General features: G+C 39.4%; 63 protein-coding genes (1 of these 63 only partly in view). 38 read left to right on the top strand and 25 right to left on the bottom strand.

Annotation, left to right across the window (positions count from 1 at the left end):
* Positions 1-974, top strand: the 3' portion of a protein-coding gene (locus B9A18_RS19405; RefSeq protein ID WP_084291204.1) for a PNGase F N-terminal domain-containing protein. The gene continues 706 nt to the left of window position 1, outside the view; 974 of the gene's 1,680 nt are visible here — the last part of the coding sequence; its start codon lies beyond the left edge, outside the window; its stop codon occupies positions 972-974.
* Between the two features lie 134 nt (positions 975-1,108).
* Here B9A18_RS19405 and B9A18_RS25045 read toward each other — a convergent pair whose 3' ends face one another.
* Positions 1,109-1,261, bottom strand: coding sequence for a lmo0937 family membrane protein (locus tag B9A18_RS25045; protein WP_144009551.1), 153 nt, complete (start codon positions 1,259-1,261; stop codon positions 1,109-1,111).
* A gap of 148 nt (positions 1,262-1,409) precedes the next feature.
* Between B9A18_RS25045 and B9A18_RS19400 the strand changes: the two genes are divergently transcribed.
* Positions 1,410-1,919: a hypothetical protein gene (locus B9A18_RS19400; RefSeq protein WP_144009550.1), complete on the top strand. Its 510-nt coding sequence runs from the start codon at positions 1,410-1,412 to the stop codon at positions 1,917-1,919.
* Between the two features lie 33 nt (positions 1,920-1,952).
* Here the strand turns inward: B9A18_RS19400 and B9A18_RS19395 are convergent, their stop codons facing one another.
* The gene (locus tag B9A18_RS19395; RefSeq protein WP_084291202.1) at positions 1,953-2,849 is read right to left on the bottom strand and encodes a universal stress protein; all 897 of its coding nucleotides are present in this window, start codon (positions 2,847-2,849) and stop codon (positions 1,953-1,955) included.
* 415 nt (positions 2,850-3,264) lie between these two features.
* Here B9A18_RS19395 and B9A18_RS19390 point away from each other — a divergent pair, with 415 nt between their 5' ends.
* Both B9A18_RS19390 and B9A18_RS19385 read left to right on the top strand, forming a co-directional pair.
* Complete coding sequence (locus tag B9A18_RS19390; protein ID WP_084291201.1) at positions 3,265-4,026, top strand: SGNH/GDSL hydrolase family protein; 762 nt, start codon at positions 3,265-3,267, stop codon at positions 4,024-4,026.
* Positions 4,027-4,173: 147 nt separating this feature from the next.
* Positions 4,174-5,256 (top strand): pentapeptide repeat-containing protein, encoded by a 1,083-nt coding sequence (locus B9A18_RS19385; protein WP_084291200.1) that lies wholly within the window; start codon positions 4,174-4,176, stop codon positions 5,254-5,256.
* An 87-nt stretch (positions 5,257-5,343) separates the two neighbouring features.
* Here the strand turns inward: B9A18_RS19385 and B9A18_RS19380 are convergent, their stop codons facing one another.
* Positions 5,344-6,015 (bottom strand): DUF6629 family protein, encoded by a 672-nt coding sequence (locus tag B9A18_RS19380; protein WP_084291199.1) that lies wholly within the window; start codon positions 6,013-6,015, stop codon positions 5,344-5,346.
* A gap of 154 nt (positions 6,016-6,169) precedes the next feature.
* On the opposite strand from B9A18_RS19380, the gene B9A18_RS19375 reads away from it, so the two are divergent.
* Genes B9A18_RS19375 through B9A18_RS19365 form a run of 3 tightly spaced genes read left to right on the top strand, consistent with a single transcriptional unit; the run spans position 6,170 to position 9,599 of the window.
* On the top strand, positions 6,170-8,377 hold the full coding sequence (locus B9A18_RS19375) for a PAS domain-containing sensor histidine kinase (protein ID WP_159452701.1): 2,208 nt from the start codon (positions 6,170-6,172) through the stop codon (positions 8,375-8,377).
* A 15-nt stretch (positions 8,378-8,392) separates the two neighbouring features.
* Positions 8,393-8,776 carry a helix-turn-helix domain-containing protein gene (locus tag B9A18_RS19370; protein ID WP_084291197.1) on the top strand — a complete coding sequence of 128 codons (384 nt, stop codon included), beginning with the start codon at positions 8,393-8,395 and terminating at the stop codon, positions 8,774-8,776.
* A 58-nt stretch (positions 8,777-8,834) separates the two neighbouring features.
* Positions 8,835-9,599: an SDR family NAD(P)-dependent oxidoreductase gene (locus B9A18_RS19365; RefSeq protein WP_084291196.1), complete on the top strand. Its 765-nt coding sequence runs from the start codon at positions 8,835-8,837 to the stop codon at positions 9,597-9,599.
* 28 nt (positions 9,600-9,627) lie between these two features.
* Here B9A18_RS19365 and B9A18_RS19360 read toward each other — a convergent pair whose 3' ends face one another.
* The 5 genes from B9A18_RS19360 to B9A18_RS19340 form a co-directional block, all read right to left on the bottom strand.
* The gene (locus B9A18_RS19360; protein ID WP_084291195.1) at positions 9,628-10,392 is read right to left on the bottom strand and encodes an SDR family NAD(P)-dependent oxidoreductase; all 765 of its coding nucleotides are present in this window, start codon (positions 10,390-10,392) and stop codon (positions 9,628-9,630) included.
* Between the two features lie 11 nt (positions 10,393-10,403).
* Positions 10,404-10,820, bottom strand: a complete 417-nt coding sequence (locus B9A18_RS19355; RefSeq protein ID WP_084291194.1) for an L-rhamnose mutarotase — start codon at positions 10,818-10,820, stop codon at positions 10,404-10,406.
* A 4-nt stretch (positions 10,821-10,824) separates the two neighbouring features.
* On the bottom strand, positions 10,825-12,468 hold the full coding sequence (locus B9A18_RS19350) for a sodium:solute symporter (RefSeq protein ID WP_084291193.1): 1,644 nt from the start codon (positions 12,466-12,468) through the stop codon (positions 10,825-10,827).
* 9 nt (positions 12,469-12,477) lie between these two features.
* Entirely contained in the window at positions 12,478-13,707 is a 1,230-nt protein-coding gene (locus tag B9A18_RS19345; protein WP_084291192.1) for an enolase C-terminal domain-like protein, read from the bottom strand.
* Positions 13,708-13,803: 96 nt separating this feature from the next.
* The gene (locus B9A18_RS19340) at positions 13,804-15,123 is read right to left on the bottom strand and encodes an alpha-L-fucosidase (RefSeq protein ID WP_144009549.1); all 1,320 of its coding nucleotides are present in this window, start codon (positions 15,121-15,123) and stop codon (positions 13,804-13,806) included.
* A gap of 185 nt (positions 15,124-15,308) precedes the next feature.
* Between B9A18_RS19340 and B9A18_RS19335 the strand changes: the two genes are divergently transcribed.
* Positions 15,309-16,211, top strand: a complete 903-nt coding sequence (locus B9A18_RS19335; RefSeq protein ID WP_084291190.1) for an AraC family transcriptional regulator — start codon at positions 15,309-15,311, stop codon at positions 16,209-16,211.
* A 22-nt stretch (positions 16,212-16,233) separates the two neighbouring features.
* Here B9A18_RS19335 and B9A18_RS19330 read toward each other — a convergent pair whose 3' ends face one another.
* Positions 16,234-17,436, bottom strand: a complete 1,203-nt coding sequence (locus tag B9A18_RS19330) for an erythromycin esterase family protein (protein ID WP_084291189.1) — start codon at positions 17,434-17,436, stop codon at positions 16,234-16,236.
* A 121-nt stretch (positions 17,437-17,557) separates the two neighbouring features.
* Positions 17,558-17,743, bottom strand: a complete 186-nt coding sequence (locus tag B9A18_RS19325) for a CsbD family protein (RefSeq protein ID WP_084291295.1) — start codon at positions 17,741-17,743, stop codon at positions 17,558-17,560.
* Positions 17,744-17,871: 128 nt separating this feature from the next.
* On the opposite strand from B9A18_RS19325, the gene B9A18_RS19320 reads away from it, so the two are divergent.
* From B9A18_RS19320 to B9A18_RS19295, 6 genes are all read left to right on the top strand, one after another.
* The gene (locus B9A18_RS19320) at positions 17,872-18,642 is read left to right on the top strand and encodes an SDR family NAD(P)-dependent oxidoreductase (protein WP_084291188.1); all 771 of its coding nucleotides are present in this window, start codon (positions 17,872-17,874) and stop codon (positions 18,640-18,642) included.
* 77 nt (positions 18,643-18,719) lie between these two features.
* Positions 18,720-19,325 (top strand): RNA polymerase sigma-70 factor, encoded by a 606-nt coding sequence (locus B9A18_RS19315; RefSeq protein ID WP_084291187.1) that lies wholly within the window; start codon positions 18,720-18,722, stop codon positions 19,323-19,325.
* Between the two features lie 92 nt (positions 19,326-19,417).
* Positions 19,418-20,605, top strand: coding sequence for a FecR family protein (locus B9A18_RS19310; protein WP_084291186.1), 1,188 nt, complete (start codon positions 19,418-19,420; stop codon positions 20,603-20,605).
* Between the two features lie 288 nt (positions 20,606-20,893).
* Positions 20,894-24,193 (top strand): SusC/RagA family TonB-linked outer membrane protein, encoded by a 3,300-nt coding sequence (locus B9A18_RS19305; RefSeq protein WP_159452700.1) that lies wholly within the window; start codon positions 20,894-20,896, stop codon positions 24,191-24,193.
* 30 nt (positions 24,194-24,223) lie between these two features.
* Positions 24,224-25,672 (top strand): RagB/SusD family nutrient uptake outer membrane protein, encoded by a 1,449-nt coding sequence (locus tag B9A18_RS19300; RefSeq protein ID WP_084291184.1) that lies wholly within the window; start codon positions 24,224-24,226, stop codon positions 25,670-25,672.
* Between the two features lie 2 nt (positions 25,673-25,674).
* Positions 25,675-26,850, top strand: a complete 1,176-nt coding sequence (locus tag B9A18_RS19295; protein ID WP_235005384.1) for a TlpA disulfide reductase family protein — start codon at positions 25,675-25,677, stop codon at positions 26,848-26,850.
* 50 nt (positions 26,851-26,900) lie between these two features.
* Here B9A18_RS19295 and B9A18_RS19290 read toward each other — a convergent pair whose 3' ends face one another.
* Positions 26,901-27,734 (bottom strand): DUF3307 domain-containing protein, encoded by an 834-nt coding sequence (locus B9A18_RS19290; RefSeq protein ID WP_084291183.1) that lies wholly within the window; start codon positions 27,732-27,734, stop codon positions 26,901-26,903.
* Positions 27,735-27,738: 4 nt separating this feature from the next.
* Positions 27,739-28,365, bottom strand: a complete 627-nt coding sequence (locus tag B9A18_RS19285) for a hypothetical protein (protein ID WP_084291182.1) — start codon at positions 28,363-28,365, stop codon at positions 27,739-27,741.
* Positions 28,366-28,582: 217 nt separating this feature from the next.
* Here B9A18_RS19285 and B9A18_RS25200 point away from each other — a divergent pair, with 217 nt between their 5' ends.
* Positions 28,583-28,741, top strand: a complete 159-nt coding sequence (locus B9A18_RS25200) for a hypothetical protein (RefSeq protein ID WP_159452699.1) — start codon at positions 28,583-28,585, stop codon at positions 28,739-28,741.
* Here B9A18_RS25200 and B9A18_RS19280 read toward each other — a convergent pair whose 3' ends face one another.
* Entirely contained in the window at positions 28,742-28,963 is a 222-nt protein-coding gene (locus B9A18_RS19280; protein WP_144009548.1) for a hypothetical protein, read from the bottom strand.
* Positions 28,964-29,161: 198 nt separating this feature from the next.
* On the opposite strand from B9A18_RS19280, the gene B9A18_RS19275 reads away from it, so the two are divergent.
* Both B9A18_RS19275 and B9A18_RS25195 read left to right on the top strand, forming a co-directional pair.
* Positions 29,162-29,491, top strand: a complete 330-nt coding sequence (locus B9A18_RS19275) for a four-helix bundle copper-binding protein (protein ID WP_084291180.1) — start codon at positions 29,162-29,164, stop codon at positions 29,489-29,491.
* Positions 29,492-29,514: 23 nt separating this feature from the next.
* Complete coding sequence (locus B9A18_RS25195; protein WP_159452698.1) at positions 29,515-29,688, top strand: hypothetical protein; 174 nt, start codon at positions 29,515-29,517, stop codon at positions 29,686-29,688.
* A 73-nt stretch (positions 29,689-29,761) separates the two neighbouring features.
* Here B9A18_RS25195 and B9A18_RS19270 read toward each other — a convergent pair whose 3' ends face one another.
* Positions 29,762-30,136: a hypothetical protein gene (locus tag B9A18_RS19270; protein WP_084291179.1), complete on the bottom strand. Its 375-nt coding sequence runs from the start codon at positions 30,134-30,136 to the stop codon at positions 29,762-29,764.
* A gap of 118 nt (positions 30,137-30,254) precedes the next feature.
* On the opposite strand from B9A18_RS19270, the gene B9A18_RS19265 reads away from it, so the two are divergent.
* Positions 30,255-30,662 carry a hypothetical protein gene (locus tag B9A18_RS19265; protein ID WP_084291178.1) on the top strand — a complete coding sequence of 136 codons (408 nt, stop codon included), beginning with the start codon at positions 30,255-30,257 and terminating at the stop codon, positions 30,660-30,662.
* A 41-nt stretch (positions 30,663-30,703) separates the two neighbouring features.
* Positions 30,704-31,441: an MBL fold metallo-hydrolase gene (locus B9A18_RS19260; protein WP_084291177.1), complete on the top strand. Its 738-nt coding sequence runs from the start codon at positions 30,704-30,706 to the stop codon at positions 31,439-31,441.
* On the opposite strand, the gene B9A18_RS19255 is transcribed toward B9A18_RS19260, so the two are convergent.
* On the bottom strand, positions 31,438-31,773 hold the full coding sequence (locus B9A18_RS19255; RefSeq protein ID WP_084291176.1) for a hypothetical protein: 336 nt from the start codon (positions 31,771-31,773) through the stop codon (positions 31,438-31,440). The two genes, B9A18_RS19260 and B9A18_RS19255, sit on opposite strands and share 4 nt — an antisense overlap.
* Positions 31,774-31,905: 132 nt before the next feature.
* Between B9A18_RS19255 and xth the strand changes: the two genes are divergently transcribed.
* The gene (gene xth, locus B9A18_RS19250; protein ID WP_084291175.1) at positions 31,906-32,688 is read left to right on the top strand and encodes an exodeoxyribonuclease III; all 783 of its coding nucleotides are present in this window, start codon (positions 31,906-31,908) and stop codon (positions 32,686-32,688) included.
* 48 nt (positions 32,689-32,736) lie between these two features.
* On the opposite strand, the gene B9A18_RS19245 is transcribed toward xth, so the two are convergent.
* Entirely contained in the window at positions 32,737-32,991 is a 255-nt protein-coding gene (locus tag B9A18_RS19245) for a hypothetical protein (protein WP_084291174.1), read from the bottom strand.
* Between the two features lie 179 nt (positions 32,992-33,170).
* Here B9A18_RS19245 and B9A18_RS25190 point away from each other — a divergent pair, with 179 nt between their 5' ends.
* Entirely contained in the window at positions 33,171-33,344 is a 174-nt protein-coding gene (locus B9A18_RS25190) for a hypothetical protein (RefSeq protein ID WP_159452697.1), read from the top strand.
* Positions 33,345-33,376: 32 nt separating this feature from the next.
* On the opposite strand, the gene B9A18_RS19240 is transcribed toward B9A18_RS25190, so the two are convergent.
* Positions 33,377-34,045, bottom strand: a complete 669-nt coding sequence (locus B9A18_RS19240) for an FAD-binding oxidoreductase (RefSeq protein ID WP_084291293.1) — start codon at positions 34,043-34,045, stop codon at positions 33,377-33,379.
* A 218-nt stretch (positions 34,046-34,263) separates the two neighbouring features.
* On the opposite strand from B9A18_RS19240, the gene B9A18_RS19235 reads away from it, so the two are divergent.
* Together B9A18_RS19235 and B9A18_RS19230 are read left to right on the top strand one after the other, a co-directional pair.
* Positions 34,264-34,458: a hypothetical protein gene (locus tag B9A18_RS19235; protein WP_084291173.1), complete on the top strand. Its 195-nt coding sequence runs from the start codon at positions 34,264-34,266 to the stop codon at positions 34,456-34,458.
* Positions 34,459-34,461: 3 nt separating this feature from the next.
* A complete protein-coding gene (locus B9A18_RS19230) occupies positions 34,462-34,968 on the top strand; it encodes a MepB family protein (RefSeq protein WP_235005383.1) in 507 nt (168 codons plus the stop codon).
* Here the strand turns inward: B9A18_RS19230 and yiaK are convergent.
* Positions 34,961-35,950 (bottom strand): 3-dehydro-L-gulonate 2-dehydrogenase, encoded by a 990-nt coding sequence (gene yiaK, locus B9A18_RS19225; RefSeq protein WP_084291172.1) that lies wholly within the window; start codon positions 35,948-35,950, stop codon positions 34,961-34,963. The genes B9A18_RS19230 and yiaK overlap by 8 nt on opposite strands.
* Positions 35,951-36,005: 55 nt before the next feature.
* Positions 36,006-36,185 (bottom strand): hypothetical protein, encoded by a 180-nt coding sequence (locus tag B9A18_RS19220; protein WP_084291171.1) that lies wholly within the window; start codon positions 36,183-36,185, stop codon positions 36,006-36,008.
* 105 nt (positions 36,186-36,290) lie between these two features.
* Between B9A18_RS19220 and B9A18_RS19215 the strand changes: the two genes are divergently transcribed.
* Complete coding sequence (locus B9A18_RS19215; RefSeq protein ID WP_084291170.1) at positions 36,291-36,980, top strand: Dph6-related ATP pyrophosphatase; 690 nt, start codon at positions 36,291-36,293, stop codon at positions 36,978-36,980.
* A 144-nt stretch (positions 36,981-37,124) separates the two neighbouring features.
* Positions 37,125-38,477 carry an amidohydrolase gene (locus B9A18_RS19210; RefSeq protein ID WP_084291169.1) on the top strand — a complete coding sequence of 451 codons (1,353 nt, stop codon included), beginning with the start codon at positions 37,125-37,127 and terminating at the stop codon, positions 38,475-38,477.
* 84 nt (positions 38,478-38,561) lie between these two features.
* Here the strand turns inward: B9A18_RS19210 and B9A18_RS19205 are convergent, their stop codons facing one another.
* Positions 38,562-40,118 (bottom strand): alpha-L-fucosidase, encoded by a 1,557-nt coding sequence (locus B9A18_RS19205; RefSeq protein ID WP_235005382.1) that lies wholly within the window; start codon positions 40,116-40,118, stop codon positions 38,562-38,564.
* A gap of 165 nt (positions 40,119-40,283) precedes the next feature.
* Complete coding sequence (locus tag B9A18_RS19200) at positions 40,284-41,042, bottom strand: PRC-barrel domain-containing protein (RefSeq protein WP_084291168.1); 759 nt, start codon at positions 41,040-41,042, stop codon at positions 40,284-40,286.
* 107 nt (positions 41,043-41,149) lie between these two features.
* Between B9A18_RS19200 and B9A18_RS19195 the strand changes: the two genes are divergently transcribed.
* The 5 genes from B9A18_RS19195 to B9A18_RS19175 all read left to right on the top strand — a co-directional run bounded on the left by B9A18_RS19195 (position 41,150) and on the right by B9A18_RS19175 (position 43,988).
* Positions 41,150-41,818 (top strand): VOC family protein, encoded by a 669-nt coding sequence (locus B9A18_RS19195; RefSeq protein ID WP_084291167.1) that lies wholly within the window; start codon positions 41,150-41,152, stop codon positions 41,816-41,818.
* Between the two features lie 97 nt (positions 41,819-41,915).
* Positions 41,916-42,548, top strand: a complete 633-nt coding sequence (locus B9A18_RS19190; protein WP_084291166.1) for a sterol desaturase family protein — start codon at positions 41,916-41,918, stop codon at positions 42,546-42,548.
* Positions 42,549-42,563: 15 nt separating this feature from the next.
* Positions 42,564-42,767 carry a peroxiredoxin family protein gene (locus tag B9A18_RS19185; protein WP_084291165.1) on the top strand — a complete coding sequence of 68 codons (204 nt, stop codon included), beginning with the start codon at positions 42,564-42,566 and terminating at the stop codon, positions 42,765-42,767.
* Between the two features lie 62 nt (positions 42,768-42,829).
* The gene (locus B9A18_RS19180; protein ID WP_084291290.1) at positions 42,830-43,627 is read left to right on the top strand and encodes a HipA family kinase; all 798 of its coding nucleotides are present in this window, start codon (positions 42,830-42,832) and stop codon (positions 43,625-43,627) included.
* Positions 43,605-43,988 carry a DUF3037 domain-containing protein gene (locus B9A18_RS19175; RefSeq protein WP_084291164.1) on the top strand — a complete coding sequence of 128 codons (384 nt, stop codon included), beginning with the start codon at positions 43,605-43,607 and terminating at the stop codon, positions 43,986-43,988. Before B9A18_RS19180 ends, B9A18_RS19175 begins: the two co-directional genes overlap by 23 nt.
* A 67-nt stretch (positions 43,989-44,055) precedes the next feature.
* Here the strand turns inward: B9A18_RS19175 and efp are convergent, their stop codons facing one another.
* Positions 44,056-44,616, bottom strand: coding sequence for an elongation factor P (gene efp, locus B9A18_RS19170; RefSeq protein ID WP_084291163.1), 561 nt, complete (start codon positions 44,614-44,616; stop codon positions 44,056-44,058).
* A 167-nt stretch (positions 44,617-44,783) separates the two neighbouring features.
* Here efp and B9A18_RS19165 point away from each other — a divergent pair, with 167 nt between their 5' ends.
* The 3 genes from B9A18_RS19165 to B9A18_RS19155 are packed head-to-tail and all read left to right on the top strand — an operon-like array spanning position 44,784 to position 47,755.
* Positions 44,784-45,446 (top strand): PIG-L deacetylase family protein, encoded by a 663-nt coding sequence (locus B9A18_RS19165; RefSeq protein ID WP_084291162.1) that lies wholly within the window; start codon positions 44,784-44,786, stop codon positions 45,444-45,446.
* Positions 45,424-46,566 (top strand): glycosyltransferase family 4 protein, encoded by a 1,143-nt coding sequence (locus B9A18_RS19160; protein ID WP_084291161.1) that lies wholly within the window; start codon positions 45,424-45,426, stop codon positions 46,564-46,566. Before B9A18_RS19165 ends, B9A18_RS19160 begins: the two co-directional genes overlap by 23 nt.
* A 10-nt stretch (positions 46,567-46,576) precedes the next feature.
* Positions 46,577-47,755, top strand: coding sequence for an amylo-alpha-1,6-glucosidase (locus B9A18_RS19155; protein ID WP_084291160.1), 1,179 nt, complete (start codon positions 46,577-46,579; stop codon positions 47,753-47,755).
* 23 nt (positions 47,756-47,778) lie between these two features.
* On the opposite strand, the gene B9A18_RS19150 is transcribed toward B9A18_RS19155, so the two are convergent.
* Both B9A18_RS19150 and map read right to left on the bottom strand, forming a co-directional pair.
* Complete coding sequence (locus tag B9A18_RS19150; RefSeq protein ID WP_084291159.1) at positions 47,779-48,600, bottom strand: TapB family protein; 822 nt, start codon at positions 48,598-48,600, stop codon at positions 47,779-47,781.
* A gap of 63 nt (positions 48,601-48,663) precedes the next feature.
* On the bottom strand, positions 48,664-49,425 hold the full coding sequence (gene map / locus B9A18_RS19145; RefSeq protein WP_084291158.1) for a type I methionyl aminopeptidase: 762 nt from the start codon (positions 49,423-49,425) through the stop codon (positions 48,664-48,666).
* Between the two features lie 107 nt (positions 49,426-49,532).
* On the opposite strand from map, the gene B9A18_RS19140 reads away from it, so the two are divergent.
* Positions 49,533-50,369: a helix-turn-helix domain-containing protein gene (locus B9A18_RS19140; RefSeq protein WP_084291157.1), complete on the top strand. Its 837-nt coding sequence runs from the start codon at positions 49,533-49,535 to the stop codon at positions 50,367-50,369.
* Positions 50,370-50,499: 130 nt separating this feature from the next.
* Positions 50,500-50,802, top strand: coding sequence for a hypothetical protein (locus B9A18_RS19135; RefSeq protein WP_084291156.1), 303 nt, complete (start codon positions 50,500-50,502; stop codon positions 50,800-50,802).
* 89 nt (positions 50,803-50,891) lie between these two features.
* Here the strand turns inward: B9A18_RS19135 and B9A18_RS19130 are convergent, their stop codons facing one another.
* On the bottom strand, positions 50,892-52,022 hold the full coding sequence (locus B9A18_RS19130) for a DEAD/DEAH box helicase (RefSeq protein ID WP_084291289.1): 1,131 nt from the start codon (positions 52,020-52,022) through the stop codon (positions 50,892-50,894).
* A gap of 135 nt (positions 52,023-52,157) precedes the next feature.
* Between B9A18_RS19130 and B9A18_RS19125 the strand changes: the two genes are divergently transcribed.
* The 3 genes from B9A18_RS19125 to B9A18_RS19115 all read left to right on the top strand — a co-directional run bounded on the left by B9A18_RS19125 (position 52,158) and on the right by B9A18_RS19115 (position 55,556).
* Entirely contained in the window at positions 52,158-54,020 is a 1,863-nt protein-coding gene (locus B9A18_RS19125) for a 7TM diverse intracellular signaling domain-containing protein (protein WP_084291155.1), read from the top strand.
* Positions 54,007-54,621, top strand: coding sequence for a LuxR C-terminal-related transcriptional regulator (locus tag B9A18_RS19120; protein WP_084291154.1), 615 nt, complete (start codon positions 54,007-54,009; stop codon positions 54,619-54,621). The genes B9A18_RS19125 and B9A18_RS19120 overlap by 14 nt, the downstream gene beginning before the upstream one ends.
* 533 nt (positions 54,622-55,154) lie before the next feature.
* The gene (locus B9A18_RS19115; protein WP_084291153.1) at positions 55,155-55,556 is read left to right on the top strand and encodes a hypothetical protein; all 402 of its coding nucleotides are present in this window, start codon (positions 55,155-55,157) and stop codon (positions 55,554-55,556) included.
* Positions 55,557-55,617 lie beyond the last annotated feature (61 nt).

The raw sequence follows: 55,617 nt of genomic DNA, 5'->3' as shown, positions 1-55,617 counted from the left end.
TTTTAAAGAAAGTAAAGTTGCCGGCGACAAAAGCAGGTCAACAGTTATTTGTTGAATTGGCACAACACTCTAATGGGGATGCATATGATCGTACCGGATCTGTATTTATGATTCCTACCGACAAGCCTACTTCTTACCTTAATGCTTTGCAAAATGGCATTCAGACTTTACCAATATATTCAGCCAGAAACGGAAAGAAATATCAGGGCGTTACGGCTACAGATAGCTATTTACCCCCACTGGAATTGATGCGGTTTTTCACCTCTTTTGGTGTGAAACATTTTAATGCTCAGGCAAAAATAAAAGGGTACAATTGGGCAGATTCAGTAGTCTACAAGCAGGATATAACTGGATTGTTGCCACGCTTACAAGGGGAAGTATGGGTTGGTGTTTTTATAGGGAACTATGATAAAGGTGGACACAAAGCGAGTCTTTATTTCAAATATTATCCAGGTTATGAAGGCGAAAGTCAGAAAGAAGAGAAAAAATGGATTATGCCTGCATTTAACACAACCAATCTAATGGAAATGTCGGGGCAGGAGTATGGAACTATGTTCGATCAGGATTCTCTTACCGTAACTGTTGATATACCTCAGGGCGTAAAGAATCTTAAATTGAGATATCTTACAACTGGTCACGGCGGCTGGGGCGGCGGTGATGAATTTGTACCAAAACAAAATGAAGTTTTTGTAGATGGCAAGAGAGTCTATCACTTTATCCCATGGAGAGAAGATTGTGCCACATATCGATTTTTAAATCCTGCTTCCGGAAACTTTGGCAATGGTTTATCATCATCTGATCTTAGCCGTTCTAACTGGTGTCCGGGAACAATTACTTTACCTGTAGAAATCCCCCTCCCGGATCTTAAACCCGGAAAACATACCCTTCAGGTAGCCATACCACTTGGTAAACCGGAAGGTGGAAGTTTTAGTGCCTGGAATGTATCAGGAACATTAATTGGGGATAAAGAGTAATAACGCATTAGTTTCCTATCAGATCTAATCAGGTTAAGGCAAGCGTTCTTGATAGAATTCCTCTATCATCTTATCTTTAACTGTTCCGATAAAACGGCAATGGTTCGATTGCTTAATTGTCCCATAGTATTTTATTAGGCTGCTCTCCGGATCACACCCAGAACGATTGCTATGATAGCGATTACGATCAGGATATGAATGATTCCGCCGGTATAAAAACCGCCGAGGAAACTTATGGCCCAAATAATAACCAAAATGACTGCAATGGTATAAAGTAGATTTCCCATGATATTTTAGATTTTAGTTAAAGTATAAAGTATAACATTGCTACCGGGGATATGTTTTGTGAAATAAATCCCGAATTTCACGTTGATTTCATAATCATACTGCAACTTTGGGGTAATGAAAATGTTCATCTAATAAATGACTATACTTATGAAAAAGATATTTTTAACTCTTCTTGTTGTAATTGGCCTAATTTCATTCCGAGCATCAGCACAAGTGAGTATAAACGTAAACATCGGATCACAACCCTTATGGGGACCTGTTGGTTACGACCATGTGGATTATTATTACCTCCCGGATGTGGAGAGTTATTATTATGTACCTAAAAGACAATTCATTTATCTGAATAATGGTAGATGGATTTTTGCAGCTTCATTACCTTCAAGATATAGGAATTATGATTTTTATAACGGATATAAAGTAGTCATTAATTCAAGGGATGCTTATCGTAATTTTGATCATGATAGGGTTTACTATGCAAAATATAAAAAGAGACACGATCAAAAGCTGATTCGCTATAGTGACGATCCACGTTACTATGTGGTTAAAGGTCATCCTCATGGAATGCCTCCCGGACAAGCAAAAAAAATGTATGGAAAAGATGCAGGAAAAGGTAAATGGAAAGAAAATAAAGGTGGTAAAGGTCACGGAAAATATTAAAAATATGATAAAGGCCCCAGTATGGGGCCTTTATCATATAGGTTTACGTTCCTTAAATAGTAATAACGGTAAATGTATATTATAGGCTAGTTTTCTTGTTAGACTACTGTGAAATATGCGCTCAAAAAAACCATATTCTTTGGTTACTGCAATGACCATTTGCATTTGATGTTCATTTGAAAAGTCCATTACTCCTTTGGCAATATCTTTATTGTTCGTATAATAGTACTCAGGCTGTTCAATGTCCCATAATTGGTGCATATGAGTAATTTCGGCTATGGTATAGGGATGAAAGTGCTCTTCATTATGGTCTACATTTAAGATAGATAATTTTGCGCCAAGTCTGTGTATTATTCGCTTTATGGCAAGGGCAGGGGTAATTTTCGACACCTTTTTCAGGTCACATGCAAATACAACCTTTTCTATTTTTCTGAATGTTGTATGTTCGGGTATAATTAATAACGGAATAGTCGAGGTGCGGGCAACACGAATGGTATTACTGCCAACGAAAGTTTGCTCCAGTCTGCTTTTTCCTGCTATGCCCATTACCATAAGTCCGGCAGACTGATTCCTGTTAAAGTCGTTGGCTATTTCATCTAGTGGCCGCTGGTCGATATAGGTATCAATAACTACTTGCTTACTCACCCGGATTTGAAGCTCTTTTTTTAAAGTTCTCAGTTGAGTTAAATTTCTCTGATGTTCCTGTTCTGCAAGTCTAATATTCTGTAAGTGCATTTCCATAGTGGTTGGAACGTGTTCTGAATAGCATATCAGTAGACGCGAACAATGCAACTGCGCGGTTAAAGCGGCGGCATAATTTGCAGCATTTAGGGAGGCATTGGAAAAATCGGTAAAAATCAGGATTGTTTTTGTATGATCATTTTTCAGTTTTACCGTTTCTTCACTGCTAATTCCTCCTGAACCTTCCATGATACAAATTCCTGTTTTTTTTTTGCCGGAACTGTATGTATTACAAATTATCAAATGAAAGGTTTGATCTTGTGCTAAATAAAATCTGATCCCAATATCATCTAACTCCGTTGTTCTGATTTCGACCTATTTGAGCAATTCTTCTAAAAAAAAACGTCTCTTTTGTAAAACATTTATATCTTCATCAGATAATAACTTTATACCCAACAATCATTCCGGCTAGGAACACACTGGTTTTTATTGTGATGTCCAGTAAAATTTTTTAGATAAGATTGTTGATGGTCTTGATAATCAGGTGGAGAAATATTGATGTTGGAAATAGTAATTTTATGGGACTAGTAATTTTTACTAAAATATAGCCAGTTGCTATTGAACCGAATAAATAACCTTAAAATAACAAATTAATATTTCTCATATGGATATGACAATAAAAAACGAGCGGAGGACTTTTCTTAAAACAGTTTCGGTTGGTGGATTAATATCTTTAGTAAGTCCGGCGTTATTATCAGCGGCCCCGACTGAAAAAAAGGCAAAGATTGCTTTGTCCGAAAATGATATCATTTTATTTCAGGGAGATTCTATTACTGATGCCGGAAGAAGCAGAGATAGTAATGATTTTAATAATGCAGCGGCGTTGGGCAGGGGGTATGCTTTTTTAGCGGCCTGTGAACTGTTGAATAAACATGCGGACAAAAACCTGAAGATCTACAATCGTGGGATCAGTGGGAATAAAGTTTACCAACTCGCTGAACGATGGGATAAGGAATGTTTAGAATTGAAACCAACTGTACTGAGCATTTTAATCGGCGTTAACGATTATTGGCATAAGCATAGCGGAAAATACAGTGGCACCTCGAAAGTTTATCAGGATGCCTTTAGAAAGTTGCTGGATACAACCAGAGAGAAGCTGCCGGATGTGAAACTGATCATTGCCGAGCCTTTTGCCGTAAACAAGGTTAAAGCAGTTGATGATACCTGGTACCCTGAATTTAATGAATATCGGGTTGCAGCACTGGAAATCGCTAAGGAATTTAAAGCTGCCTGGATTCCCCTTCAGAAGGTTTTTGATGACGCCGGGAAAAGAGCCCCGGGTAAGCACTGGACCGGAGATGGCGTACACCCTAGTCCTGCTGGCGCACAGTTAATGGCCAATGCCTGGCTTGAGGTACTTAAATAAAATGACGGAAATTCTATTTATGCTACTCATAGTTGTCAATAACAACCATAAGTAGCGTGAATACAACTATAAGTTTTTGTATCTTTTTGATTCTGGAAGTACATCCAAATACCTTTGTTGTATCGAAAAAATAAATAAAAGATACTTATGTTAAATACTAAAATGATCGGCAGTAAAATTGCCGAAGGACGAAAGAAACTAAATATCTCTCAGGCCCAGCTTGCCGAGCGGCTATTCATTAGCCCTCAGGCAGTCGGAAAGTGGGAACGGGGAGAATCAATGCCAGATATCACTACTTTTAACCGTCTCGCGGAAATTCTGAGTGTTGATCTTAACTACTTTTCAGAAAGCTCCCAAACTGAGGCAACTGAGGTTGCAGCTCTTGAGCCATTGGCTAAACGATCCGCTGAATTGCCCGCCGCAAAGCCGGAGAAAAAGCCTAACTGGGATATGTCAGGCGGAAACTGGGTTGACGCTGACTTTTCCGGGTTGAAAAATCTGCAAGACAAATTCAGTTCATCAAACATAAAGCACTGTCTGTTTATCGGTTCAGATATGTCGGGTCTTCTGCTAAAAAGTAATAATGTTGAAAGCTGTGACTTCTCGAATTCTGACATCAGCAGGAGCCGTATTCAGAGTTCCAACTTAGTAAACAATTTATTTAAGGACTGTTCACTGAAAGAAGCTGAATTTTCAAAGAGCTATCTCAAAGGTTGCGATTTCTCCGGTACCAATTTTAGCGGAGCGAATCTTCTGAAAAGCAATCACGTTGATAGTTGTGACTTTTCAAGTTCTGACTTCAGCAGCTGCCAGATTCAGAGTTCCAGCTTAGCTAATAATTTATTTAAGGACTGTTCACTGGAGGAAGCTGAATTCTTAGAAAGCCATATTAAAGGCTGCGATTTCTCTGGTTCCAATTTTACCGGTGTGCGGTTTAAATCTGGAGCCTTCGTAGATAATACGATCGCAAATGCTGCGTGGAATCGTACTTCTTTTATTGGAATGCAGATTGACGATATAGCTTTTGATGGTACATTGGAGGACTGTTATTTTGAAAATTGCGCCTTTAACAGGGTTACAATTCAGAATGCAATGCTTATTAATACATTCTTTAAGAACAATAGTTTGAAACGAATCCGCTTTGTTGACTGTCAAGCGGATCGGATGACCTATGAATTTCTGAAAAATGGGAAAGCAGATTTAAGTGGTATCAGGTTGTTAGTACCTTAAAGAGGAAATAAATTATATCTATAATCAAATATACAGGTTGCAGACAATTACTGTTTTAAAAGTGCCTGAACAATCCTATTGTTTAGGTCAAGGATATGGGGTGGTCATAGTTTTTAAATTTTCCGAATTCAGCTTTAAGATGATGAAAAGGATCAGCATACTCAAGATCGCCCCGAAGTAGCACCATACAGAAGTAAGATAATCCATATAGATGATTGCCGTGAACACATAGGAGACCACAAGCCCCCAGCCCAAGAGCCTGAGCCATTTGTTACTCGAAACAAATGGTGAAATGGCCGTTGCCAGCATATAGGGGATGCCCCTGAGGAGTTTGCTCTGAAAAGGGAAATCAAGTGAATATCTGATATGGTGTTCCTCTATTCTTGCCGAGGCCTCAAAGTACAATAGTGAATAGCCCAGATACAGCGCCGCCAGTACACCTGCGCCAAAAAAGCAGAACAAAATTTTCTTCCTAAGGGGATCTCTCTCGAACAACAGCATAGACAAGGGTACCAATATGGGCCAGACAATCTGGGCAAAGACCAGAAACAGGTACATTGCCAGGTCACTCCACCGCGCATAGGCAGCCTGGGAAAGTGCCAGCCACAACAGACCCTCAATAACTTGTTGCACCGCAAAAAGGATCGGAATACAAGCCAGTACATATTGTGAAGAAGTTTTTGCCTTAACCAGCGCAACCGTGCCCACCAACAGCAGGCCGACACCTGCCACAAAACTCGCCGGAGCGGAAAAACACATCAGCTACTTCTTTAGCTCTGAGGAAAATTCATCAGGTAGTAAAGAAACGCCCGGGTGTAACAAAAGTTTACTATTGCTGGAAATTCATTGGAAAAAAGGTTTTTGTATATTTGGTTTCCTAATGCAATTTAATGATTGCTTTTCTACCAAAAATATGATGAATCATCTCCCTAATTCTTTAAAAAGTATCATCGCTGTTGCTCCGGTGCCAATGGCTATTACGGATATCCATATGCGTTACCTGGCTGTGTCTGAAAAATGGATTAGCTTTTATAGTCTGGAAAATAAAGAACTGATCGGGAAATCTCACTATGAGATTTTTCCTGAAATTACTGATCGATGGAAAACAATACATAATGCCTGCCTGCAAGGGGTAGATCAACAATGCGATGAAGATAAATTTGAGCGTGCTGACGGAGAAGTGATGTGGCTGAAATGGGAAGTGCGGCACTGGCTGGCAGAGGATGGTGCAATTGGAGGAATGATGATGTACAGTGAGGATGTTACCGGAAAAAGGACTGTGGTCGTTAATGAAAAACGGTTCCAGTTGTTTATGGATGAGTTGCCCGGACTTTGCTGGATTACCGATAGTAATGATATTTTAAAATTTGCCAACAAGTGTTTTTTTGATACGCTTCATCTCACAAAAGATGTTATCGGAAAGAGCAACGAAGAAATATTCGGATTGGATATTGCCAGAGATGGACAGCTTAATAATATGGATGTCCTGGAATTCGGGCACAATAAAGTGTTTCATCAAACTGTCAGAGATGAGCATGGACATCCACAATATTATAAGACTTATAAATTTCCTTTTCCGGATGCGGGAAGCGAAGGGGATATGGTTGGTGCCATCGCGTTTAATATCACAAAACGTAAGCAATTAGAGGAAGAGCTTTATCAAAGTGAAGCGCAATTTAAGCAAGCCTTTGAACACTCTTTAATTGGTATGGCTTTAATCAGCCCTGAAGGGCAATGGAAAAGAGTGAATAAAAGTCTGTGTCAGATTCTTGGCTATTCAGAAGAGGAAATGAAACAGCTGAGTATACAGGACATTACCCACCCTGATGATCTGGCCAATAGCATTGATGTTTTAAATGATTTAGCATTAGCCAGAATTGGAGAGAAGAAACTCGAAAAAAGATATATCCATAAAAACGGTGATCCTATCTGGGTAGTAATTGCCGCCACTATGCTTTATGATAGCTCAGGCCACCCTTTACATTATGTTTCGCAGATAGAGGACATTACTAAAAGAAAGGAGATAGAAAATGATCTGGTATTGAGTGAGAAAAAATACCGTACTATTTTTGAGAATGTTCAGGATGTATTCTACCAGACTGATCAGGAGGGATTGGTTAGGGAGATCAGTCCTTCAATAGAGCAGCATTCGGGTTACCATCGTAAAGAGATTATAGGAAAACCAGTGTCGAACTTTTATTACTATCCTCAGGACCGTGAAAGGATTATAGAGAACCTCAGAATCAATGGTTCTGTGATTGACTTTGAAGTCCGGTTAAAAACCAAGAATGAAGAATTGCGTTATGCATCCGTGAATGCCAGATTGATTGTTGAAAATGGTGCTATTACCGGAACAGAAGGCAGTATGAGGGATGTAACCACAAGAAAGTTTCATGAAAATGCACTTAAAGCTTTAAATACAGAATTAACCGCTTCCAATGAACAGAAAAATAAGCTGCTTTCTATTATCGGGCATGATTTGAGGAATCCAATATCGGGAAGTCTACAGCTTTTGGATCTTACTTTAGCAGATTTCGAATCTAGTTCAGCCGATGATGTACACAGCTATCTTTCGATGATGAAGCGGGAACTTTCTAATGCAAATAATTTGCTTGAAGACTTATTGACCTGGGCAAAATTGCAGTTTAATGCAGTAAGTTTTAACCCGGTGGAGATAAAAGATCTGTCAAATCTGATAGGTAAATGTATCCAAACCATTTCGCCAATGGCGGTCAAGAAAAATATTGAAATTGTACAAAGTGTTAAAGGAGAATTTTTACTTCATGCAGATACGGCCATGCTGGAGACCATTATCCGTAATCTGCTCTCCAATGCAGTTAAATTTACTAATGCTGGAGGGATGGTGACCGTTAAAGCTGTGGGTGATGATAAAGGAGTTAAGTTTTGTATTAAAGATACCGGTCAGGGAATCCCTAAGGATAAGTTAACGGAGCTTTTTTACAAGAACTCTAATTATACTACCTATGGAACTTCAGGAGAAAAAGGAACAGGCTTAGGATTAAGCCTTTGTTATGATTTTGTATTAAAGCATCATGGGCAGCTATGGGTGGAAAGTGATGAAGGTATTGGAACGACCTTTTATTTTACAATACCTGAGTAGAAAAAATATCATTTTATGAAACTTCCGCAGAAGTTCTTTGGCCGCCGACAAGAGATTGCTGCTGATTTTTTGACCGCACTTGATAAACATGCTGATGATATTCGATCTGGAAGGGCTGTAGAAATATTTGAAGTTAGAGATTTTGCGGAACTGGTTCATGTTCACCCAACCCACTTTAGCAACACAATCAAGTCTGCGACAGGACATTCACCGTGCTACTTCATAGAAGAACGGCTTATAGAAATATCAAAATCTATGTTACAAAACCGTGATATGAAAATTTCTGAGGTTGCCAGGACACTAACCTATGATCCGTCTAACTTCACAAAGTTCTTTAAACATTTCTCAGGGCAGACACCAAAACAGTATCGTGAAGATTATTTCAAGTCATTAACTTAAACTGTCACCATTTTTTAGGGTAGATTCCATCTAGCTTTGCCCCATCAATAAATAGAAAATGGAAACACAAAATAAAATTGCCTTAGTAACTGGCGGTAGCCGTGGGTTAGGAAGGAACGCTGCACTAAAAATCGCAGGCAAAGGGATTGATGTCATCGTAACTTATCAATCAAAAAAGGAAGAAGCAGAAGATACTGTTAAGCAAATTGAGAAGCTTGGTGTTAAAGCAGCAGCTTTACAATTGAATGTTGCTGATATGAAAACTTTCCATGAATTTTTTACAGCAGTAGAATCCGTTCTTAAATCAGTTTTCAATGCTGAGAAATTTGATTTCTTAATCAACAATGCAGGTATAGGTATTCATACATCTTTCGCCGAAACCACTGATGAGCAATTTGACAATCTGGTTAACATCCAATTTAAAGGTCCATTCTTTTTGACACAAAAAGCCTTACCATTTCTAAATGATGGCGGTGGAATTATCAACGTTTCTTCAGGCTTGGCTCGTTTCTCTATCCCTGGATATGCTGCTTATGCCGCTATGAAAGGTGCTATGGAAACCTTAACGAGATATCAGGCTAAAGAATTGGGCGCAAGAGGGATTAGGTCGAACATTATTGCTCCTGGGGCTATCGAGACCGATTTTGGTGGCGGTGTAGTGCGTGATAATGAGCAGATGAATGCAGTGTTATCTTCCCAAACTGCTTTAGGCAGAGTTGGTTTGCCTGATGATATCGGCGGTGTAGTAGCCTTTTTGTGTACTGAGGATGCAAGATGGATTAATGCGCAACGCATTGAAGCTTCAGGAGGTATGTTTTTGTAAGTATTTACCCTTGCCATCCTATACAGGATTACCTTCTATACCCAAGTTCAGCACCGCCGGAAACGGATAATGTAGTTCCGGTAATGAACCTGGCCTTATGAGATAGTAAGAAAACACAAGCATCTGCAATGACATCACCCTCCGGGCAATATCCCAGAGGGTGAATCTCATCCAGATAGTTTTCAATAGAAACCGGGCTGGGTTGTTCTTTACTCCATTTGCGCAACATCGGTGTCCATACCCCCGCAGGCATAACTGCATTTACCCGTATTTTATCAGCAGCATAGTCTAGGGCCATTGATTTGGTCAATGCATTCATTCCCCCTTTTGTTGCCGCATATGCCGCATGGTTTTCCTGTCCTATATCGCCCACCAGGCTACTTGTGTTTAAAATAGAACCATTGGTTTTTCTAAGTTCTTCTAATCCATAACGAGCTGTATATAAAACGCTTCTTAAATTTACATTCATCAATTGTTCCCATTCCTCATCACTGGTTTGATCCAATGGTTTTGATGGTGATGCAATGCCGGCATTGTTATGTATAGCATCTATTCTTCCATATTTGGCTATAGTTTTTTGGATAGCTTGTTCCACATCAATGGCTTTTGATACATCGCATGCTACACCAAAATGCTTTGGACCTAAAATATCTATTGCCTCGGCTATCGGACTGCAGGGTAGTGCTGCTACAACAACGATTGCACCTTCTCTAGCATATGCTTTGGCGCATTCAAGGCCAATCCCCATAGATCCTCCCGTGAGGAAGATGATTTTATCTGTTAATAACTGCATAGAATTGAGCGTTAATTGGTATGAAATACTTCTTCCATATTAGTCCAGGTTTCTTTTTTTGCGACTGCTTCAGGCAGGGGTTGCTGACATGGATCTGTTTCTTTCCACCAGCGTTGTGTTTCCGGATCTGCAGCCATCTTTTTCATATCCGCATCAAAATCCTGTCCTTTATACTCGAAATAGCTAAAAAGATAATAAGCGCTATCTATTTTTTGCAGGTAAATGGAGTAGTTTTGGATGTTACACTCCTTGATTTTTTTTAATACAGAGGGCCATGCGTTGGCATGAAGATCTTTATAATAAGCCAATTTTTCAGGCTTCAATCCGGTGATCGAACCAAATCGTTTTACTGGAGTGTGTTTAATTTCCTCTTTGCATCCGGCAAAAAGCGCAGCTATAAGCAATCCTGTGATCATGTATCTTTTCATTATGTTATCTGAATAAGTAGTATAATACGGCCGTTACCGTTAACAACATGGCTGATAAAAATTTGTAATTTCCAATGCCACTCCATGCCTTGCCTTGTAGCGGTTCCCAGGGGGATTTCCAATAAAGTTCTGCACTTTCTGCAGTGTGTTGGACTGGATACACGTAAGAGAAAAATACTTGTATGCTTACACAGGCACAGAATAGATAGAAGGCCATCATCATAAATGGAATATGTCCGATAAATGATTCAGGATATAGTTTATTAATTGCAAATACAATAACGCCCAGTGCAGATCCAATCCATAGGGTTAGCTTTGCTGACGGCGCTGAGGCCCCTTTCCAGAATACGCCTAGTAAAAATACACAGGTAATAGGAGGGGCAATATGGGCAATGATGTCGTTAATCCCACTAAATATACTTTCATATCTGTTCAACAGAGGCAGCAAGCCAAGTGAAAAAATTAGGGCTATACCTGCCGATATTTTTCCCACACGGATCAGTTGTTTGTCTGACGCCGTAGGGCGATATCGTTGATACATGTCATAACTCACCATCGTAGAGATGGAGTTTAAGGCGCCCGAAACCTGACTCATTAAGCCGGACAATAGTGCAGCCACTAGTACGCCGACTAAGCCTGATGGTAATAGCTGCGTGATCATTAGTGTATAAATACCTTTAGAATTTACATGGCCTTTATCATCCAATCCCAAACTACTGATGTCCAGATGCCCTGTTTTTGAAAGGGTGTAGGCAAACAGACCCGGTAAAACAAAGATAAATACCGGTAGTATTTTTATAAATCCGCAAAATAAAGGGCCTACTCTGGCATGGTTTTCATCTTTAGCACCCAGTACGCGCTGCACTATGGTTTGGTCGGCGCACCAATACCATATCCCCAATATAGGATAACCTAATAGTATGCTATACCATGGCATTCCACTACTGTCGCCATGCGGGCGTAGCATGGATAATTTATCCATTTCGCCATTGCTCTTTAATACTGCTGTCATGGAGTCCCAACCGCCCATTTTGTCGAACGCCGCATAACTGATAATAAAGGCCCCTGCCAGCAGTACTACAGTTTGTATGGACTCCGTTACGACTACAGCTTTTAATCCGCCTATGATCGTGTAGATAGCAGTTATGATGCATATTACTATAATGCTTACATACATATTCAATCCAAACAAGGTTTTGAGGACAATACCTCCTGCCAGCATAGAGAAGGCAATGTGTATAATGATGGCCGAAACTACAGAGATTACAGCCAGCCAGTCTCGGCTGGAACGATCATATCGTTTTTCCAGAAAATCAGGTAAAGTGGCTACGCCGGATTTGATGTAAAAAGGAACAAAAAATAGGGCCAGCAGAATAAGTGTAAACGCCGCCATCCATTCAAAGTTTCCATTCAGTAAACCGCTGTCGAAGCCACTTTGTGCCAAACTTACCAAATGCACGGTTGAAATGTTAGTGGCAAAAAGCGCCAGGCCTATGGCTGGCCATTTTAATGTTTTACCGGCCAGGAAGTATTCGCCGGCAGCGTTGGCCTTGCTTTTACGGCGGTGGCTGATACCTGCCCAAAGGCCTATAACCAGAATGCCGAGGATATATAAGATGGTGATGCTTAAGTCGAGGGATTTTAACATTTTTCGTAACTAGTTTAATGATTTTAAGTCACAGCTGCTACCTGGTTCTACTGGTGTTTTATAAACACCGCCTTCTATTTTCACAGGGTGTACAAAATGCTGTTGTAAATGGGGGATGTGTTCTAAAAATAAAGCCTCATGTCCCATAGCAATGTGGTTAAACAAGACCAGGTGTTGGTGCAACTGTCCCATGTCACCCACATGCGGTACTACCGGGATATTGAATTTACGGCATAACAAACTAACGGTAATAAACTCGCTGATACCCCCAACTCTTACTGCATCTACCTGTATAAAACCTGCTGAACCTGTTTGCAGGTAGTTTTTAAAAATAATGCGGTTAGGTACATGCTCCCCCAAGGCAAGTTTTGTTGGGGCAATTGCTTTGGCAAGCGTAGCATGGGCAAGTATATCATCCGGATGGGTAGGCTCTTCTATCCAATAAGGGTTCATACTTTGTAGATCTTTACATATTTTAAGCGCCTGTGGTAAGGTCCATTGCTGATTAGCATCCAGCATTACCTTGATGTCATCACCGGCCTCTTCACGAACAATATGGGCCCTGCGGATGTCTCTTTCGGGATCAGCGCTGCCAACTTTAAGTTTCATGGCGGTAAAGCCTTCGGCTACAGCTTTCCTGCAGTTTTCACGTACCTTTTCATCTGAATAGTTAAACCAGCCGATCGAAGTGTCGTATCCTGGGTAGCCCTTTTCTATAATCTGAAACCTGTCTGACTTGCCAGGCTGATTGTTTTGAAGCAAATGCAGGGCCTGTTCTGTGGTCAATTCATCTTCAAGGTAGGAGAGATCAAGGGTATTGACGATTTCTTGTGGAGTCAGGTCAGTCAATAACTTCCATAGGGGAACGCCTCTCTTTTTAGCCCATAAATCATAACAAGCGTTGGTTACAGAAGCTAAAGCTAAATGAACAACTCCTTTATGCGGGCCTAGCCATCTAAATTGCTGTTCGTTGGCAAACTGATTGAATACAGCGCCGAAATTAGCCATCAGTTCTTCAATATCTCTACCCTTTAGCTGTTTGGCATAAAAGGCTGCAGCTTTACATACCAGATCATTTCCTTCGCCAAGCGTAAAAGCAAATCCGGTTCCGATATGACCGCTGTCATCTATTAGGTTGGTTACTGCATAAGAATATATCGGATCCCGGTGAATAGCATCACTTCCTGCCCCTTTACCTAAGGGGAATCTTGCGTCGTTTATCTGAATCTTTTTAATCATTGGTTCTGCGTTTAAGCTTTCTAATTTCCATCAAATGAATAATGCGGCTGTTTTAATGGATTATTCGACTTTTTTTTATAATATCATTTCTGATTTTCAGGAAATTACCGGGATATTTTCAGCATTGGAATTTAATTCCAGTACAATCACGGTGTCATCAATGTTTGGTAATTGTTCAGGTAATTGTAGCGTAATAACACCGCTGGCATCCTGGCTAAACTTGATTTTACTGCCTTTTAACAAATAAGCAGTGTTAACTTTTACGCCAGCTAGTGACGGAAGTATTAACTCAGCAGTTTTTCTTTCAAAAACGTGGATATATAATTTATTGCCTTTGCGTGTTGCAGCAAAGGTGTTGTTCGGCTTAAAAGGCCCGCCTTTGGTGTTGTAAATACTTTCTCCATAGATTTTTAGCCAATCTCCCATTTCTTTAAGCCTGGTAACTTGGCGTTCTTCTATTCGACCATCCATCATTGGGCCAACATTGAATAGCAGGTTTCCATTGCCTCCGGAAGTTTTTGCTAAAGTCTGGATACATTCTTTTAATGTTTTTAGCTTATCATTTGGCTTCCAGGCCCATTGGTTACAAATGGTCATACAGGTTTCCCACGGGGATTGCATGTTGAGTTCTCCGATCTTTTGTTCGGGGGTAGCAAAATCACCCACAATTTCAGGGGATAATTTAGGATGACTTCCAGAATTACCACCTCCAAGTCTGTTGTTAATGATAATATCCGGATCTATCTTTTTTAAGTAGCTGTAAATCTCTACGCCATACTCATTTTTCCATGGATGCTCCCAATTGCCATCAAACCAAAGCATATAAGGCTTGTATTGGATTATAATTTCCTTAAGCTGGTTCTTCATCGTTGCTACGAATTTACTTATATCTGCTTTTGGATCAGCGTCTTTTGCACCTGCGTTGCGCATAGGATAATTTGGGTCATGCCAATCCAGCACTGTAAAGTAAATGCAGAATTTAATGTCATACTTTTTGCAGGCTTTGGCCAACTCACCAACAATATCCTTTTTATAAGGAGAATTCATAATGTTATATGCTGAAAAAGCAGTCGGCCATAAACAAAAGCCATCATGGTGTTTGGAGGTTATGGTTAGGTATTTCATACCGGCCTCTTTTGCCGTTTTAACCCATTTGTCTGCACTAAATAATGTTGGGTTAAACTCCTTGTATAGATTATCATACTCTTTGGTAGAGACTTCATTTCCTCTGCTCCACCCAATTTCGGTACCACGTAGGGTTACAGGGCCCCAGTGGATAAACAGACCAAAACGCAGGTCCATAAAATTATCCATAGTGGCTTTTGAAGTTCTAATGGCAGGATCTACACCGCTGGTTTGAGCCTTAGTTTGATAGGATAGGGAAAGGAGAATTAATAAATTGAATAAATGTTTCATGTTCAATTGATTTAGGTTTGTGGTTAAATCAAAAATATAATCTTTCGCTTTTCCGTACAATGAATTATGTGGCTGTTTTAATGGATTATTCGATTAAACTGAGAATTTAGAACTTATCAATTGTTCAAATAGTTTTTGTATCATAGCAAAACATTTATTTGCATCAATATTAACCGAAAGGACAAATGTCAGCTAGTATAAAGAAACCAAAGATTAGAGATGGATTTGAAGGTCAGAAACTGATTAGTTTACCGGGGATGGTTTATAGGAATTTGGGATCCACGACTATATTAAACCAAATTTTTATTACTCATATCGGTTATTTCCCTAAGGCTTTGGGGCATTTTAGGGAGCGGAGAAAAGGCTGTGATGACAATATTCTTATCTATTGTCTACACGGAAAGGGTTGGTATGAAATAGATAATAGAAGATATGAGGTTTGCCCCGGGCAATTTTTTCATATTCCTGCCACTACAAAATACCTTAAGTATGGAGCTGATGAGGAGTTGCCATGGACCATATTCTGGGTACATTATTGTGGAGCGGACATGGATGCTTTCAATACCATGTTGAATATTTCTATTACTGATGGCCCCAGGGATATTCCATATAACGAGAAAGGACTTCAAATATGGAGCGAAATGTACAAATCTTTGGAAATGGGTTACAGCCGGGATAATCTGAATAATGCGAATATGTGTCTATATCATTTTTTATCCACCTTTCTCTATCCCGAACGACATTTTTTAGATACTGATGATAAAGATATGATTAGAGAAACGATTGTCTTTATGCGTGATAGTCTGGAAGAACGATTTATTGTGGAAGATTTTGCTGTCCGTTATCAATTGTCTGCTTCTCATTTTTCCAATTTATTCAGAAAGTCGACAGGTACTTCTCCAATGGAATATTTTATTCAATTAAAGATTCAAAAATCTTGTGCTCTGCTTTATAGTTCAACCACTAAGATTAAAGATATTGCGTTGAGTTTGGGATATGATGATCCTTATTATTTTTCTCGTTTATTTAAAAAATTAATGGGTATATCACCAGAGCAATACAGACTTGCTAATTGTGTTTTAAGATAGAAAGTCTGTATTGCCTATTTGCTTAAATGCTGGTGGTTTTATCAAAATATACAATCAGATCGTAGTTCTTCGAAATGGATAATGTTTTGCTTTCTGGAGAACTTAAAGCTCCAATACTCCTCATCCTAAGTGGTTTGGTTAGAAATTGGTCTAGCACCGCATCACTGGACGCGGCATCGATGTCCAAGATGAAGTTTTTGTATTGGCATTGGTTAAAGAAATACTCATACCACTTTTCCGACTTCAGTTCGCCGAAGTAATAGGGCTGGAATCCCAGAAGCGGCTTGTTTTTAGCTATAAATACATTTACGTATGCTTTTCCAGAGTTGAAATCGGTACCGATCACATAGTATTTCGAGCCATATTTTTTGTTCAGGTGGGTTCCGAGGGAAGGATGATTATAAAGTTCCGTCTTTGTGAGATGACCATTGTGTGCCCAAATAATTAACTTGTTATCCCTTGCCCGTTCCTTTAACCATGTAGCATTTTTAGCCATGTAGCTATCCCTAACGGACATTTTCCCTTCATATCCAACAAGCTGGTAGAGCATTTCTACATAATGTCGGTTTATGTCAGATAACTTTGTGGTTTGAAGTTTTGATATTATTGATTTAATGCTTTTCATTTCCTGCCTGGTTAGTTCGCTGTTAAATGGTTTAGCAAGGTAGGCTTCTATGAGATCTTTATCTGTTTTGTCAAGGTGGGGGATTACGGCCAGCAGCTTCTTAAATATGTTGGTATAGTTTCTAACCTCCAGGCCATAGATATGGACTTTATCAGCCTCGGGCTTGTTCCGATTGTATAGCCTCAGCCATTCAATCATTGAGTTGTTGCTCTTCATTATCGCAGTGCCAGCCAAATATATGATGCTATCGGCTTTACCAGTTATGTAATTATCCATATGTTCTATGGCTATAAAGTCGCTCTCAAAGGCTATGTTTCTGTAACCAAGATTGGTGACTAAAAATCTGATCAGGCGATCTTTGTAATTGAAAACTTCGGCAGTGCCATGCGTAACCTCGCCTAATGCAATTAGTTCTTTGTCTTTCAATGTTTCCTTTAAAAAAAGGATGTCCGCAAAGCTGGTGTCGCCCCTAAGGCTTTGAATTGGTTTGATTACTTTGTTAAGACTCGTTACGATTGCTGTGCTATTTTGCTGAGCATAGATTTTAATAGGAGCGAGGGCCAACAAGGCAAATGATAGCAAGAGGTTATTTTTGAGCATACTAGGAGTAGTTTATCCTTGAAGGTAGTATTTGTTGATGATAAGGGCCAGGAGTTTAACATAAATTAACGTAATACCTCATCTCGAAAACGGAAAGGAGGTCAAATGACCTCCTTTCTTACTATAAGCTATTAATCCATTTGATTAATTCATCACGGCTCTTGCCAGTTTTTTGTTGCAATTTGCCTAGCATTTCATCATCTTTTCCTTCTTCATAAGTGAGGTCATCATCTGTCAGATCGGCATATGCTTGTTTTATTTTTCCCTTAAGCTCATTCCAGGCTCCTTTAATTTCTAGCTTATCCATAATATGATTTTTAATAGGTTCAGTTAATGAACAACCCATATGCTTTTTAGTTTTGGGGACTCAGGACGCAAACCATAACCATTATCCAGTGTTGTATAAAAGTGTCATCAGACATCTATGAATTCAATATGAGAATATTTATTACCGGATCAGCTGATGGTTTAGGGAAATCGGCCGCCCTTACATTGATAAAGCAGGGACACCGGGTGGTGCTGCATGCTCGTAATGAAAAACGTGCGCAAGATGCGTTGGCTACGGTTAGTAGCGCAGAAGACATTTTGGTTGCTGATTTGTCCAGCATAGCGGAAACGAAAAAGTTAGCAGCTGATGTCAATGCGATGGGAAGCTTTGACGCCATTATTCATAATGCGGGTGTTTATCAGGTTTCTGACCTGGAACTCAGTATTGACGGCTTACCGCTGATTCTTGCCGTGAATACCATTGCATCTTATATTTTGACGAGTTTGATCCATAAGCCGAAAAGGTTGGTTTATTTAAGCTCCGGGCTGCATTTGCAAGGCGACCCTAGGCTCAGTGGCTTACAGGGTAATAAACCCAGGGTAACTTATGCAGACTCTAAGTTGCATGTTGTGATTCTGTCCAACGCAGTTGCCAGAAAGTGGCCTGGTATTCTTTCCAACTCAGTAGATCCAGGTTGGGTTCCTACCAAAATGGGGGGGAAGGATGCTCCTGGTAACCTTGAAAGGGGAGTTGAGACGCAGGTTTGGTTGGTAACAAGCAACGATGAAAAAGCCATCGTAAGTGGCCGCTACTTTCACCATCAGCATCAGGTGAATTATTTATCTGCTGCAGACGACCCCAACGTTCAGGACAGATTTCTTGCCTTGTGTGAGCAGATCAGCGGTATTAGTTTCCCGGAAGGCGGTGTACTTTCGTGAACACGTTTTTACTGTCTATTGCAATTATTTAGTTATGTTTGAGTTCAATTCTCAGTATATTTTAGTGGGTTATATATATGTTTAATCAGAGTTTAGATTCATACCAGAATGAAAATGCTTTGTTGACTGGTGTACATCAGGGTGACGAGCAGGCCTTTAATCAGATTTTTAGACATTTTTATCCTGTACTTTGCATATTTGCTAATCGTTTTTTACTAAAAGAGTCAATAGCTAAGGATCTTGCGCAGGATGCGTTGATTAAAGCCTGGGAGCGAAGATCTGATTTTGAAAGCCTCCCCAAACTGAAGTCTTTCTTGTTTACATGTGTGCGTAACGCATGTTTTAATGAATTGGAAAAGCAAAAAGTACAACAAAAATATCAGGAAGTATTAGTGAAATCAGGCCTGGATGTTGAACTGGATACGCTTGAAAAAATGATCCAATCGGAAGTGGTCATTAGAATATTTGATCAGGTTGATACTTTACCCGAGCAATGTCGTAAGGTGATTCGCATGACCTTTGAAGAAGGTAAAAAGCCTAAAGAGATAGCAGAGGAATTAGGAATCTCCATTAGTAATATTAGCAGCCAGAAGTTGCGTGGTCTTAACCTTCTGAAAGATAAGTTGTCTGATCAGGACTATCTTTGTGCGGTAGCTATATTCTCGTCAGCACTCTGGCGGTAGCCATTCTGGATTTATTAAAATATTTTCATTTTCTTTTTGACATTTTGGATAGCCTTCCTGTTATAGTGAAAATAACAGGGAGAACTAAACCAATGGAAGAGAAAAACGTAGAAATTTCGTCGCGCATTGCTGGATTGATTTCAGGATATCTGTCTAACCGTTTAAGTGTTAAAGAAGTGCAGGAACTGGAAAACTGGATCAATAATTCTTCTGCCAACACCACTATTTTTAAAAGAATAATGGACGAAAAGAGCTTAGAGGAGCAAGGCAAGATGTTGAGTAATTTAGATATAGAGACTGATTTACTCGCCACAAAAGCAGAAATGAGTTTTACTGCAATTGCAGGTGATCGTAAACATTTAAGTCTTTGGCCTCGTTTTGTAGCGGCCGCATCAATCATCTTAATTGTTGGTGCTGGATTACTATTTTACTTAAATCAGCAACAAGAAAAACCTTTGGTGCACTATGCAAACGATGTTGTACCCGGAATGCAAGGTGCAACGCTGACTTTAGCCAACGGCAGGAAAATTAAATTAACTGCTGCATCAGAAGGTAACCTTGTTAATGAATCAGGTGTAAGCATTACCAAATCTTCAAACGGTCAGCTTGTTTATGAAATAAAAGATCAGGCAACAGACCAGGGAAATATTTTTAATACGCTTACGACCGCTAAAGGCGAAACCTATCAGGTAAGGTTGCCTGATGGCACACTTATTTGGTTAAACGCTGCCACATCTTTAAAATATCCGGTTTCATTTACCAAACTTAAAACCCGTAATGTGGTACTATCAGGCGAAGCTTATTTTGAAGTAGCAAAAGACAAGGCACATCCTTTTGTGGTGGAAAGTAATGGGCAGCAAGTGCAGGTTTTAGGTACGCACTTTAACGTGAATGCATACACAGATGAACCAAGTACAAATACGACCTTACTTGAAGGTAGCATAAAAGTAATAGCTGCAGGTTCGGCTGTTGTAGTTAAGCCCGGCCAGCAAGCCAGTTTCAGCGACAATAGGATAAACATCGAAGCGGTAAACGTAAATGCTGTGGTGGATTGGAAGAATGGGAAGTTTAGATTTAAGAATGAACCGCTTAGTAGTATTCTGAGGAAAATTTCAAGGTGGTATGATGTACAAATTGAGTATCAAACGGATCCGGATAACATGCCTACTTTTAGTGGTTCAGTTTCCAGGTTTGATAACGTATCTGCTGTTTTAAAAATGTTGGAAGAGACCAGTGATGTTAAATTTTTAATTGAAGGAAAAACGATAAAAGTGCAATAAAATAAAGGGCCTGACCAGCCCATTTAATTAATCAGATCAATAATCAACTAACAAAACGAAGATGAATAAAGCGCTACGAAAGAGAAGTTAATATCAACGGGTTTTTAAGTAAAAAAGCCATGAAAGTGTTACTAGCACTCGCATGGCCAATGGCTGAGTTAACCCCTAAAAACAATTTTGCGAAGAGTCTTAAAACGTATTAACCCTAACCAAAACGAAAGTATGAAAATAAATGCTTTTAACCTAGGCATGTTGCGACAGTGGCAGCCTAACAAATTATTGTTAATTATGAAGCTAGTCATAATTATTTTTATCGCCAGTCTTATGCAGGTCAGCGCCGCTGGTTTTGCTCAAAGGCTTACTTATTCTAAAAAGAATGTTTCACTCGAACAGGTTTTTCAGGAAATTGAGAAACAGACGGGATTCCAGGTGTTGTATTCTAATCAGAAAGTAAATGATGCTAAAAAACTGAATGTAGATTTCAATAATGCTAACCTTCAGGAGGTAATGGAGTTTTGCCTTAGAAATCAGCCCTTAACCTATAAAATAGAGCAGAAAACTATTCTTATAAAAGAGAACACTTCGGTTTCTCAGCTTAAACCAATGATTGTATCGGCTATTGTGCTCAGTGGAAGAATAACTGATGCCAAAAACCAGCCAGTCGCTGGGGTAAATATCGCTATCAAGGGCAAAAAAGTGGGGGTGATATCGGACAGTGAAGGAAGGTACAGTATTCGTGTAGAGGAATCGGATGTGCTTATGTTCAGTATGATAGGCTTTAAGACACAAGAGTTTGCTGTTAAAGGTCGTCAGCAATTGAATGTCACCTTACAGGAAGACATCAGTCAGCTGGAGCAGTTTGTAGTTACAGGTTATGGTAAAAAGAAGATCAGTGAACTAACCGGTGCATTGGTTACTCTCAAAGGTGAAGAACTAAGGAACGTAACCTCAGCTTCCATCATCCAAAATTTACAAGGGAAAATTGCTGGTATGATTGTGAGTAACCCCGGAGGCGATCCTGCGTCAACAGCAAATATTAGTGTAAGAGGCGTTGGATCATTAGGCGGAAGTTCATCTACGCAACCACTGATTGTTATTGACGGTCTGATCCAGGATGCTGGGAATATTGGTAATGTAAGTCCAAATGATGTAGAATCAGTAACCTTGTTGAAAGATGCAGCTTCAACATCTTTATACGGTTCAAGAGCTGCCAACGGTGTTTTAGTAATCACAACTAAAGGCGCTTCAATATTACCTAATACAAAACCTCAGCTAAATTTCGAATCAAATTATAGTTGGGAAAACCCTGTATTCGGGAAATACAAATTGATGAACAGTGAGGAACGATACGATCTAATGAATCAGGCATACAGCAATGATTACAGAAATCAGAATCCTGGTAAAACAGAAGCAGAGTTACAGGCATATTTAGCTACTGTGATGCCTAATAGACAAGACGCATTATCACATGATACCGACTGGATGCGTGAAGGTTACAGGACCGGTCAGATTCAGCGCTATAATTTATCGCTGATGGGCGCTTCTGAGAAATTTAGCTATTATGCAGGTGGTACCTATCATAAGGAATTACCGGTAGCCGTTACCGATAAATATGAAAAGTATAGTTTAAGGATCAACACTGAATATAAACCCACCTCCAGATTAACTATTAATACCGGCTTTAACGGAACTTTTTCTCCTACCATAAATTCAGGACTTAGTAATTATAGAACAGCTTTGTATACCATTTTGCCATGGGATTATCCTCGTAATGCCGATGGCAGCTACCGCTTAGGTGGTACCAACGATGCAACCTGGTTTAGTAAAGGTGCTTTTAATCCTCTATATAGTACCCAGGAAGGGTTAAACTATAGATATGACAAATTATATATTGCAGGACTGGATGCTAAAGCCACTTATAGTTTTAACTCATGGCTCAATTTTTCAACGGCTAACAGGATCACACTATCAAACCTTAAGAATGGTTTCTATATTGATCCGAATGATCTTGCTTCCGGCAGACCGGGCGGATCCTATTCCCGAACCATTAACCAAGGTATTAATTATATCACCTCAAACCTCGTTTCTTTTAAAAAGCAGTTTGGTTTGCATGAATTTAAAGGCCTTGCAGGCTTTGAATTTAATAACGTCCGTTCTGAAAGTACAGGAGGTAGCACAACCAATATCACTTCTGGAGTGCCGTCACTGGCGTCCGGTACTTTTCAGAGCATTTCGGAAAGCATTGCGGAGGTTGCCTTTTTATCTTACCTGTCTGAAGCAAATTATAGTTACGATAACAAATATTTTATTTCCGGTTCGTTTAGAAGAGATGGTTCGTCGAAATTCGGAGCAAATAACAGGTATGGCAATTTTTATTCTGTTGGTGCATCCTGGACAGCAAGTAATGAAGTATTCTTAAAAAATAACAAAACCTTAACCAACCTGCGTTTAAGATTGAGTCATGGTACAACCGGTAATGCTGATCCCGTAGGGCCTTATTCGATTTATGGTATATATAATTACGTAGATGGAACCTCGCTGTACGATGGAAAGTCGGGTATAATCCCAGGGCCTAATGACGACAACCCCGATTTGCACTGGGAGGTGCAACGTATGACAAACCTAGGGCTTAACCTTGGGCTATGGAACAGGTTAAACCTCGTTGTAGATCTTTATGATAAAGTGAATACCAATATTCTGAGAACTGTTCAGGCACCGATTACAAGTGGAGTTGGTGGGGTAGTTAAAAATATAGGTAAGATTTCAAATAAGGGTATTGAAGTAGATGTCAATTCCCTGAACTTTAATGGTGCATTGAAATGGTCTACAGGCATTAATGTCGCTTTTAATCGGAACAAGGTGCTTTACTTAACCGATGTACCAGTTGTTTTACCTACTACAGGCGGGTTTGTAACTGCTCCTGGTTACGCGCTGGGTACCATTTATGGGATAGTTTATAAGGGAGCAGACCCCGACACGGGAAAACCATCCTATGAAAAGATGGATGCCAATGGCAATAAAAGCACAACTTTAAACATTAAGGAAGCGACTTTACAGATCCTGGATTCACAACAACCTGATTTTTCGGGTGGATTAAGTAATTCTGTAAGTTATAAAGGAATTACTTTAAGTGTTTTGGTAAACTTCGTATCTGGTTTAAAGATAGATAACCAATTGCGGAATAGTTTGTTCAATATTCCATTTGAAGCGGATGGTGCTTCAAAAACCAGGAATAATGTTGTCCTTCCTGATGGGCAGACACGATGGAAGCAAAAAGGCGACCAGGCTTTTGCACCGGCGGCTACTATAATCGGTTATGCGGATGCCAGAGGTTATACAACCACACGATTTATAGAAAATGCAAGTTTTTTAAGGGTCCGCAATGTTAGGCTTGATTATAACCTGCCTTCAAAATGGACAGATAAAGTGAAAATTCAGAATGCCAGATTTTATATCTCAGCAGATAATGTATTTACCATAACCAAGTACACAGGTTTTGATCCGGAAATGGGGGGCAGTACTGCTGAAAGTCCTTCCAAGTATCCGATCAATAGAAAAATCACCCTTGGTCTGAGTATGAACTTATAAGTTGGCAATTCATTTAAAACATTTTCAATCATGAGATTAAAACATCAAAAATATAGTTTGCTCCTTTTAACATTATTGTTTTTAGCGGCATGTTCTAAAAAGCTGGACTTAAAACCTGAAACAAGTCTGGACGTTGATAAAGCGCTTACCGGTGAGGGCAATCTTCGCCTGGCCACCAGCGGCAATTATAGTCTGCTCAATTACATTAATTACATGACAGCGTATTTTCACCTGACGGAATCGCCGGTAGACAACGTTGAGGCTACATCAGTATTTGATCCTGGTGGAACCAGGCAGTTTGGTGCCTATTCCTATAATCACTTTCCGACCATGAGTAATTCGAGTGATGTATATGCTAATGCTTACAAATTAATAAGAGGTGTTAACAATGTAATTGTTTCTATCGCTGATGATGCAAGCCCGGCTTTGTTGCAATTGAAAGGAGAAAACTTGTTTTTAAGAGCATTTGCTTATCAATCCTTAGTGAAGGTTTTTGGAAGACCCTATGTTCAGGGTAATGGAAGTCATCCGGGTGTAGTCATTATTGAGAAACCAATTCCAACTTTGGAGCGCCCGGCAAAACGTCAGACAGTAAAGGAGGTTTACGATTTTATGATCGCTGATTTACTAAAGGCAGAATCGCTTATGACTATCGATAACAGTAATGCTTTTGCTACCAAATACGCTGCACAGGCTATGCTCTCGTCGCTATACCTGAATATGGGAAATAATGCAAAAGCAATAGAATATGCAGATAAGGTGATTGCTATGACAGGTAAATTTTCGCTTAGCCAAGGTGATGCATACAAAACCTATTTTTCGACTAATCATAGTGTAGACAAGGAGACTATATTTTGCATCAAAAACCTTGATGGGACAGGTAGTGGTTTTTTCTATTATAACCAGAGTTATACGGTTGAGAAGTTTGCCGCAGTTTCAAAGCCTTTATGGGACTTGCTGAACGAGGGTACTGGAGATCTGAGGAAAAACTTTTATAAAGCATTAAAAACAACCAGTGGTGAAACCTGGAATTTTACTACCAAATTTGTTCAGAATCCTGCTGTCAATACCACTGAAAAAGTGAGTTCGCCAGCCATTTATCGTCTGGCAGAAATGTATCTGAACAGGGCCGAAGCGAATGCAAAACTAGGAAACGGGCAACAGGCGCTTGATGATGTAAATACCATCCGCAGACGGGCAGGACTTACAGGCACGGACTTATATGCCTTGGGTAGCTTACGTGGCCGGAGCAGTATTTTACAGGTTGTTTTAGACGAGCGCCGACTGGAGCTTGCCTTTGAAGGCGGACAGCGAAGAGACGACCTGCTCAGGAATAACCTCCCTATGATCAGAAACTATGGTAAAGCAGGCGTACCGGGTTCCAACATTACCGTGCAGCCAACCGATTTGCGTGTAGTTTATTTTCTGCCATTGAATGAGGTTAATGGTGTAACCAATTCTTTAGAACAAAATCCTTAAGTATGAAAACTAATTATATCACTATAAAAAGCCTGATTTTAGGTTTACTTATGTTCGGCTGCCTTGCCGGTTACGGACAACAAAAAGATACTTTTACCCTTTCAGGGAAAATAACAAACCAGGATTATGAATTTATGTATCTGCGGTACAATGGCCCTTCGGGGAACATTGTGCTTGACAGCGCCAGAATTATCGGGGGCACTTTTCAATTTAAAGGTCATATTGCCGAACCCACTGTGGCCAACCTGTATGGGAAAATGACAAGCCAGAGCATGGATGATCCTAACTTCACTAACGTATTCCTGGAGCCTGCGCTGATGACTGTTAGTGTTAGGGCAGGAGATTTCAAAAATGCTGCCATGAAAGGCTCTGTGAGCCAGGAAGAACAAAAGGCCCTGGATAAGCTCAAAGCTCCGATAAGAAAAGAAATGGAGCCTGTTCTGGAGGCTTACAGAAAGGAAAAAAATCATGAGAAAGCTGCCGAGATCAGGGAGCAGTTTGAACCATTCAATGCCAGGATGGATAAAATAGATTATGCGTTTTTTGTGTCACATCCTGACTCTTATGTAACTGCTTATATGATGCGTTTTAAAATAGGAGGACTAAATGCTGTCCAGGCAAAGATAATCTATAACAGCTGGACACCACGAATTAAACAAAGCAGTTATGGAAAAAATATTGCTAAAGAAATTGAAAAGCTGGAAAATGGCTCTCCTGGAAGTATAGCTGCAACTTTTACTGCAAAGGATATCAATGGAGAAGAAATACGACTTTTAGATTTCAAAGGAAAAAAGTACGTCATGATTGACTTTTGGGCAAGCTGGTGTGTGCCTTGCCGCAAAGGGAATCCGCATTTGATTGCAGTATACAATAAATATAAAGACAAGGGTTTTGAGATTATTGGGGTGGCAAGTGATGACAGTGCAGTTGGGGCATGGAAAAAGGCAGTTGAGCAGGATAAAATTGGCATCTGGAAACATATTCTGAGCGGCTACAACAGGAACGCCAGTGAAATTGAGAAATCTGAATTTTTGAACTTTCGCTATGGCATCCATACCTTACCTACAAAAATCCTGATTGACAAAACTGGTGTAATTGTAGGCCGTTATGGTGGCGGGGGTGAAGATGATGCAGCAATGGATAAAAAGCTGGCAGAGATTTTTGGCAATCAGCTATAACTGAAATACTTTCCATTAAAAAAAGTGGCATCCTACTGATGCCACTTTTTTTAATGGAAAGTCAAAGCTATTTGTATCAGTACACCGATCATTGCTGATGAAGCAAAACTCACCAATGTTCCTACAAGTACATATTCTGTTTTGAGTTGTGTATTGTTTTCTTTTTCACTGAACCTTAGGATTGATTTTGCAGTCATAAGGAACCCGATTGCGGTATATTGAGACATGAGTACGAAAGTGAGAATTAATACTCTTTCGCATATACCAATCCATTTACCAGCACTAGCCAGGCCGAGTTCCTGTTCTTCGGTACGCTTTAGTATTGCTGGCGTTACCGGTATATGTTCTTCTTCGTTACTCGTCTCTATAATTTCTTGCTGAATCCGTTGATCTTCTGCTGCCTTTACTTTTTCTCTTGTAATCTGGTCACGCCATTTCTGGGTCGCTTTACCGATAATGATCCCTAATGGCCAGCTGATAAATATGTAACCTGTAGCAATGATCCAGAATTTAGAGCTATTGGTGATTTGCTGGGTAAATGGCTGGATGGCCCCCCAATTGTTTTCAATACAAAGCCACAGCATGACTATGACAAACAGGTGTGCAATCTGGTCGGCGATGAAGTAACTAAATTTATCCTTATCTGCTTTTGATTTTATGTAGTCAATTAAAAGGTGCGAGCTAAGGATGACCAAAGGAATAATCCAATTATCGTACATACCGGAAAACAGATAGGCAACAATAGTAGTTACAATAACATGCAGGTAAAGTTTGGTTGATTTACCTTGTTTTTTTTCACGGTCTGTTACCCAGCTTTTGGGTTGCAGTACAAAGTCAGTCAGTAGGTGTGCGATAACTAATCTCAGTAGTAGGTTAATTTCCATTGGTCTATTGTACTAGGGATGCAATGTGTGCTATGGTCGGTTCAAGTTCTTTCCAGCCTGCTGTTTTCAATCTGCTATTTACTGAGGGCTGGGAAATGGATAGCATTTTGGCTATTTCTTGTTGGTTTTTACCTTCAAGCTGCCAGAATATTACTTCTGCTTGTCCTTTGTTCCAGTTCCCTAAATATTTATTAACGAAGTTAAGTATTATTTCAATGGTCGCATTCTTTTGTGGATCCTTAGTGTGGATAGAAAGATATTGATCCTCTTTCATAGCATCGAAATTTCTTCCCGAAAGGTGAAAGGCTTCTCCGTCAGAATTTAATACGTTCTTACCATGGTAGGAGACTTCGCCTATCCCTATGGAAATTCTTGTACTTAGATAAATACTATTCTCTTCGTCAGAATGTTTTTTGAACCAGCAAACTAGCTGAATACTTTTGGTTATGGCAGATAATGCATCTTCAAACAATACCTGGTAGCTGTCGCCTCTGAAGATCTCTGCATTCGCTTTTTTGCTAATCCAGTTCTTCAATAGGTATTCTGTGTCTTCAATAAGTGCTTTTCTACGCTCAGCGGGTAGTTTTGTGAAGTTTATAATATCTCCTGTTATTACAGCTAGTGTTTTCATAACGTTTGCCTAATCCTCTACAAGTATAGAGTGTTTGTTCTATATATGCAAATTATAGATGTTATATTCTATAATTAATAATTATAGAGGTTTGGTTCTATAATCATACTGAATAGGGCTTTCCTTCTATATGAGAGGTATGTCATTTTATTAATAATTCCAATCAATTCAGGATTAACCTTGTTTTTAAAATACTATTTAATTAAAGCAGGCATCTATGGAAACTAACAACATAGTTGAGGGCGTGATTGTTGTGCTATTGATATTGCTGATCTTTTTCCTGTTCAGTAACAACAGGAAAAATCAGAAAAATATGGAAGAGGAGATCAAGAAGTCGGAAATTGATCCCGAAAAACATGACAATGAGGGTGTTTAGTTATTTGTAAGGATAATTCTTCAGAAAATCCATAATTACGAGTGTGGTTTCCTTTGTTAAATTTGATGCATTATCTTGAATTACTTTTTTCTCTTTACCTTCCAAATTAGCTAATATTTGAGCCTGCATACTGATAGAAGTTTCGAGCATCGCTTCAATTCGTATTATCCTTGAAATAATCAAAGACTGGTCGATGTTATAATTTTCTAATTCATTTTCCATATTAAATAGTCCTAATGCATTCCATCTAAAAACCGTCATAAACATTGTGAGCAATGCTTTTAACCTTGTACGCTTGGGATAAAAACAATTAAATGCCAAAATGGTTCAATTTTTAGCTGGACAGATATGTCATTTTATCAAGAATTCAAATCAATTAAGGAATAACCTTTGTTTTTAAATTACTAAACACAAAAAAATATGGGATACCACGAATGGAAATCATGCATTGATGCATGTCTGCAATGCGCAGCAATTTGTAACCACTGTGCAAGTTCCTGCACTAAAGAAGAAGATGTCAAAATGATGGCAAGTTGTATTGAACTGGATATGCAATGTGCCTCGATGTGTTATGCTGCTGCTCAACTTATGAGTTTGGGAAGTTCTGAAGCCAAAGAGCTATGCAGGATTTGTGCGAAAATCTGCGATGCATGCGGAACTGAATGTGGTAAACACAATACTGAGCATTGTGAGGAATGTGCAGAGGCTTGCCTGCATTGTGCAGAGGAGTGTAGAAAAATGGCTGCTTAATGCGCCAATTAAACAAATGATTTATGAAAAAGCAAGAAAAACCTGGCCATGATACTGATAAAGCACTAGCTAAAGCGGGTAGTGTACCCCCTCCTAATAAGAAAGAACTTAAGACTGATGAGCCGCTTTCGGAAAAAGACGAAGTAAAACAGGCGGAAGAGGAGCAACGTAAACGTATGAGAAGTGAGAATTCTTGATTCTGAGTGCTATATTGTATAAAAAAATGGGTTGCGAATGCAACCCATTTTTATGATTTTAAACGGATGGATTTTACCTTGTACAATCGGCGGTCCAGGTGGCGCCATCTTTAGAGACTAACATTTTTAATGTACTAGCATTAATGGTAATACCTGTTACCCCACTTCCAATACTTATATAAGTATTATCACCAGATTTCTCAAACTTAACCCCTGTAACATCAGGGATGTTATTACCAAAAAAGAAGTTGTATGTTTCTCCTACTTTGGAAACGGTAATTTTTCCATCTGAACTTGTAATAGTGGTTCCATCTTTATTATAAGAAACAGAACCTTTATATGTACCTACAAAGAAATCAGTTGTAGCTGGATCTTTGTCTTTTTTACAAGCGATCATAACCATTGTTATGATTAAAAATAAACTCAAAACTTTAATTGCATTTTTCATAATTGTATGATTTGATGTAACATGATAGTTACAAAGGCCGTGCCGCAATTTGTTTTATGGTTTTATTTATAAAACTTCCACGTGCGCCATTTGTTTACTAATCATTTAAACAGGAACCATGTCAAAAATTGCAGAACCCTGGGAACCCTTTGAGATTCAGGTGCTCATCGAGGGGCAGATAGAAAAAATTCTGGTCGTACCTGACCAGGAAGAAGCCAGATATCAACTTTTTGATGACCTTACTTCCCTGGGAAGCGTATGGTCTGAACAGAAAGAATCAGGTATGGTGTGGTGCGCCGAAGGCATGATCGCCCGCGAGTTGTTGGATCAGGTAGGCGAGCAAATAGAGCAAAACACAATGTGGCTCCGGGAGGAAGATATCGGCCAAAGTAAGCGGGGGTCTGGTATTGTTCCAGGCGATCAAATACAGGGAAGTGATGCTGATCAGGACAAAGGCGGTGAAAATGATTGCGGCCTTATACCCGACGATGACCTCAGAGGCAGCGATGCAGATATCGACCGGTAGTTTATTTAATACCATTGGAAGGCCATTTAAATTTTACGGAAATGAGTTTGTTGCAATTGAAAGTAATTGGCTGCGGTGATGCCTTTGGTAGTGGGGGAAGACTGAATACATGCTTTTATGTAAATACAGGCGGCAGCCGGTTTTTGATGGACTGCGGTGCGACTAGTCTTCCGGCATTAAAGCATCATGGAATCAGCATAAATGATATCGATGCAATCGTGATCAGTCATTTTCATGGAGATCATTATGGTGGAGTACCATTTTTGCTGCTGGATGCTGCAATCCACGGTAGAACGGAAAAAATACAGATCATCAGTCCGCCCGGCGGGAAGGAGCGAATAGCTGCCTTGCTGGACTTGCTTTATCCGGGTACACCGATACTCGAGAAACTGAATGTGAACTTCCTGGAATACACTGCCGACAAAATGTTAAATACGGAACATTTTAGTGTAAGGGCTTTTCCGGTGATCCATTCTGAAAAGGCTTTGCCCCATGGGCTGCGGGTTGAAATTTTGGGTAAGGTGATTGCTTATTCGGGAGATACTTCCTGGACAGAAGCGCTGCTCCCATTAAGTGACGAGGCTGATGTGTTTATCTGTGAATGTAATTTTTTCAGCACGCAGGTAAAAGGACACATGAATTACCTGGAACTGGAAAAGCGATTGCCAGAATTTTCTTGTAAACGCATACTATTAACACATTTTGATCAGGAGATGCTGGAAAGACTGGGTCAACTAAAACTAGGGTATCTGACTGACGGAATGAACCTGGAAATTTAAATCAGGTCATCATCATCGTCGTCTATATTGAGACTGAGGTCGTCATCAGCGTCATGATTCAGGTCAAAGTCATCGCCTTCCAGGTCTTCTTCTACGGGGAACTCTTCGTCATCTTCATCGTCCTGATCGTCGTCGTCATCTTCTGGGTCTCTGGGTGGAACTTGATCGGTGAATGCGGGATCCAGTTCATCAGTTTCTGAAGTAATTGCTGGATCAACAAGCACGGTTTGGTCTTCACCATCGACTTGTTGCTGATGGTAATTCCCTGTTGTGAATGTATCGCCTTTAATTTCCGGACTGCGCTCCGCAGTCATATTTTCTTTGGTTTTCATAGCCGTATTTCTTTAGGTACGCATCAAAAACAGTTAAGTCTTAAAAAAGTTCTTTGAATCCAAAATCTATAAACAATACTGACGCATACCTGTTTTTCTTATAAAATGATGGGTCTGAATCTGGATTAGCTTATGAAAATTGCATCTTATAACATTAACGGTATCAATGGCCGTTTGGATAATCTTTTGCGCTGGCTGAAAGAAACATCGCCGGATGTGGTATGTCTTCAGGAGTTGAAATCACCCGATAACAGGTTTCCGCAAATTGCGCTATTGGATGCAGGATATCATTCCATTTGGCATGGGCAAAAAAGCTGGAACGGGGTAGCTATACTTTCTAAATATGGCGAAATCGAGGAAACGCGTAGAGGACTTTCAGGGGATGCTGAGGATCTGCATAGCCGGTATATCGAGGCGTTTATAAATGGGGTGGTCATTGGTTGCTTGTACCTGCCCAATGGCAATCCATTCCCAGGGCCCAAATTCGAGTATAAGCTGAAATGGATAAAAAGGTTAACTGCACATGCGAGCAAGCTCCAGGGTTTTAATATGCCTGTTGCGCTAGTCGGAGACTATAATATTATGCCTACGGATCTGGATACCTATAAGCCTGAGAAATATATCGATAATGCGTTGTTCCGTCCTGAAGCCAGGAAACTTTTCGAGGCATTGATCAAACAGGGGTGGACGGACGCCATACGCAGGTTACATCCTGATGAGCGGATTTATACCTTCTGGGATTACATGCGAAACGCCTACAGCAGGGATGCCGGCTTACGTCTGGATCATTTCCTGTTGAATTCAGCGCTGAATGAAAGCCTGCTTTTGGGCGGTGTAGATAAACATGTTCGCGGCTGGGAACATTCAAGTGACCATGCACCGGTTTGGATTACACTTAAAGTTGAAAGAAATTAAAACGCTATTGCTGTTTAAAGAAGATGTTTTGTGCTAATATTTATTGGATCAGGGTGTAATGATCTTTTCACGTTGTTTTTCATTGTCTCTCCTTTTGTTGCCTAAATTTGGTTTTGGGACATCGTTTTCATTTATTATCTCATCAGGATTATTTTCGGGTTGATCATTCAGATTTTCAGTTGCCGGCAACTCATAGCTGCTTCTGCGATCTGTACTGCTATGATATTTAGGAGTAGTTAAGTCCTCTGTTTTTTCAACGTTGTATTTCGAAGAACCGGGTTTTGGTGTTTCACTTTTTTTCATCGGTATATAATTTGTTTTTTAAATGTGATGATTTGCGATGGCTTTCATTTATCTGTTTTCCAGCTGGTTATCGGTTATTTAATAATAACAATTCCCCTGTTTTTGTTTTTATTTGTTGCTGTTTCAGGGAATAAGGTGTTGTTTCGCATGTTTGGCACGTCATTAGCTTGCTAAATACTATGATGAAAAAAATATATCTGATAGCCGCGATTGCAGTATTAATGATTACAAGCTCATGTTACTCGGTAAGGACAGCAGGAAATAGTGGTAAGGTACCTCCTGGACAAGCTAAGAAAGGGACCGGCTCAAAATCAGCCAAGCCTTTTGCACCGGGCCAACAAAAGAAAAATTGATAGCGTGGGAGGGCGCCAGTAATCCTTAGGCGCTATTTTTCAAATATAACCGTATCTGCAGTGGCACCTAAATCGAATAAATGTTTAGTGATGTTTTTTACAAATTCACTGGGCCCGCATACATAAAAATGTTGTCCGAAGTCGGTTATATTCTCAATAAGGTAGTTCCGGTCAATCCTTCGTCCTATATAACCGACAATATTCTCTCTGGTAAACAATTTTATAAAATCATGGCTTAGCATCTTCTGCAACTCCTCTTCCATAATTACATCGGTTGAAGTTTTATTAGAATAAATTAGTTTGTTGCCTCTTAGCCGTCTATGCTTGTATAAGTCCCGGAGTATCGATATAAATGGAGTAATACCTGCGCCTCCGGCAATAAAAACACCTGGTCCCTTGTATTGAATAACCCCAAAAACATCATGAAGAATTAATTCATCCCCCGTATTGGAACGTCCAAGCATATTGGTTACTCCCTCGTGGTCTTCGTATATCTTGATCATAAATTCAAGATAATTCTGATCATTTAAATTGGTAAAGGAAAAAGGTCGTAGTTGGTTCTTCCATCCCGGAAGGTTAATAGAAACTTTAGTGGCCTGACCTGAAATAAAACTATATCCTGTAGGTTTTTCAACTACAAAACGTTTTACATCATGGGTAATAAAATATGCTTCAAGGACTTTAACAATATGATTACTCATTTTACTTGATTTATGATCACCTGGATTCTTGATCCATATCAGCAATTTTTATAATTAGGTAACAAAATTGACCTCTTATAGTTTTTTTATGATTAAGCCGAATCCGCTTCGCGTTGATGAAATGTGCCAGTGATTTTTCTAAATCTAGAAATTTTTAATAATTTAAATCAGATTAGCTACATTTAAGGAATTATTCGCAATCAAATAGTAAAGAGTATATGTTGAAATCAAATTATCTACCTGAACTTAAAACAAAACAGATTTCCGATATTGCTAAAGGTGATATCATCGCCAATCTTGGAGAAGTATTAGAAGTGACAGAGCATGACGAGCATTTTCATTTTGTCATTAATCGTTTGAAGCAAAAACAAGTACTAAAATTCGAAAAGGATAAATTCTTAATTCTATTATAGGCTATGATGAATTCATTTCATAGCGATTTGAAAGTTGCGAAGGAATTGGTTTATGACAAATGTGATTTCGACTTTACAAATCCTATACTGAATTCGGAAAGTGTAGAATATGGTGCTTGCAAATTTATACTTAACGGAAAAACAGTTCAACACCGGATTTCTAAAATCACGCCGACAAAAACAGGGCAATTCGTAACTATCTGGAAAAGAAACAAGAACGGTATAACTGAACCTTTTGATATTTCAGACGACCTGGATTTTATAATTATCACAGCAAGAAGTGGTGACAATTTTGGGCAATTTATTTTTCCAAAATCAGTATTGGCGGACAAAGGAATAATTACCCGAAACGGAAAAGAAGGAAAACGTGGTATTAGGGTTTATCCTCCTTGGGACAATGCCACCAATAAACAAGCAATAAAAACGCAAAGCTGGCAGATAAAATACTTTTTGACGATTAAAAACGATGACTCTTTCGACTTTGATCTGGCAAAGAGGCTAATTACGTAAACATGGTTTTTACCTGCATCCAGATTACCTCGTTGACTGGTATGCCCATTTTTTCATTCTCCAGACGGGTTCGTAAAGTGCGTTCTCCGGGATATGAAACGTATTCGCCGGGTTTAACCGCTGATGCTGATTTGGTGTATGCAATAACCTGATTTATCAATTCCTCATGCATATGGGGCTGACGAATGCAGATGAAACACTGTGATACACCGGTTTCGTCTGCATTGGCTGATATTTTACCGGTAGAATTACCGCCACTAAGTGCTACAACTAACAAATCGAGCATTAGTGCAAGGCCTGAGCCTTTCCAGTAACCAATTGGCAATGCCCGCTTTGATTTTCGAATAAGGCTAGGGTTGGTACTCAGATTTCCATTTTCATCGTAACCACCAGGAAATGGCAGTGATTCATTTTTTAATTCATATTCCTGCATTTTACCATAAGAAAATTGCGACATAGCCATATCTAGTACAATATGACCACCTTCACGAGGTATAGCAATCACCATGGGGTTGTTGCCCAACACGGGAGCCTGACCACCCCATGCCGGCATATTGGCTGTTGCATTGGTGAAACAAATTCCAATACAACCCTCGTCTGCAGCTTGCCAGCCATAAGTTCCTCCACGCATCCAATGGTTGGTATTTTTAATGACTGCACATCCTATTCCATTTTCTTTAGATAGCTCAATAGCGCGGTTCATACCGTGCGTAGCATTGGACATCCCAGGCGCAAAATTCCCATTCCAACGCTCAATTGCACCATTTTTTTCCAGTAATTCGGGTAAAGCTTTTGGTTGAACCAAGCCTTGCTGTACATATCGTACAAAAACAGGAAACCGGTTCAGCCCATGTGAATAGACTCCATCACGGCTGTTAATAGCGAATATTGTAGCACAAGTTTCAGCAGTTGAATCGGGAAATGATAACTTTAAAAGTATTCTTTTAAATTCATCTTTAAGTTCTTCAAATGGTATACGCATACAGTTGTTCTCTTCTAAATAATTCGAAGATAGTTAATCTCAGACCTTTTTGATCTCATTCTCTAAAGTATAGTCCAAATACGGTTAACGAGGCCAATAACAAAAGTACTGCGCCAACCATCAGCCAAATGCTTATTGAACTTGAAACAGTGGCATAAGCCAATCTGAATAGCATAGCTGCCGCTGCAAACAGCAAGAGTGCAATCCCCATTTTTCGCTTGTTTCTATCCAACATGATATTCAACTTCTTTAATAAGAAACAGTTAAAAACTTAAATGGTTCAACTGTTTCTTAATCATAACTTCTCCTATCTTTACGGCAATATTCTTGGTTTTTAGAAATGAGCAAAAACATTAGTATTTTCAATTGGAGCGGGGGTAAGGACAGTACACTGGCACTTCACCATATCATGAGGGATCCAAATTTCGACGTCCGTTACTTACTGACTACCGTTAACGAGGCCTATAACCGGGTAAGCATGCATGGGGTAAGGGAAAGCCTTTTAATAGAACAAGCAAGCAGCCTGGATATTCCCTTGTATCAGGTTCGTTTACCTGAATCACCGGATATGGCAATCTATGAGGAGCAGATGAACAGGCATTTGATGTTGCTTAAAGCTCAAGGCATAACCCATTCTATATTTGGGGATTTGTTTTTAGAAGATTTGAAGGTTTACAGGGAAGCCAAGCTTTCTGAAGTTGGTTTGAAGGCTGAATTCCCGCTTTGGAAAAGAAATACTACCGAGGTTTTAAAGGAGTTTATTTCCCTGGGCTATAAAACAATTGTAGTCTGTGCTCAGCAGGGACTTGAAGATTTCTGCGGTAGAATAATAGATGATCGTTTTATTGAAGATCTCCCTGCTGGAATAGATCCCTGCGGTGAAAATGGAGAGTTTCATACTTTTGTTTTTGATGGGCCCATATTTAAAAAGCCTATTGGTTTCACCTTAGGAGAGAAAGTATTTAAAACATATCCCTCACCGGAGGGTGGGGCAGTCCAGGGATACTGGTATATCGACCTGATTGGGTGAAAACGAAAGCCAATATACCGAAACTTGGGATCAATGCATTCCAGATTGTGAATTCAGAGAACTGTTATAAATGATACAACTTATAGCATAAATATTACTATTGGGTTTAGATCATGGCCATTAACTTTGTATAAAAAGTGTTTTATGTCATTAGAATCAATTTCGCGCAAAGATTTTATTAAAAACTCATCTATTCTGCTTGCAACAGGGGCAAGTGTATTTACTGCAACCCATACCATCGCGGCTGAATCAGCGCATTCAGGTAGCACGCAACGGTTCAATTCTACAAATACAGCTAAAAGCTTCACCTTAAAAAATGTAAGATTGGAAACTGGCTTCGAATATGAAGATGCTGAAGTTAGCCATACAAAAACGGAACTGTTTACAGTTGAAATTAAAGACGGGAAGATAAAGGCCATTCTGCCAAATAAGCCAAAGGCAGATGCCATCGATGCGAAAGGATTATTGATGCTACCTGCATTTAAGGATATGCATATCCATCTGGATAAAACCTTTTATGGCTTGCCATGGAAAGCAAATCAAAGTAAACTTAGGTCAGTAAGGGACATGATCGCCTATGAGCAGAAAATTATCCCTGGTTTACTTAAAACATCGATTCCTCGCACTGAAAAGCTGATTGAGTTGATGCAAAGCCATGGTACAAATTACGCCAGATCACACGTTAATATCGATCCAACTTCCGGATTAGAATCTTTAAGAAATTTGGAGAAAGCGCTCGAAAACAAAAAAGATACTTTTCAGGCAGAGCTGGTGGCATTTCCGCAACATGGTATTTACTATACAAAAACGGAACAGTTAATGAAAGAAGCTGCCAAAATGAATATTGATTTTATTGGCGGACTGGACCCTTATACGATAGATGGTGCTATAGAAAGGCATATGGATTTAATCATCCAGCTTGCAATAGATAACAACAAAGGGATTGATATTCATCTTCATGAGTCAGGCGAATCAGGGATGAAGACCATAAATTATCTTATTGACAAAGTGATAGAAAATCCTGTATTAAAGGGTAAAACCTTTATCAGTCATAGTTTTGCATTAGCTTATCTTGATAAAAAGAATACAGATGAAATAGCAGAGAAATTGGGACACGCAAAGGTTGGAATTATCTCAACCATTCCATTTGGACGTACCATCATGCCCATACCAACGCTCTATAAATATGGGGTAGATGTGATGACGGGTAACGACTCCATTATTGATTGGTGGAATACTTTCGGAAGTGGCAGCATTCTTCAAAAAGCGAACCTTGCAGCTCAGCTGTATGGATATCGTACAGAGTTTGACCTTTCAAGAATTTTAAAACTAGCTACCCATAATATCCTTCCGCTGGATGATAAAGGAAACCAGGTTTGGCCAAAAGCAGGAAACAAGGCAGATGTAGTGCTGGTAGACGCAAGTTGTTCTGCAGAGGCGGTTTCAAGGGTTTCAGCAGTAAAGTCATTAATCCATCAGGGAAAAATCGTTTTTTAGTCCCATACAGGGAACTGATAACTTGCTTTGCATGATAACAAGCTACCATCTGATAAATTTTAGATGGTAGCTTGTTATTATAGATTAGTTTGTACCAGCAGCACGTTGATACAAGCCGATTTCAGCAATTGCAGGATTGAGTCTTGAAGAAATAATTCTCAATCTGACTTCATTTGCGGTAACTGAAGGAAAGCGAAGGAGACGTTTAAAGCCGATAGTAGTGCCTTCGGTGGCCTTTTTCCATTCTTCACCATCCTTATATTCCATTACAAATTGCTCTACACGTTGTCCGACTTCCAGGTTCTCCTGTAACAGCAGCAAGTCAAAAGTCTGTGCTCTGTTCATCTTGAATTCCAATACTATTTCAGTTTGATCTGCCTTTGTTTTCCACCAGCTATTGGTTTTTTGATCATATAATACATTTGTTTTCTTTTCATTGCTTCCTTTAAGCATGGCACCTTTCAATAGGTTACTGGCAAATGTTTGGTCCAGTTGGTTTCTAAATCCTTTTAAGGATTTTATATCACTTTCGCTGATCAGTCCGCGCGTATCAGGGGGAATATTCAACAATAAAACACCATTTCTTCCAACCGAACTATAATAAATATCAGTCAGTTTTTCAGGACTTTTTACCTTATCATCTTCCTTAGGATGATAAAACCAGCCCGGACGGATGGATACATCTATCTCTGCGGGATACCAAACCAGGCTTTTAGCTTTAGAAATTTTCTCTCTGCTTCCGAGGTCGTTAGACACCATATCACGGGGTGCGAATTCAACATCCTTTTGAGAGTTGGCTGCTATCGCTTCAGGAATAATCTGATCTCCAGGCACAACACTCCATTCTGTTTCCCTGCCATATCCGGTTTCTGTTCCAACCCATCTCACATCTGGTCCGGATACTGCAATGGTTGCTTTAGGCTGTAACTTGCGAATCAGGTCATACCAACGTTGATATTCATATACCTGTTTCTTGCCTGTCGGCCCTTCACCATTTGCACCATCAAACCAGACTTCATCAATTTGTCCGTAATTACTAAGGAGCTCTGTCAACTGATTGATGAAATAATCATTGTATTGCATACTGCCGAAATAAGGGGAGTTGCGGTCCCAGGGGGAAAGATAAATTCCGAAACCTATACCAAACTCTTTACAAGCTGCAGCAGTTTCTTTAACAATATCTCCTTTCCCTTCTTTCCATGGGCTGTTTTTAACGGAATGTTCCGTGTATTTACTTGGCCATAAACAAAATCCATCATGGTGTTTCGCAGTAAGGATGACCAATTTAAATCCTGCGTCTTTACAAACTTTTACCCATTGACGGGCGTCCAGCTCTTTGGGATTAAAAATTTTAGGGTTTTCCGAGCCACCACCCCATTCTTTATTCGTAAAAGTATTGATGCCGAAATGAATAAAAGCTGTCAGTTCAAGCTGCTGCCACCTTAGCTGTCTTGGTGAGGGGGTAACATTTGCTGCTTTTCTAACAATATCAGCCTCAGTATCTGTCGGGCTTATTTTAACAAAATTCTTATCTGTAAAAATTTGCGCCTTTCCCATCTGGGGCAAAACAGTCATCATACTACAGCCCAAAATACACATCATGCGTCTATATGTGTTGGCTATTGAAACATTATTCTTCATTATTGCTGGATTAAAAAAATCGATAAAATAACCGGTACTGGCTTCAACTCAAAGAAAGGATGAAATTCAATTGCAAATACAATCGAATTGCCAAAATATTCAGCGATTTTGGCAATTCGATTCAATCAGTTTTGTATGGGAGTACTCGTTGATTTGACTCCAGGTTTATTTACCAATAGATTTCCCGTAATAACGATATAAATCAGGCTCGAAATTAGGTGGCAAAGGTTCTGAAAGATCATATTCTGGGCTCTCTTTTATAGCGTCGGTTGGGATGTCGGTATAAAATTTATAAGAGTCCCACTTAGCTTCTTTAACCCATTTAGGCGCGATCAGAACTTTTTTCCCGGGTAACCATTTCCCTGTATCAACCACAAGAAAGTGGATACTCCAATTGGTATCATCGATAATTAAATCCTCAATTTCTCCTATTTCACCATCAATGGTGTGAAGTTCGCTGCCTTTTACTTCGCTTGTGCTTCGAAGGTGCGGATCACCTGCACCATCTCCAAAGTTTCGGGCTGCAATGCTTTCCTCAAACGGAATCCTTGATTCAACCATTCCCAACATTCCCATCGCGCCATAAAAACCGGTTCCAATACGAGCGCTATAGGGCCAGGAATAATGTTCATATAAAGCGAGTTCATGTTGACGGGATACAGGCATTTCAGTATCTATATCCGGACTATGTTTTACTTGCTCCTTGGTGAGGTTTACCGGAAAGCTTTTATTTTCCCAATCCGGTTCTTTTAATGCAGAAGGAGCGATCAGTACCTTACGGCCAGTCAACCAGCTGCCAGTTTTTACAATCAGATACCTTATTGTCCATGTTTCATCGTCAAAATAAAACTCGACAACTTTCCCAATTTCACCATCGGTAGCACCCATAGTGAAGCCTATTAAGCTTTTTACATTACGTTGCATAATTTCTTATATTTAATTGTTGTAAAAAACCATTGGATGATCATAGTTTAACTCTTTAATAAACAATCGACGGCCCAATGAGTTTATAAAAAGAATAACCCCATTTTATGAATATTGAAGCAATTGAAATCTGCACTACTGATATTCGTCAGACTGAATTATTCTACACCGAAGTCTTGAACTTCAGGCTTCTGGAAAAGAATAAGGAGATGATCAGCTTTGTAGCGGGTGATTCAGTGCTTACTTTTAGATCGGATGAACATTTGGAGCGTCCCATTTATCATTTTGCTTTTAATATTCCCAATAATCAACTGAAGGAAGCGATAGAGTGGTTGAACGGCAGGGTATATTTACTTACCGTCGATAAAGAAAAGGATAGCTATGTAGCAGATTTTTCTAGTTGGAACGCTAATGCTATCTATTTTCAGGACAACAATGGAAACATACTTGAATTTATTGTGCGTTATGATTTGGATGACCAATCTGAATTTCCATTTACCGGACAGTCGATTACTTGTATCAGTGAGATTGGGTTGGTTACAGATGATGTTTATCAGTGTATTCGTACATTGACTGCGTCCCATGATATACAATTGTTTACAAAACAGGCACCACAGCCAAGATTCGCTGCATTGGGTGATGATCATGGCTTGCTTATTCTTTCTGAAACGGGACGCGATTGGTTTCCAACAACTATTCCTGCCCGGAAATTTCCACTCAAAATAATGGTTAGCACTGAACAAGAAAAGTTTAATCTGCTTCTGAACCAGAAATAACAAAAACTACTTGCATTAGTTTTTGTTATGGTACTGCATTATGGATCTATTTTTATGACGTTCTGATTCATGTTCGATTTACTAGAAAGGAGGGGGTATGTATTTGAAGAAAGTTGTTGACAGTAAAGGGCAGGCTCGGATTTTTAAAAATAGCTATTTGGAAATGCTAACCAAGACGCGTCCCTGGGTTATTTATATGATCTATGTCCCATTAATTATTTTTCTGGTGCTTTATGCAGAAGCCACATTTCACTACTCTGCAGGGTTAATTTCGCTGATTTTTCTTATTGCAATGCTTAGCTGGACTTTGTTTGAATATCTTGTCCATCGCTTTCTCTTTCATTTTCCGGCTAAAAGCAGATTAGGTAAGTGGTTGGTGTATATCTTCCATGAAAACCATCATGAGTTCCCCAACGACAGGTCCAGGCTGTTTATGCCTCCGGTTCCGAGTATGCTGATGGCTTGTATGATGCTTTTATTGTTTTGCGGGATTTCATTTTTACTATTCGGCTCAATAGGGTATGCATTCGTTTTTTTCTCTGGTTTCATAACGGGATATCTCATTTACGTTTCTATTCATTTTGCCATACACGCTTATGCACCACCAAAATATTTTAAAGTACTATGGCGAAACCATCTTTCGCACCACTATAAATATCCTGATAGGGCTTTTGGTGTGAGTTCGATGTTTTGGGATAAAATGTTTGGTACCTCTATAAAAAACAAGTAGTCGATAGCAAGCAGGATGCCTGGGAAAAAGCAATTTGCCGATGATAAACTTCCATGGCTTCATGTAAGTGATTTGAAAGGCTGGAAAAATGTAGTAGGCGAACTTTATAATGTTAGAGCTGTGCCTCAAAATTTCCTGATAGACCCTAATGGTGTTATTGTAGCGAAAAATTTGAGGGGTACGGAATTAGCAGCAAAACTTGCTTCAATCTTAAAGTAATGCCAACTATTTGATTGTTTCTATATCTTTATACCTGATTCTTTAACGATTAAATGCCCAACATGGATAATAGTGAATTAGCATTGCGATCAGTTAATGTAATCAGGTATGTAACTCCCTTACGTGAAGGGGGCTCTATGCCCGCGATTGCAGAGGCTGATGATGGATTTTTATATGTACTTAAATTTCGTGGAGCGGGGCAGGGTGCCAAGGCACTGATTGCCGAAATATTCGGAGCTGAAATAGCGCGGGTATTAGGCTTACGCGTTCCGGAAATTGTATTTGCCAGTTTGGATGAAGCCTTTGGCCGAATAGAACCAGATGAAGAAATACAAGACCTGCTAAGAGCAAGTGAAGGGCTTAATCTGGCCTTACATTACCTTTCTGGGGCCATTACGTTTGACCCACTGGTTACGAAGGTCGACTCAAAACTGGCTTCGCAAATTGTATGGCTTGATTGTTTGCTTACCAACATGGATCGTACCGCCAGAAACACAAATATGCTGATCTGGCATAATGAACTATGGCTTATTGATCACGGGGCATCCTTATATTTCCACCATTCCTGGCAAAACTGGGAAGCACAGGCAGTGAGACCTTTTGCGTTGATTAAGGATCATGTTTTGTTGCCCTTTGCAACTGAGCTTGAGCAGGTAGATCAGGAATTTAAGACCTTACTTACTCCGGCCCATATCGCCTCAATCGCCGCATTAATACCTGATGAATGGTTAATGGATGAATATTCATTTGGAAGTCCAGCTGAACATAGACAAGCTTATGTCTATTTCCTGGAAACGAGATTGGCACATTCAGAAATTTTTGTAAAAGCAGCAGAAGATGCAAGAGAAGGACTTATTTGAGTATGCTGTTATTCGCGTTGTGCCTAGGGTAGAGCGAGAAGAATTTATGAATGTTGGCGTTGTGGTGTATTGCGCTAAACAAAAGTTCCTGGATGTTTTAATCAAACTTGATCAGGAGAAATTAGCTGTTTTTTGTAAGGAGCTTGATCCTTCAGTATTGGAAGAAAACCTAAATGCCTTTAAACGTATTTGTGCAGGAGGGAAGCATTCGGGGCCTATCGGACAATTAGATGCACCATCCAGGTTCAGGTGGTTAACCGCTACCCGCAGTACTGTTATACAAACATCGAGGGCTCATGCAGGCTTAAGTAGCGATGCGAAAGAGACCTTGTTTAAATTATATACCGAAATGGTACTTTAATTAAAAGGTACTTCAACTAAAAAGGGGCTTGTATTACTACAAACCCCTTTTTAATATTTATTATAACCTATTTTACACGTTCAACATATTCACCTGTACGTGTATCTACTTTTATCTTATCGCCTTGGTTCACAAACAAAGGCACTTTTAGTTCTACGCCATTTTCAGTAGTTACATTTTTCAATGCACCTGAAGAAGTATCACCTTTAACAGCTGGTTCAGCATAGGTAACTTCCAGTTCCACAAAGTTTGGTGCAGTAGCCATAATAGGCTCTTCACTTTCTATAGATACGATCACATTCATACCTTCTTTCAGGAATTTTGCTGATGGACCGAATAATGCCTTAGGAATGTTGAACTGATCAAAAGTAACGTTATCCATTACTACGAAATAATCACCTTCCTCATATAAATATTGATAGTCACTAGTCTCAACACGGCAAATTTCAACCTGCTCGTCAGTTCCTAAACGGGCCTCAACAATTTTCCCGGTTTTGATATTACGAAATTTACCTAAGTAGAAAGCGCCACCTTTACCTGGTGTGCGGTGTAAGATCTCTGTAACTGTTACTAGTTCGCCGTTAAAACGTAAAATATTTCCTACTTTAATTTCAGATGCTTTTGCCATAAAAGATTTAATTGTAAAATTTGTGCCTAAAGATATGGGCTTTTTTTTTAAAAAACTGAACCTATTCGAAGTTCAATTGTTATAAAATCATTCCAATAAAATTTCTATAGCCCAAGATCTCCCTTTTCGTTTTATTGTCAATCCTTACTGTGCTTTATATATTAACAATGAATACTGTGGTAAAAAATGTTGCTATAGTCGTGGCTCATCCAGACGATGAGACCCTTTGGACGGGTGGAACCTTGATAGATCATCCCGGGTGGAATGTCTTTATAGGCTGTTTGTGTCGTAAAAAAGATGCCGAGCGTGCTGAGAAATTCGGTAAAGTTCTTGATCATTTCGGCGCAAAAGGAAAAATGGAAGATCTGGATGATGGACCAGAACAAAAGCCTCTGCCGGAGAAACTAGTACAGCAAAAAACTATAAAGCTACTGCCGCATAAGCATTTTGATATCCTGATTACGCATAGTCCGGATGGCGAATATACGCGTCACCGCCGGCACGAAGAAGCAAGCAAGGCTGTGATTAAACTCTGGCATTCAGGAAAAATACAGGCTAAAGAGCTTTGGCTATTCGCTTATGAAGATGGCAACAGAATGTATTTTCCCAGGGCAATAACTACCGGAGTCTCCTGTACGAAATTGAGTAAGGCTACCTGGCAACATAAATATGATATCATTACAAAAATCTACGGTTTTGATTTAGACAGCTGGGAGGCGATGACCACACCTAAATTTGAGGCATTCAGGAAATTTGTTAAGCCAGAAGAAGCATTAGAATTGTTAACCGTGCTGGAAGGGAGGTTAGATGAGAGTACTAGTATTATATGATTATCCGCCTTCACCTGGTGGTTTGGCTACTCAAGGTGATCTGCTGTATCGAGGTTTGACAGAGCTGGGCGTTGATGTTTATCCTGTAAATTCTACATCCGACTTTGAAAAGGAATGGTATTACCGCTGGTTTAGGCCCGACCTAGTAATTGGGGTAGGTTATTGGGGTCATCTTTCCGATCTGGTACTTCATCCTAATAAGCATGGAATTATGGCTGTGCCCTGGCTGGTGGCTGATGGTTACATTGCAAAGCATCAGGATCTACTTAATAAGCTACCACTAATCCTCGTTACCTCAAATTGGGTAAAGGAAATGTATGTTCGGGATGGTATTAACGCTGATCTCATCGAAGTATTACCTGTGGGCTGCGATACTGAAACTTTTGTTCCAGTAGGTTATCGCGATCCTAAAATAAGAGGCGTTAGGGAAAGTCTGGGTTTATCCCCTGATCAATTGATGATTTTGACTGTGGGGGGGGATGGAGCTTCTAAAGGATCCAGGGAGGTGATGCAGGCCTTGGCGCAAATCGATGGAGAGGTACCTGATTGGAAATACGTTTGTAAGGTTTGGCCACAGCCCCGAACCCAGGTGCAGAGTTTGACAGACCGGCAACTAGCTGTTGACCTTGGTATTGCCGACAAGGTGAGTTTTGTAACCAACATCACTTCCAGAAATTTGATGCCCTATCTTATCGCTGCCTGCGATATTTATGCGGCACCATCGCGGTTGGAAGGATTTGGAATGACTCAGGTTGAGGCTGGGGCATGCGAAAAACCTGTGGTAGGTATTGAAGCGATGGGGATGCTGGATACATTGGTACACAACAAAACCGCATTGCTGGCAAAAGTGGCCACAAAAGTTATCGTAAATGAGGTGAATATTCCGGATGGAACCGAATCCGGGAATTTGATTAAAATTCTGTTTGATACACCAAGGACAGTAGATTATCGGGCTGATGTAACAGATATTGCTGCTCATTTAAAGCGGTTGATGATGGATAAAGAATTGCGATTGAGTTTAGGAAAGGCCGCAAGAATTCATGTAGCATCGCATTTTGACTACCGCAAAGTCGCTAAACGCCTTTTAGAGATCCTAAAGGAAAGGTTGGAAATAATTTAAGTGTAAGGTTATGAACGATTCAGATAAAGAAATGATCCAAGCCACAAGAAGGGCTGCAATTAAAGTTCTGTTACATAATAGGGTTGGGCCTTTTAATGATCTTCCCCGTACAGCAGGATGGGGGTATCCTGAGCCATATACAAGAGATCTATTGATAACACTTCTTGGCATAGGTGTACTAGATGATGATCGGCTATTAGAAAGTATGCGGGTGGTACTGAAAACCCTTGCTGAAAACCAGAGTCCAAATGGACACATCCCTTCATTGGTACATGATAAGGAAGACCGCGGTGCAAGTGATACTACACCATTGTTTTTATTGGCCGCAGGTATTTATAATAAAATAACAGGCGATTCGAGCTTTCTGCTGAAGCCTATTTTAAAGGCAATGACCTGGATGAATTATCAAAGACCTTCAGATCATGGTCTGATCGCTCAGCAACCTACCAGCGATTGGAGGGATGAGCAATGGGTACTTGGGTATGGCTTGTTTGTTAATACTTTAACCTATAGCTATCTAAAGGTTTTTGGCCTGGATGCTGAGGCCAGTCAGATTCGAAGTGAGATGAGCTTGTTTACCATTACAGGCAAGGTGCAGCATGCGCATGTACATGAAGGACTGGTGGTGAAACACAAGCCATATTACGCGCTGTGGTCTTATAAAGTTTTTAGCAGTGAAAGGTTTGATTTGCTGGGGAACAGTCTGGCCATCTTATCTGGAATAGCCTCACTTTCAAGGGCACAAAAAATGATTGCGTGGATTGAAAATGAGTGCGAGCATATGAAAAAAAGTGGTCTACTGGGATTAGATCTTCCTCCTAATTTTTTTCCATTTATTCAGCCTTACGATCCGGATTGGAAACCAAGATATGTTGACTTTAATTTACCGGGCCAGTATCATAATGGGGGAATCTGGCCATTTATCTGTGGCTTTTACATTGCTGCATTAGTTGCAGCAAAAGAATACAAGCTCGCCGAACAGAAATTAGTAGCCCTAAGTGAACTGGTTGCTAAGTCGGCGGATAAAACTAAAAACCTTGATTTTGGCTTTAATGAGTGGATAAGGGCAGAAGATGGTGTGCCTGCCGGGCAGGATTGGCAAAGCTGGAGCGCCGCAATGTATATATATGCCGAAAAATGCGTATACGAAAGAAGTACTCCCTTCTTTCAGGAAATGAGGAGCTATTAGTAAGCAAGCGCAATCATTAGGAATTACCTTTCGATAGAAGTAACCTCATTTCTGGTAACTAGCTTATCTCCAAGATAGAATTCCATTTTCAGTACGGTTGCTGAGGGCGCATACCATAGCAACATCTTGTTCTTTGGCATTTTTTCTTTCATGGCCTCCATCGATTTTTTCATCTGCTCTGTCATACCCGCTATTTCTATATCGGCCTTTATAACAGATGATATTTTGTAAGCCGCATAGGTTTTAGTACCAATGGTGATGTCTTCCTGGCTTTCTACTTTTCGATCTGTTACATGACTTACTATTTTCATCTTCTTGCCTCCCTGTTCCATGTTCATACTATATTCTGTATCAGGTAAGCTTTGACCGGTGGATAGGCGGCTAGGGAAGGATAAGCCACCTCCTTCAACTTTAGCTTTATTATCTTTTGGCAGTAAGCCTGATATGTCCATAAAGAGGCTTTTTCCGTCACATTTGTAAACCAACGTACGAAGTTTATTGTCGTCTGCTAGTGTATCCATACTTTGAATTTCGATTTCAGCAACCTTAAAGGCACCTTCTTCATAAACTTTGGTTACCGTAGCAATTTGCTTATTCGTTTGCTTTCCCTCGGCATTGTAAGTTGCTGAATGCATTTTTACACCTTTTTTAAATAGTAAACTATTGCCACATTCATCGTCGGAACTTTCATGTACCCGCTTAGCCTCTGAAACAGCTTCCTTAACATCTGCATTAGTCGAAGTTTGAGTTCCTGAATTGTTGCATGAAATAAAAGAAAGCATTAATAAGCCTGCAAAGAAAAACTTGACCTTTGCTTCTGTGCTAATATTCTGACTGTCGTTCATGATACTTTAGTTTAATGAGGTGACAACAATCTAGCTGAGTATAAGTTTTAAGGATTTTGGTGGTTATATCCCATTCATTTCTGTTAAAATGACAGGCTTGTCAGAAGTTACCAGGATAGTATGCTCATGTTGGGCTACAAATCCGCCTTTATTGCCAACAAAAGCCCAACCATCGGAAGCTTCATCAGCAATTGTAGATTTGGTAGCAATAAATGTTTCTATGGCAACAGTCGAGTTTTTTTTAAACCTTCTTAATTTGTCGTAGGGATCATAATAATTCGTCAGGGCGTCTGGTTCTTCATGTAAACTACGTCCTACACCATGGCCACTTAAATTCCGGATAACCGTATAACCGGCTTTTTTGGCTTTGGTTTCTATTAGTTTTCCAATATCACAGATCCTTACGCCTCCTTTAATTTGGCCGATAGCGCTAAGTAATATTTCTCTTGAAGTATCCACCAAATGCTGTAGCTCTTGAATATCTTCCCCAACTATAAATGAGCATCCATTATCCGACCAGAAGCCATTTAACTCGGCGGAGACATCAATATTTATGATATCTCCATTTTTAAGAATTACCTGGTCTGACGGAACGCCGTGCGCAATCTCATTGTTTACACTAATGCAGCTATAACCGGGGAAACCATAGGTTTCAAACGGCGCTGATTTTGCACCCATTTCCTCCAGTATTTGCTGCCCGTATTTATCAATATCTTTGGTAGACAGTCCTACACGGGTATACGCTCTCATCATTTGCAAGGTGGTAGCCACAGCATCACTCACTCTTTTCATCCCTTGCAATTCTTCTTCTGTTTTTACTATCATAGGATCTATATATCAAGGCAAAGGTATATGCTCTGCAATTACCCTCATAGTAAATATTAGACATAGGATTATTCGATTGAAACTCCTGTTTTTCATACATTTGTACCATGCCGATACAATATCTGAAGCAAATACAGTTAGGGAAGTTCAACAATAATGGCTACAGAATTGCCCCATCTCAAGAGGTTGAATCTATTGTTGAAGGATTTTATGTTTTCTCTTCCGATCAAACAGAGGATTCACATCTTATCTTCAATGATGGCTTTCCTGTGCTTGTCTTTTTGCCAGGCATAGATGATAGTATAACGATAACTACAGAAAGTAACACATTCGATGTAAAATCGGCATGGGCAAGTGCTGGTGCGATACGAAATGTATATGTAAAATATAATGTTCATGCCGATCAGGTATTTGTAATCCGGTTCCACCCGGGAGCGTTTTATCAACTGTTTGGTTTGGATACACAGCATTTTAGATATAAGCCAATCATTCCATTTGCGGAGATCGCCGAAACTTGTGGTTTCAAATTAACCGATTTCTTCAACTGCAGTTCTATCAATGATAAAGTCGGATTTGCAGAATCACATATTCAAAATTCTTTCTCAGGGATTAAAACGCCTGATGTCCTCCATCAATCATTAAACTATATCCGTAATACGAAAGGACAAAGTACGGTGCAAAATGTTACAAGAGATATTGGCGTGAATTATAAATGGCTGGAAAGGAATTTTGCGAAAAATATTGGACTATTGCCAAAAGAGTATATTCTACTTCAACGCTTTCTCCATACCTATATTGAACTAGTAGATAGCAAAGGTACTGATTTGATGTTTGTTGCTATATCAAATGGATATTATGATTATAACCACTTCTTGAAAGACTTTAAAGCTTATACAGGAAAAGCTCCTTTGGAATACTTGAAATTCCGACAGTCATTTTGCTAAGTAATTTATGAAATCTCAAATTTACTGGAAACTTAAAACTACAGCATTTGTTTGTATTGGGTACACGTTCTAATTGAGAAATTGTTAAGTCCAAAACGAATTTTCTATTGGAATTTTAAATCCTAATTTTATGGAAAAAATAATGGTTTATTTCGACATGCCTGGTGTGTCAGGCGAACAATATGACCAGGTCTGGAAAGATCTGATCGCGGCCGGTTATCCTCATCCAAAAGGATTGCTCCATCATGCTGCTGCACCAACTCCCAATAGCTGGTTGGTAGTAGATGTTTGGGAATCTGAGGATCATTTTAATGAATTTGGCAAAATATTGATGCCAATACTTGCCAAAAATGGCATTTCTAAAACTGATCCGGTTATGTTGCCGCTTCATAATATGTATAATGCAACCCAGGAGTATGAGTCAAAAATCTAAGCGCACATTTAAGTATTCGTTTTAAATGCAAAAAGCCTCGCAATAAAATGTGAGGCTTTTTATGATAATGGTTGTTTCAGCTTTTAAAATTACAGCATGTTTTCACTATCAATTAAGTTCACTTTTTTACCCATTTTTTTTTGAATTACTTCAAAATGATGTAGTTCATTCTGACTAACAAGCGAAATAGCATCTCCTGGGCTGTCTGCACGGCCGGTTCTACCAATGCGGTGAACATAATCTTTAGGGGATCGTGGTAAATCATAATTAATCACAAAAGGTAGGAAGTTGATATCGATTCCTCTTGCCATTAAATCTGTAGCCACTAATACTTTAATCTTGCCTGTTTTAAAAAGAGCTAAAGTATCGCTTCTGTTACCCTGGCTTTTTTTGCTATGCATAGGTCTTGCATCAATATTATTTTTGCGAAGCTTGTTAACGATGGCCTCGGCCAGGTGAACTGATGAAGCAAATACCAATACTTGTTTCATTTCATGATGCTTGATCAGGTAGCGCAAAAATGGTCCTTTCTTTTCATCCGAAACGATATATGCCACCTGATTGATAAGGTCTAGCGATTCCTCTTCAGCTTCTATCTTGATAACCACTGGTTCATGAAGCAGTACCTGATTAATATTTTGAAGGTCACTACTCAATGTAGCAGAGAACAATATGTTCTGGCGTTTTTCAGGTAAAAGCGCAATGATTTTATTCACTTCTTCTTTAAAACCTAAATTCAGCATCTTATCTGCTTCATCAAGAACCAATGTCTCGATACTGGATAGATGCACCGCATTTGAATCAACCAATTCCAATAATCTACCAGGTGTAGCAACAAGTACATTTACGCCCTGCAGTGCCATCATTTGCGGGTTAATGGAAACACCACCATACACGGCCAATGTTTTAATTGATTCAGGAAGCGCCTTACTAAAAGACTGAAAAACATCTTTTACCTGTTGAGCCAGTTCACGTGTAGGCACTAAAACCAATACATTTGCATGGCGATTTTTTACCCCCAATGATTGTTGTAAATTCGTTAGAAGCGGTAAAACATAGCTCGCTGTTTTTCCTGAACCTGTTTTAGCGATACCTAAAACATCTTTTTTATTTAATATGGCCGGTATAGCCGTTAGTTGAATAGGAGTGGGTACTGTGAAATTCTGATTTACCAGTGCTTTTAGTAAAGCCGGAGATAAACCTAAGGATGTAAAAGGCATGTTGCTCAATATTTTTTTGTAAAAATACGTAAAATACATTGTTAAGCAGATAACACCTTAACAAACTGTATACCTATAAAGGTGTATTTTTAATTCGATCGTTTTTATTTGAAAAAGGAATGTTTAATTTAGGAAATGCTCCGGAAACTCTTGCTTCATGTTTTATTGCTTTTCATGTGCTCAGCTGTGCAGGCACAACTGAATATCAGCAGTGATGGCCATCAAATTGATCATGAAACCGCAAAAATACAATACCTGCTTACTCCAAATAACGATTTTAGTGATGCCGCATTTCTCAACCTGCAGGAGGATAAGTGGCAGAACTTTACCACTACAAAAACGCCAGATAGCCATACTCCTTACAGTGTTTGGTTTAAAATTCCAATCAACAGCTTATTAAAATATAACAATTTCAGTTTTATCGATATCCATAATCCACATATCAATTTTTTGAAGTGTTGGATAGTTAAAGATGGAAAGATCATCAGGAAATTTAATCGGACGGGTGATAATCTTCCCTTTTGGACCAGGCCTTTACCTACTACTACTTTTGTTTATCCCATAAGCGGAGCACTATATAAAGATGCAGATTTTATAATTGCAACAGATAAAAGGTATACCAAACTTGATCTGCCGGTACACTTTTATACAGAAGCGCAATACCTGAAAGAAAGCCAATCGGAAAGCATGGTTACAGGTTTATTTATTGGCGTTCTGTTTTTTGCACTTATGTTCAATTTCTATTTGTACATCAGTATGCGACTTAATTTGTATCTGTGGTACAGCCTTTACTTATTGATGATCATTTTATATCTGGGGACAAGCATGGGGGAGTTGTTCAAATATTTTTACCCGGAATATCCATTTTTAAATGATATCGTTCGATCAACAGTATTTGCACTTAGCTTTGTTCCACAGGTCAACTTTTTTAATGAGCTGATGGATTTAAAAGTCAAAATGCCAAAGGTTTATCGGTTCAATTATTGGCTTTTAATTGTTTTTGTTACCGTCCTTTTTGTTGCTGTGGTAACTTCTGCATACGGTAATTTTAGAGTCCAGGGTTTCTGGCTGCAGGCAAACAGACTTGTAAGTCCATTAGTAATGCTGGTTATCCTCCTGGAAGCCGTTTATTGTTTTTATAATCGTTTAAAATATTCCTTATTTGCTGTGGTTTCTTTTTTCGGAATTGTAGTGTTTATGAGCATTTACGTGCTACATCAAGTGGAGCTCATTCCAAGGAACAACTTCACTGCTACAGCGGTTTACTGGGGGCTACTTTTTGAAGGTATGGTAATGGCATTGGCGTTGGCCTGGCGCTTTAAATCTTATAAGGAAGATTCCGAACGACTGTACGTTGAAAATCAGCTTCAACAAGAGAATATTTTTAAGGAGACTGCTAAGTATCAGCAAAAAGAAATGCAAAGGATGTCGTCCTTGTTACATGATACAGTGGGTGCAAATCTTGGTTTTTTGAGATTGGAAACGGATAATATGCCATTAACAGAGGAGGGCAGAGCAAAAATTGCGTCAGCCATCACTCAATTAGGTCATGAGGTTAGGACGATGAGTCATGGTTTTTCACCATTGATTTTACAGGGCAAAGGACTATATCAGTGTATTGCCGAGATGGTACAACTAATTTTAAGAAATAACCAGGTTGATTTGCAGTTTGAATGGTTGGGCAAAAAAGAAGGGATGACGATACAAAATGAGATCCTGATTTATCGAATGATACAAGAGATTTTGCAAAACCTGTTGAAACACTCAAAAGCAACATCAGGATTCTTGCAAATCATCATAGAGCAAGGATTGATTTCTATATATGCTGAAGACAATGGTGTTGGGTTGAAAGATAACACGGTAAGTGATGGATTGGGTTTAAAAAGCCTGGAGAATCTTGTGGAATTATTAAAGGGCAGCTTTAATATCGACAGTGCCGAAAATAAGGGTTTTAGTATTTCTATTGAATTTAATCAGGCTAATCATGAAAAAGTATAGTATTGGGATAACGGATGATCATCTGTTATTTGCAGAAGGAATTAGTAATATGATTGCTAACAGAGCCGATCTGAATTTGAGTTTCGTTGCTGCTACTGTGCCGGAGATGTTAGCATTTTTGGCCAAAACACCTATAGATTTCTTATTACTGGACGTGAATCTTCCTCCTTTTAATGGGCTAGAGCTTTTAACTGAGTTAAAACAGCGATATACGGAGATGAAAATTATGATTTTGTCCATGTATCAGCCCGCAGATATTAGTTTAGACCTGATGACTTTTAAAGGTGATGCTTACGTGTTGAAAATATCAGGAAAGCATATTTTGGAGGAAGCATTTGATGCGATGAGCAAAGGAATCATTTATTTGGATCCAAACATCATTTCCAAAAAGACGCAGGAAGATGCCTTTACTCAACAATTGAGGTTGACGAAGCGTGAGAAAGAAATTATTTCTTTGATTGCGGAGGGCAAAACCAGCAAAGAGATAGCAGGTTTACTTTTTTTGAGTGAACTAACCATTAAAACCCATCGTAAAAATATCAGCGAGAAATTAGGGACAAATAATGTGGCTAATCTACTTTCTAAGATTTCGGGTAAATAGTGAGAAAAGATTAAATCTATTCCAAAACATTGGTTTTCTCTCTAATATTTTACTATTTTGATTTTATTGTTAATTATTTAGAAAATTGTTGTTGCTGTAAGGTTTTATAGTTATATTGGGGTATGGATGTGATCAAGGCAAACCCAATGGGCAAACGCTTTGATTTACATGGAAATATAGATCCATAAACCAAAATATCAGGCCTATGAACTAAAGAAAATAAATAACATATCAATTACTTCTTAAATGAGGTATTAATTAAAGAGTCTCGAACTCCAAATTCTCACAATTAATGAACCGAGACAATAGATTAAAACCCATAACAAATATTATTGTACTTTTGAAGGTGCACTATAGTGTTATGGGGCTATTGTAATCTGTGTTCATGGCCGTGAGAAGCCTGGGGTTGCGGATTTACTTTAGGCCCCGCTATAGTGCATCTTCGTTTTAACCCTACCCGTGGTTAAAACAGATCATCCGGCCTTCTTCTAAATTCCCCTAGACTCATATTATTCATCTTAAAAATCAATAGTATGAAACACAATCAGCCAAAAACCACCGAAAGTATTTATTTTATCAAGGAGTTTAGTGACTTAGATATCCCTATCCATGTAGCCTTTGATGATTTCGAAACTGCTAAAGCCTATATAAGTAGGCTTAGAACATTCGGGAATGCCCAAATTGTAGAATGCCAGCTTAATCCAGGTTTTTATACCGATATCACCAGAGATTGCTTTTTTGTCCAGCTTAATATGCGTAACGATGAGGCTACTGCTCACTATGTTATTGATTTGCAACGTACCGAACTTGCCACCAACGGACATTACTTTTTTGAAGGCGAACAAATTTGCGTTTATGTGATGGCACTATCGAAGGATGGAGCGATAAAAGCTGCCCGTGAGCTCAAGGACGAAGTAAAGCGAAATCAGGAATAAGCAGCTAAATTTTGTATAGGTATTTTAGTTATATGCGTGTCGCGTCCTAAAAAAACTATAC

This window comes from Pedobacter nyackensis (assembly GCF_900176505.1).
GTDB classification, from domain to species: domain Bacteria; phylum Bacteroidota; class Bacteroidia; order Sphingobacteriales; family Sphingobacteriaceae; genus Pedobacter; species Pedobacter nyackensis.
This window is presented reverse-complemented; position numbering and strand designations above follow the sequence as displayed.

What these genes read in the sequence shown, in the direction of transcription:
- B9A18_RS19175 (WP_084291164.1), top strand. Translation starts at nt 43,605, where the DNA reads ATGCAAGAGAAGGACTTATTTGAGTATGCTGTTATTCGCGTTGTGCCT.
- B9A18_RS19155 (WP_084291160.1), top strand. Translation starts at nt 46,577, where the DNA reads ATGAACGATTCAGATAAAGAAATGATCCAAGCCACAAGAAGGGCTGCA.
- B9A18_RS19345 (WP_084291192.1), bottom strand. Translation starts at nt 13,707, where the DNA reads ATGATTAAAAAGATTCAGATAAACGACGCAAGATTCCCCTTAGGTAAA.
- efp (WP_084291163.1), bottom strand. Translation starts at nt 44,616, where the DNA reads ATGGCAAAAGCATCTGAAATTAAAGTAGGAAATATTTTACGTTTTAAC.
- B9A18_RS19270 (WP_084291179.1), bottom strand. Translation starts at nt 30,136, where the DNA reads ATGAAAAATGCAATTAAAGTTTTGAGTTTATTTTTAATCATAACAATG.
- B9A18_RS19210 (WP_084291169.1), top strand. Translation starts at nt 37,125, where the DNA reads ATGTCATTAGAATCAATTTCGCGCAAAGATTTTATTAAAAACTCATCT.
- B9A18_RS19385 (WP_084291200.1), top strand. Translation starts at nt 4,174, where the DNA reads ATGTTAAATACTAAAATGATCGGCAGTAAAATTGCCGAAGGACGAAAG.
- B9A18_RS19340 (WP_144009549.1), bottom strand. Translation starts at nt 15,123, where the DNA reads ATGAAACATTTATTCAATTTATTAATTCTCCTTTCCCTATCCTATCAA.
- B9A18_RS19180 (WP_084291290.1), top strand. Translation starts at nt 42,830, where the DNA reads ATGGATAATAGTGAATTAGCATTGCGATCAGTTAATGTAATCAGGTAT.
- B9A18_RS19400 (WP_144009550.1), top strand. Translation starts at nt 1,410, where the DNA reads ATGAAAAAGATATTTTTAACTCTTCTTGTTGTAATTGGCCTAATTTCA.
- B9A18_RS25195 (WP_159452698.1), top strand. Translation starts at nt 29,515, where the DNA reads ATGAAAAAGCAAGAAAAACCTGGCCATGATACTGATAAAGCACTAGCT.
- B9A18_RS19265 (WP_084291178.1), top strand. Translation starts at nt 30,255, where the DNA reads ATGTCAAAAATTGCAGAACCCTGGGAACCCTTTGAGATTCAGGTGCTC.
- B9A18_RS19290 (WP_084291183.1), bottom strand. Translation starts at nt 27,734, where the DNA reads ATGGAAATTAACCTACTACTGAGATTAGTTATCGCACACCTACTGACT.
- B9A18_RS19380 (WP_084291199.1), bottom strand. Translation starts at nt 6,015, where the DNA reads ATGTGTTTTTCCGCTCCGGCGAGTTTTGTGGCAGGTGTCGGCCTGCTG.
- B9A18_RS19150 (WP_084291159.1), bottom strand. Translation starts at nt 48,600, where the DNA reads ATGAACGACAGTCAGAATATTAGCACAGAAGCAAAGGTCAAGTTTTTC.
- B9A18_RS19185 (WP_084291165.1), top strand. Translation starts at nt 42,564, where the DNA reads ATGCCTGGGAAAAAGCAATTTGCCGATGATAAACTTCCATGGCTTCAT.
- B9A18_RS19390 (WP_084291201.1), top strand. Translation starts at nt 3,265, where the DNA reads ATGGATATGACAATAAAAAACGAGCGGAGGACTTTTCTTAAAACAGTT.
- B9A18_RS19395 (WP_084291202.1), bottom strand. Translation starts at nt 2,849, where the DNA reads ATGGAAGGTTCAGGAGGAATTAGCAGTGAAGAAACGGTAAAACTGAAA.
- B9A18_RS19165 (WP_084291162.1), top strand. Translation starts at nt 44,784, where the DNA reads ATGAATACTGTGGTAAAAAATGTTGCTATAGTCGTGGCTCATCCAGAC.
- B9A18_RS19355 (WP_084291194.1), bottom strand. Translation starts at nt 10,820, where the DNA reads ATGAAAAGATACATGATCACAGGATTGCTTATAGCTGCGCTTTTTGCC.
- B9A18_RS19295 (WP_235005384.1), top strand. Translation starts at nt 25,675, where the DNA reads ATGAAAACTAATTATATCACTATAAAAAGCCTGATTTTAGGTTTACTT.
- B9A18_RS19330 (WP_084291189.1), bottom strand. Translation starts at nt 17,436, where the DNA reads ATGCTCAAAAATAACCTCTTGCTATCATTTGCCTTGTTGGCCCTCGCT.
- B9A18_RS19205 (WP_235005382.1), bottom strand. Translation starts at nt 40,118, where the DNA reads ATGAAGAATAATGTTTCAATAGCCAACACATATAGACGCATGATGTGT.
- B9A18_RS19285 (WP_084291182.1), bottom strand. Translation starts at nt 28,365, where the DNA reads ATGAAAACACTAGCTGTAATAACAGGAGATATTATAAACTTCACAAAA.
- B9A18_RS19160 (WP_084291161.1), top strand. Translation starts at nt 45,424, where the DNA reads ATGAGAGTACTAGTATTATATGATTATCCGCCTTCACCTGGTGGTTTG.
- yiaK (WP_084291172.1), bottom strand. Translation starts at nt 35,950, where the DNA reads ATGCGTATACCATTTGAAGAACTTAAAGATGAATTTAAAAGAATACTT.
- B9A18_RS19230 (WP_235005383.1), top strand. Translation starts at nt 34,462, where the DNA reads ATGATGAATTCATTTCATAGCGATTTGAAAGTTGCGAAGGAATTGGTT.
- B9A18_RS19215 (WP_084291170.1), top strand. Translation starts at nt 36,291, where the DNA reads ATGAGCAAAAACATTAGTATTTTCAATTGGAGCGGGGGTAAGGACAGT.
- B9A18_RS19320 (WP_084291188.1), top strand. Translation starts at nt 17,872, where the DNA reads ATGAGAATATTTATTACCGGATCAGCTGATGGTTTAGGGAAATCGGCC.
- xth (WP_084291175.1), top strand. Translation starts at nt 31,906, where the DNA reads ATGAAAATTGCATCTTATAACATTAACGGTATCAATGGCCGTTTGGAT.
- B9A18_RS19280 (WP_144009548.1), bottom strand. Translation starts at nt 28,963, where the DNA reads ATGGAAAATGAATTAGAAAATTATAACATCGACCAGTCTTTGATTATT.
- B9A18_RS19275 (WP_084291180.1), top strand. Translation starts at nt 29,162, where the DNA reads ATGGGATACCACGAATGGAAATCATGCATTGATGCATGTCTGCAATGC.
- B9A18_RS19375 (WP_159452701.1), top strand. Translation starts at nt 6,170, where the DNA reads ATGATGAATCATCTCCCTAATTCTTTAAAAAGTATCATCGCTGTTGCT.
- B9A18_RS19195 (WP_084291167.1), top strand. Translation starts at nt 41,150, where the DNA reads ATGAATATTGAAGCAATTGAAATCTGCACTACTGATATTCGTCAGACT.
- B9A18_RS19365 (WP_084291196.1), top strand. Translation starts at nt 8,835, where the DNA reads ATGGAAACACAAAATAAAATTGCCTTAGTAACTGGCGGTAGCCGTGGG.
- map (WP_084291158.1), bottom strand. Translation starts at nt 49,425, where the DNA reads ATGATAGTAAAAACAGAAGAAGAATTGCAAGGGATGAAAAGAGTGAGT.
- B9A18_RS19130 (WP_084291289.1), bottom strand. Translation starts at nt 52,022, where the DNA reads ATGCCTTTTACATCCTTAGGTTTATCTCCGGCTTTACTAAAAGCACTG.
- B9A18_RS25190 (WP_159452697.1), top strand. Translation starts at nt 33,171, where the DNA reads ATGATGAAAAAAATATATCTGATAGCCGCGATTGCAGTATTAATGATT.
- B9A18_RS19310 (WP_084291186.1), top strand. Translation starts at nt 19,418, where the DNA reads ATGGAAGAGAAAAACGTAGAAATTTCGTCGCGCATTGCTGGATTGATT.
- B9A18_RS19235 (WP_084291173.1), top strand. Translation starts at nt 34,264, where the DNA reads ATGTTGAAATCAAATTATCTACCTGAACTTAAAACAAAACAGATTTCC.
- B9A18_RS19220 (WP_084291171.1), bottom strand. Translation starts at nt 36,185, where the DNA reads ATGTTGGATAGAAACAAGCGAAAAATGGGGATTGCACTCTTGCTGTTT.
- B9A18_RS19115 (WP_084291153.1), top strand. Translation starts at nt 55,155, where the DNA reads ATGAAACACAATCAGCCAAAAACCACCGAAAGTATTTATTTTATCAAG.
- B9A18_RS19125 (WP_084291155.1), top strand. Translation starts at nt 52,158, where the DNA reads ATGCTCCGGAAACTCTTGCTTCATGTTTTATTGCTTTTCATGTGCTCA.
- B9A18_RS19120 (WP_084291154.1), top strand. Translation starts at nt 54,007, where the DNA reads ATGAAAAAGTATAGTATTGGGATAACGGATGATCATCTGTTATTTGCA.
- B9A18_RS19350 (WP_084291193.1), bottom strand. Translation starts at nt 12,468, where the DNA reads ATGTTAAAATCCCTCGACTTAAGCATCACCATCTTATATATCCTCGGC.
- B9A18_RS19140 (WP_084291157.1), top strand. Translation starts at nt 49,533, where the DNA reads ATGCCGATACAATATCTGAAGCAAATACAGTTAGGGAAGTTCAACAAT.
- B9A18_RS19135 (WP_084291156.1), top strand. Translation starts at nt 50,500, where the DNA reads ATGGAAAAAATAATGGTTTATTTCGACATGCCTGGTGTGTCAGGCGAA.
- B9A18_RS19255 (WP_084291176.1), bottom strand. Translation starts at nt 31,773, where the DNA reads ATGAAAACCAAAGAAAATATGACTGCGGAGCGCAGTCCGGAAATTAAA.
- B9A18_RS19200 (WP_084291168.1), bottom strand. Translation starts at nt 41,042, where the DNA reads ATGCAACGTAATGTAAAAAGCTTAATAGGCTTCACTATGGGTGCTACC.
- B9A18_RS19315 (WP_084291187.1), top strand. Translation starts at nt 18,720, where the DNA reads ATGTTTAATCAGAGTTTAGATTCATACCAGAATGAAAATGCTTTGTTG.
- B9A18_RS19335 (WP_084291190.1), top strand. Translation starts at nt 15,309, where the DNA reads ATGTCAGCTAGTATAAAGAAACCAAAGATTAGAGATGGATTTGAAGGT.
- B9A18_RS19240 (WP_084291293.1), bottom strand. Translation starts at nt 34,045, where the DNA reads ATGAGTAATCATATTGTTAAAGTCCTTGAAGCATATTTTATTACCCAT.
- B9A18_RS25045 (WP_144009551.1), bottom strand. Translation starts at nt 1,261, where the DNA reads ATGGGAAATCTACTTTATACCATTGCAGTCATTTTGGTTATTATTTGG.
- B9A18_RS19300 (WP_084291184.1), top strand. Translation starts at nt 24,224, where the DNA reads ATGAGATTAAAACATCAAAAATATAGTTTGCTCCTTTTAACATTATTG.
- B9A18_RS19360 (WP_084291195.1), bottom strand. Translation starts at nt 10,392, where the DNA reads ATGCAGTTATTAACAGATAAAATCATCTTCCTCACGGGAGGATCTATG.
- B9A18_RS19260 (WP_084291177.1), top strand. Translation starts at nt 30,704, where the DNA reads ATGAGTTTGTTGCAATTGAAAGTAATTGGCTGCGGTGATGCCTTTGGT.
- B9A18_RS19325 (WP_084291295.1), bottom strand. Translation starts at nt 17,743, where the DNA reads ATGGATAAGCTAGAAATTAAAGGAGCCTGGAATGAGCTTAAGGGAAAA.
- B9A18_RS19370 (WP_084291197.1), top strand. Translation starts at nt 8,393, where the DNA reads ATGAAACTTCCGCAGAAGTTCTTTGGCCGCCGACAAGAGATTGCTGCT.
- B9A18_RS19305 (WP_159452700.1), top strand. Translation starts at nt 20,894, where the DNA reads ATGAAGCTAGTCATAATTATTTTTATCGCCAGTCTTATGCAGGTCAGC.
- B9A18_RS19245 (WP_084291174.1), bottom strand. Translation starts at nt 32,991, where the DNA reads ATGAAAAAAAGTGAAACACCAAAACCCGGTTCTTCGAAATACAACGTT.
- B9A18_RS25200 (WP_159452699.1), top strand. Translation starts at nt 28,583, where the DNA reads ATGGAAACTAACAACATAGTTGAGGGCGTGATTGTTGTGCTATTGATA.
- B9A18_RS19190 (WP_084291166.1), top strand. Translation starts at nt 41,916, where the DNA reads ATGTATTTGAAGAAAGTTGTTGACAGTAAAGGGCAGGCTCGGATTTTT.